This is a genomic window from Bacteroidota bacterium (assembly GCA_018266755.1).
Taxonomy (GTDB): domain Bacteria; phylum Bacteroidota; class Ignavibacteria; order Palsa-1295; family Palsa-1295; genus JAFDZW01.
The window spans coordinates 1,315,963-1,373,633 of record JAFDZW010000005.1; the positions used below are offsets into that span (position 1 = coordinate 1,315,963).

General features: G+C 55.7%; 45 protein-coding genes and 1 other RNA gene (1 of these 46 running past the window's edge). 24 read left to right on the plus strand and 22 right to left on the minus strand.

Annotated elements, in window-relative coordinates:
- Window positions 1-571 precede the first annotated feature (571 nt).
- Window positions 572-3,232: a YfhO family protein gene (locus JSS75_10290; protein ID MBS1904083.1), complete on the plus strand. Its 2,661-nt coding sequence runs from the start codon at window positions 572-574 to the stop codon at window positions 3,230-3,232.
- Between the two features lie 38 nt (window positions 3,233-3,270).
- The gene (locus JSS75_10295) at window positions 3,271-3,648 is read left to right on the plus strand and encodes a four helix bundle protein (protein MBS1904084.1); all 378 of its coding nucleotides are present in this window, start codon (window positions 3,271-3,273) and stop codon (window positions 3,646-3,648) included.
- Between the two features lie 48 nt (window positions 3,649-3,696).
- Here JSS75_10295 and JSS75_10300 read toward each other — a convergent pair whose 3' ends face one another.
- Window positions 3,697-4,470: an SDR family oxidoreductase gene (locus JSS75_10300; protein ID MBS1904085.1), complete on the minus strand. Its 774-nt coding sequence runs from the start codon at window positions 4,468-4,470 to the stop codon at window positions 3,697-3,699.
- A 168-nt stretch (window positions 4,471-4,638) separates the two neighbouring features.
- On the opposite strand from JSS75_10300, the gene JSS75_10305 reads away from it, so the two are divergent.
- The gene (locus JSS75_10305; protein MBS1904086.1) at window positions 4,639-5,433 is read left to right on the plus strand and encodes a hypothetical protein; all 795 of its coding nucleotides are present in this window, start codon (window positions 4,639-4,641) and stop codon (window positions 5,431-5,433) included.
- A 15-nt stretch (window positions 5,434-5,448) separates the two neighbouring features.
- Here the strand turns inward: JSS75_10305 and JSS75_10310 are convergent, their stop codons facing one another.
- The 6 genes from JSS75_10310 to JSS75_10335 all read right to left on the minus strand — a co-directional run bounded on the left by JSS75_10310 (window position 5,449) and on the right by JSS75_10335 (window position 18,246).
- Window positions 5,449-6,345 (minus strand): YitT family protein, encoded by an 897-nt coding sequence (locus JSS75_10310; protein MBS1904087.1) that lies wholly within the window; start codon window positions 6,343-6,345, stop codon window positions 5,449-5,451.
- Between the two features lie 45 nt (window positions 6,346-6,390).
- Complete coding sequence (locus tag JSS75_10315) at window positions 6,391-7,530, minus strand: homogentisate 1,2-dioxygenase (GenBank protein ID MBS1904088.1); 1,140 nt, start codon at window positions 7,528-7,530, stop codon at window positions 6,391-6,393.
- 391 nt (window positions 7,531-7,921) lie between these two features.
- The gene (locus tag JSS75_10320) at window positions 7,922-10,042 is read right to left on the minus strand and encodes an OmpA family protein (protein ID MBS1904089.1); all 2,121 of its coding nucleotides are present in this window, start codon (window positions 10,040-10,042) and stop codon (window positions 7,922-7,924) included.
- A complete protein-coding gene (locus JSS75_10325) occupies window positions 10,026-14,966 on the minus strand; it encodes a choice-of-anchor D domain-containing protein (GenBank protein ID MBS1904090.1) in 4,941 nt (1,646 codons plus the stop codon). Before JSS75_10325 ends, JSS75_10320 begins: the two co-directional genes overlap by 17 nt.
- Before the next feature lie 39 nt (window positions 14,967-15,005).
- A complete protein-coding gene (locus JSS75_10330) occupies window positions 15,006-16,628 on the minus strand; it encodes a DUF1501 domain-containing protein (protein ID MBS1904091.1) in 1,623 nt (540 codons plus the stop codon).
- A 28-nt stretch (window positions 16,629-16,656) separates the two neighbouring features.
- Complete coding sequence (locus JSS75_10335; protein ID MBS1904092.1) at window positions 16,657-18,246, minus strand: DUF1800 domain-containing protein; 1,590 nt, start codon at window positions 18,244-18,246, stop codon at window positions 16,657-16,659.
- 165 nt (window positions 18,247-18,411) lie between these two features.
- Here JSS75_10335 and JSS75_10340 point away from each other — a divergent pair, with 165 nt between their 5' ends.
- The 7 genes from JSS75_10340 to JSS75_10370 all read left to right on the plus strand — a co-directional run bounded on the left by JSS75_10340 (window position 18,412) and on the right by JSS75_10370 (window position 25,485).
- Window positions 18,412-18,921 carry a GAF domain-containing protein gene (locus tag JSS75_10340; GenBank protein ID MBS1904093.1) on the plus strand — a complete coding sequence of 170 codons (510 nt, stop codon included), beginning with the start codon at window positions 18,412-18,414 and terminating at the stop codon, window positions 18,919-18,921.
- Between the two features lie 103 nt (window positions 18,922-19,024).
- Window positions 19,025-20,719 (plus strand): methylmalonyl-CoA mutase family protein, encoded by a 1,695-nt coding sequence (locus tag JSS75_10345; GenBank protein MBS1904094.1) that lies wholly within the window; start codon window positions 19,025-19,027, stop codon window positions 20,717-20,719.
- An 18-nt stretch (window positions 20,720-20,737) separates the two neighbouring features.
- Complete coding sequence (locus tag JSS75_10350) at window positions 20,738-20,950, plus strand: hypothetical protein (GenBank protein MBS1904095.1); 213 nt, start codon at window positions 20,738-20,740, stop codon at window positions 20,948-20,950.
- Window positions 20,940-21,266, plus strand: coding sequence for a type II toxin-antitoxin system RelE/ParE family toxin (locus tag JSS75_10355; GenBank protein ID MBS1904096.1), 327 nt, complete (start codon window positions 20,940-20,942; stop codon window positions 21,264-21,266). The genes JSS75_10350 and JSS75_10355 overlap by 11 nt, the downstream gene beginning before the upstream one ends.
- A 60-nt stretch (window positions 21,267-21,326) precedes the next feature.
- A complete protein-coding gene (locus JSS75_10360) occupies window positions 21,327-22,211 on the plus strand; it encodes a decaprenyl-phosphate phosphoribosyltransferase (GenBank protein MBS1904097.1) in 885 nt (294 codons plus the stop codon).
- A 3-nt stretch (window positions 22,212-22,214) separates the two neighbouring features.
- Window positions 22,215-23,807 (plus strand): hypothetical protein, encoded by a 1,593-nt coding sequence (locus JSS75_10365; GenBank protein ID MBS1904098.1) that lies wholly within the window; start codon window positions 22,215-22,217, stop codon window positions 23,805-23,807.
- On the plus strand, window positions 23,794-25,485 hold the full coding sequence (locus JSS75_10370) for a glycosyltransferase family 39 protein (GenBank protein ID MBS1904099.1): 1,692 nt from the start codon (window positions 23,794-23,796) through the stop codon (window positions 25,483-25,485). The genes JSS75_10365 and JSS75_10370 overlap by 14 nt, the downstream gene beginning before the upstream one ends.
- Before the next feature lie 40 nt (window positions 25,486-25,525).
- Here JSS75_10370 and ffs read toward each other — a convergent pair.
- Window positions 25,526-25,625, minus strand: an RNA gene (gene ffs / locus JSS75_10375) — signal recognition particle sRNA small type.
- 283 nt (window positions 25,626-25,908) lie between these two features.
- Between ffs and JSS75_10380 the strand changes: the two genes are divergently transcribed.
- Window positions 25,909-27,102, plus strand: a complete 1,194-nt coding sequence (locus tag JSS75_10380) for an MFS transporter (GenBank protein ID MBS1904100.1) — start codon at window positions 25,909-25,911, stop codon at window positions 27,100-27,102.
- Between the two features lie 7 nt (window positions 27,103-27,109).
- Here the strand turns inward: JSS75_10380 and JSS75_10385 are convergent, their stop codons facing one another.
- The 6 genes from JSS75_10385 to JSS75_10410 form a co-directional block, all read right to left on the minus strand.
- On the minus strand, window positions 27,110-27,835 hold the full coding sequence (locus JSS75_10385; protein MBS1904101.1) for a hypothetical protein: 726 nt from the start codon (window positions 27,833-27,835) through the stop codon (window positions 27,110-27,112).
- An 8-nt stretch (window positions 27,836-27,843) separates the two neighbouring features.
- The gene (locus tag JSS75_10390; protein MBS1904102.1) at window positions 27,844-28,311 is read right to left on the minus strand and encodes a 2-C-methyl-D-erythritol 2,4-cyclodiphosphate synthase; all 468 of its coding nucleotides are present in this window, start codon (window positions 28,309-28,311) and stop codon (window positions 27,844-27,846) included.
- 140 nt (window positions 28,312-28,451) lie between these two features.
- Window positions 28,452-30,773 (minus strand): type I DNA topoisomerase, encoded by a 2,322-nt coding sequence (gene topA / locus JSS75_10395; GenBank protein ID MBS1904103.1) that lies wholly within the window; start codon window positions 30,771-30,773, stop codon window positions 28,452-28,454.
- A 121-nt stretch (window positions 30,774-30,894) separates the two neighbouring features.
- Entirely contained in the window at window positions 30,895-31,413 is a 519-nt protein-coding gene (locus JSS75_10400) for a DUF494 family protein (protein ID MBS1904104.1), read from the minus strand.
- Window positions 31,414-31,431: 18 nt separating this feature from the next.
- Entirely contained in the window at window positions 31,432-31,905 is a 474-nt protein-coding gene (gene ybeY, locus JSS75_10405; protein MBS1904105.1) for an rRNA maturation RNase YbeY, read from the minus strand.
- Window positions 31,906-31,959: 54 nt separating this feature from the next.
- Window positions 31,960-32,394, minus strand: coding sequence for a hypothetical protein (locus JSS75_10410; GenBank protein MBS1904106.1), 435 nt, complete (start codon window positions 32,392-32,394; stop codon window positions 31,960-31,962).
- 147 nt (window positions 32,395-32,541) lie between these two features.
- Here JSS75_10410 and JSS75_10415 point away from each other — a divergent pair, with 147 nt between their 5' ends.
- The 4 genes from JSS75_10415 (at window position 32,542) to JSS75_10430 (ending at window position 35,781) form a co-directional block, all read left to right on the plus strand.
- The gene (locus JSS75_10415) at window positions 32,542-33,306 is read left to right on the plus strand and encodes a hypothetical protein (protein MBS1904107.1); all 765 of its coding nucleotides are present in this window, start codon (window positions 32,542-32,544) and stop codon (window positions 33,304-33,306) included.
- A 90-nt stretch (window positions 33,307-33,396) separates the two neighbouring features.
- Complete coding sequence (locus JSS75_10420; GenBank protein ID MBS1904108.1) at window positions 33,397-34,149, plus strand: carboxypeptidase regulatory-like domain-containing protein; 753 nt, start codon at window positions 33,397-33,399, stop codon at window positions 34,147-34,149.
- A 40-nt stretch (window positions 34,150-34,189) separates the two neighbouring features.
- Complete coding sequence (locus tag JSS75_10425; GenBank protein MBS1904109.1) at window positions 34,190-34,918, plus strand: SDR family NAD(P)-dependent oxidoreductase; 729 nt, start codon at window positions 34,190-34,192, stop codon at window positions 34,916-34,918.
- A gap of 173 nt (window positions 34,919-35,091) precedes the next feature.
- Complete coding sequence (locus JSS75_10430) at window positions 35,092-35,781, plus strand: hypothetical protein (GenBank protein MBS1904110.1); 690 nt, start codon at window positions 35,092-35,094, stop codon at window positions 35,779-35,781.
- An 89-nt stretch (window positions 35,782-35,870) separates the two neighbouring features.
- Here JSS75_10430 and JSS75_10435 read toward each other — a convergent pair whose 3' ends face one another.
- Window positions 35,871-36,368, minus strand: coding sequence for a hypothetical protein (locus JSS75_10435; GenBank protein ID MBS1904111.1), 498 nt, complete (start codon window positions 36,366-36,368; stop codon window positions 35,871-35,873).
- Between the two features lie 18 nt (window positions 36,369-36,386).
- A complete protein-coding gene (lysS, locus tag JSS75_10440; protein ID MBS1904112.1) occupies window positions 36,387-37,931 on the minus strand; it encodes a lysine--tRNA ligase in 1,545 nt (514 codons plus the stop codon).
- Window positions 37,932-38,280: 349 nt separating this feature from the next.
- Between lysS and JSS75_10445 the strand changes: the two genes are divergently transcribed.
- Together JSS75_10445 and JSS75_10450 are read left to right on the plus strand one after the other, a co-directional pair.
- Complete coding sequence (locus tag JSS75_10445) at window positions 38,281-40,605, plus strand: hypothetical protein (protein MBS1904113.1); 2,325 nt, start codon at window positions 38,281-38,283, stop codon at window positions 40,603-40,605.
- A 138-nt stretch (window positions 40,606-40,743) separates the two neighbouring features.
- A complete protein-coding gene (locus JSS75_10450) occupies window positions 40,744-41,097 on the plus strand; it encodes a hypothetical protein (GenBank protein ID MBS1904114.1) in 354 nt (117 codons plus the stop codon).
- Between the two features lie 36 nt (window positions 41,098-41,133).
- Here JSS75_10450 and JSS75_10455 read toward each other — a convergent pair whose 3' ends face one another.
- From JSS75_10455 to ubiE, 6 genes are all read right to left on the minus strand, one after another.
- Window positions 41,134-41,643, minus strand: coding sequence for a GNAT family N-acetyltransferase (locus JSS75_10455; GenBank protein ID MBS1904115.1), 510 nt, complete (start codon window positions 41,641-41,643; stop codon window positions 41,134-41,136).
- Between the two features lie 115 nt (window positions 41,644-41,758).
- On the minus strand, window positions 41,759-42,286 hold the full coding sequence (locus JSS75_10460) for a phage tail protein (protein ID MBS1904116.1): 528 nt from the start codon (window positions 42,284-42,286) through the stop codon (window positions 41,759-41,761).
- Between the two features lie 18 nt (window positions 42,287-42,304).
- Window positions 42,305-42,832: a phage tail protein gene (locus tag JSS75_10465; GenBank protein ID MBS1904117.1), complete on the minus strand. Its 528-nt coding sequence runs from the start codon at window positions 42,830-42,832 to the stop codon at window positions 42,305-42,307.
- 146 nt (window positions 42,833-42,978) lie between these two features.
- Window positions 42,979-43,857 (minus strand): VWA domain-containing protein, encoded by an 879-nt coding sequence (locus JSS75_10470; protein MBS1904118.1) that lies wholly within the window; start codon window positions 43,855-43,857, stop codon window positions 42,979-42,981.
- A 46-nt stretch (window positions 43,858-43,903) separates the two neighbouring features.
- Window positions 43,904-45,280 (minus strand): peptidoglycan DD-metalloendopeptidase family protein, encoded by a 1,377-nt coding sequence (locus tag JSS75_10475; protein ID MBS1904119.1) that lies wholly within the window; start codon window positions 45,278-45,280, stop codon window positions 43,904-43,906.
- Between the two features lie 13 nt (window positions 45,281-45,293).
- Complete coding sequence (ubiE, locus tag JSS75_10480; protein MBS1904120.1) at window positions 45,294-46,031, minus strand: bifunctional demethylmenaquinone methyltransferase/2-methoxy-6-polyprenyl-1,4-benzoquinol methylase UbiE; 738 nt, start codon at window positions 46,029-46,031, stop codon at window positions 45,294-45,296.
- 430 nt (window positions 46,032-46,461) lie between these two features.
- Between ubiE and JSS75_10485 the strand changes: the two genes are divergently transcribed.
- From JSS75_10485 to JSS75_10515, 7 genes are all read left to right on the plus strand, one after another.
- Window positions 46,462-47,232 carry a TetR/AcrR family transcriptional regulator gene (locus JSS75_10485; GenBank protein ID MBS1904121.1) on the plus strand — a complete coding sequence of 257 codons (771 nt, stop codon included), beginning with the start codon at window positions 46,462-46,464 and terminating at the stop codon, window positions 47,230-47,232.
- Window positions 47,233-47,274: 42 nt separating this feature from the next.
- Entirely contained in the window at window positions 47,275-48,630 is a 1,356-nt protein-coding gene (locus JSS75_10490) for a TolC family protein (protein MBS1904122.1), read from the plus strand.
- Between the two features lie 40 nt (window positions 48,631-48,670).
- On the plus strand, window positions 48,671-49,756 hold the full coding sequence (locus JSS75_10495; GenBank protein MBS1904123.1) for an efflux RND transporter periplasmic adaptor subunit: 1,086 nt from the start codon (window positions 48,671-48,673) through the stop codon (window positions 49,754-49,756).
- 42 nt (window positions 49,757-49,798) lie between these two features.
- Window positions 49,799-52,954 (plus strand): efflux RND transporter permease subunit, encoded by a 3,156-nt coding sequence (locus JSS75_10500; protein MBS1904124.1) that lies wholly within the window; start codon window positions 49,799-49,801, stop codon window positions 52,952-52,954.
- Window positions 52,955-53,594: 640 nt separating this feature from the next.
- Window positions 53,595-54,128, plus strand: a complete 534-nt coding sequence (locus JSS75_10505; GenBank protein ID MBS1904125.1) for a T9SS type A sorting domain-containing protein — start codon at window positions 53,595-53,597, stop codon at window positions 54,126-54,128.
- An 810-nt stretch (window positions 54,129-54,938) separates the two neighbouring features.
- Window positions 54,939-57,056 (plus strand): Rne/Rng family ribonuclease, encoded by a 2,118-nt coding sequence (locus tag JSS75_10510; protein ID MBS1904126.1) that lies wholly within the window; start codon window positions 54,939-54,941, stop codon window positions 57,054-57,056.
- Between the two features lie 60 nt (window positions 57,057-57,116).
- Window positions 57,117-57,671: the 5' portion of a hypothetical protein gene (locus JSS75_10515; protein ID MBS1904127.1), read on the plus strand. It continues 12 nt past the right edge of the window; only the first 555 of its 567 coding nucleotides appear in the window; the start codon lies at window positions 57,117-57,119; the stop codon falls past the right edge of the window.

The window sequence follows — 57,671 nt, forward strand, 5'->3', positions numbered from 1 at the left end:
GTCCGTGCTCTTGCGGCAGCCACAAACATTCGGTTCGCCCCGAACCCCGCCCACGAATGAATTCGTAGGCTACGTTTGTGGCCGTCCTACCGGACTCAATGCGCCAAAGCCGCAACGTTCCGTTACCCCACCGTCATTCTGAGCGAAGCGAAGAATCCCTATGGCGGAGCCGCAGTATGTCCAAGGCCGGTGGCACGGACTCTTAGTCCGTGCTCTTGCGGCAGCCACGCACATTCGGTTCGCCCCGAACCCCCACCCGTCATTCTGAGCATTCTTCTGCGACCATAGGAGCAGAAGCGAAGAATCCCTTCGAGATTGCCTCAATGTTTCGTACAGACCGAAATGGGACGGACTGAGAGTCCGTCCTACTGGATTGAAGATACTGCGGCTTCGCGAAAGGGATTCTTCGCGGAGTTTACACTGAGCAGAGCGAATGTGCTCAGAATGACGCGAATGTAAACGTTTTGAACGGAGCCACTACCAAACGGTCCGTCTACGACAAATTCCTCTCGGAATGCTATAAACAGCCGTATTTTTGAGGTTCTTCGCTAACCGATTACGAATCACTCGCATGGCTCAGCAAAAAACGACTTCGTCGCCGAAAAAACAGCGTTCACTCGATGAGATCCGCACCTCCGACTCCTCCTCAGGCTCGGGAATGATCCCAGAGAAATTCCGGACTCCGCTTGCTATCGTCGCGCTCCTTGGCGCCATTCTAATCTTCTTCGGTGGCGTCCTCTCGAAAGATAAGACCTTTAGCGCCGGCGATAATATCGCCAGTGATGCGATCGTCCCGTATCTCAAGGCGGCGCAGGCTGCGGGGACGAGCGTCCCGCAGTGGATCCCGAATATTTTTTGCGGCATGCCGTCGTTCGCATCGCTGCTTTCGACCGGCGCCCGTACGTACGATATCGTGCACGAAGCCTTCAGCCTCGTGCAAAGCGCAGCAGTCGCGATCTTCGGCGGCAACGATGCGATGATCTACATCTGGTGCTACTTCATCTTCGGCGTCGGGATGTATCTGCTGATGCGGCTCACCAGGCGATCGTCGCATCTTGTTGGCGTCTTTGCCGGCATTGCCGCCATGTTCTCGACATGGATCATTACCTACATCATGATCGGGCATAACACCAAAGTGTTTGCCGTCATGTGTTTTCCATATATCCTCTTAGCGCTCGAAAAGCTCCGCGAAGAAAAGCTCACATGGCAGCGAATGGTGTTTTGGTATTCGGTCTTTGCGGTCGCCGTACACTTCTTGCTCGAGTCGTCGCACGTGCAGATGGCGTTCTATCAATTCCTCGCCATCCTGATCTATTTCATCGTATGGCTCGTGAGCGACCTGACCGGCAAGCGTAATATTCTGAACGTCGCACGCACGGGCGTGATCTCGCTGGTGATGGTGGGGCTTGCATTCGCGATGTCGGCCGATCGCTACCTTGCGACACTTGGCTACGATTCGTACTCCATCCGCGGCGCTGCGCCGCTCGTCGATCGTGCAACGCTTGAAGGCGGTGCCGCAGCGAAAGCAAATGCGAGCACCGGCACGACCTCCGGCGGCGGTCTCGATTGGAATTACGCAACCGAGTACTCGTTCTCGCCGGCGGAGATGATTACCTTCCTCGTTCCGGGTTGGTATGGCTTCGGCAAGTTGTCATACAGCGGCCCCGAGGTATCGGTCGAGACAAAAGTCCCGACCTACTGGGGCCAGGCGACGATGACCGACTGCGCAAACTACACCGGCACGATCGTGTTCTTTCTCGCGCTGCTTTCGATGCTTGCGCTCTGGAAGCGCGACCGACTCGTGGCCCCACTCGGGGTCATTAGTATCGTCGCACTACTGATTTCGTTCGGCTCGACGATGCCGTTGTTGTTCAGGCCGATGTTCAACTACTTCCCGACCTTCAATAAATTTCGTGCGCCGATGATGGCGCTCGTGCTGATGCAGTTGTGTTTCCCCATTCTCGCCGCGATCGCGCTGCAAAAGATCATCGACGTTGTAAAAGGAACCGACGATAAGGCACTGAAGGCATCGATCACCAAGTGGACGACATACCTGATGTATGCGGCCGCCGGCTTACTCGTAGTCTTCCTGGCAGGTCGCGGGATCATCGACGGTACGCTGCGCGCAGGGATCAAAGAAAGCGGAAAACAGATAGCGACCTGGCCGGCAGGCATTCAGGACCTTGCCGTGAACACCGCGCTCAACGATGCGGCAATCTGCATGCTGCTCGCGGCCGTCGCACTCGCGACGCTTTGGATGTATCTGCGTGGAAAGATCCGTAACGCCGCCGTTCCTGCTGCCGTCGTACTCGGTCTGACCGTCATCGATCTCTGGCGCGTCGATTACCGACCGATGGACATTACCAATCGAAGCGACTACGAAGGCGCGTTCCGCGAGCACGACTATATCAACTTCATCAAACAGGATAAGTCGCTCTTCCGTATTCTTGACGTGAACGACCCGATGTCGAACATGCCCGCTGCGTGGGGCGTACAGACCATCTCCGGTTATCATGCCGCCAAGGTCAGGGCATTCCAGGATGTCATCGATATCACGGGCAATTATCACGGACAGATGATCGTGAATCCGTTTATGTGGAGTCTGCTCAATACGAAGTATGTGATCTACAACGGTGCCGTAGATTCGGTCGCAGGCCGCATGACTCCGGCGTTTATCTCGCAAGAACCGGCACAGGGTCAGGGAGGACAGAAGCAGCAGACGATCGTCTGGCAGAATAACTCCGTGTTGCCGCGAGCGTTTTTCGTGCGTGGATATGAAGTTAAACCGCCGAAGGAATTCCTCGACCTCATGCGCTTAGGCTCGTTCAATCCGCGCGACGTAATGTTCTTCGACAAGAAGCCGGAAGGGATGCTGCAAACATCGGAAGATGCCATCGACTCGACCGAATCGGTACAGATCGCCAAATATGAGAACGAGACGATCGAGATGAAAACCTCGTCGGCCAAGAACCGCTTGCTCTTTATGTCCGAAGTCTGGTATCCGGCTTGGGAAGCGACCGTCGACGGCAAGCCGTTGCCGATCTACAAAGCCGACTGGGCCTTCCGCGCACTTGCCGTGCCGGCCGGTCAGCACACGATCACGCTTACTTATCACGACAGCCGCTTCGAGAACGGCAGAATGATCTCGCTCGCGACAAACATCATCGCGATCCTCGGCCTCGTCATCGGCGTGGGCACGACGATGAAACGGAAACGCCCGCAAGCGGAGTGAGAGAATGTAAAATGTAAGATGTAAAATGTAAAATTGGAATGCCTTATCCGAACGACAATGTCGATATACATGAGCGCGCATTCGAGTTTGCATCGAATATCGTGCTATTCTGTGACAAGTTGAATCAGACCCCGGGCGTCAACTGGGCGTTGGCCAATCAGTTGGTACGCGCCGGGACATCGATTGGCGCGAACATTGAGGAAGCCCAAGCAGGACAAAGCAAGGCCGACTTCATTGCGAAGTTAGCGATTGCGCTGAAGGAAAGTCGGGAAAGTAATTACTGGCTTCGTTTGATCGCACGAACCCGACCTGCGTTGACCGAAGCATCAGAGCCACTTATCCAAGAATCAAGTGCATTGATGCGAATTCTCGCCGCTATCCTAAAATCCGCGCGCGACGGTGAAAAGGGACGATGACCGCATCCCAATTTTACATTTTACATTCTACATTTTACATTCCCGCGGCTACGCCCGGTGTACGACCGACGAGCTTCCCTGCGAAGTCGGGAAAATTATAATCTCCGCGATCTGAACGTGTGCAGGACGGGAAGCTGTCCAGACGACGGCATCTGCGATGTCCTCGCCAGCTAATGGCTTGAAGCCTTTGTAGACAGTTGCGGCGCGTTCTTTGTCACCGTGAAAGCGTACCTCGGAGAACTCCGTCTCGACGAGGCCCGGATCGACCGTCGTCACGCGCAGCGGCGTATCGACGAGGTCGAGACGCAACCCCTTCGTGATCGCATCGACCGCATGCTTCGACGCACAGTACACATTGCCGCGTGGATAGACCTCGTGCCCGGCGATCGAGCCGATATTGATAATGTGCCCCTTCCCACGTTCGACCATCCACGGCACGACAGTACGCGTGACATAGAGCAAGCCCTTCACGTTCGTGTCGAGCATCTCTTCCCAGTCTTCGACGAGGCCCTCGTAGAGCTTGTCGAGTCCGCGCGAAAGGCCGGCGTTGTTGACGAGGATGTCAATATCCTTCCATTCGTCGGGCAGTGTGTTAAGCGATTCTTCGACGGCTTCGCGGTCGCGCACATCGAGCTCGAAGGCATGAATGTTCATGCCGTGATGTGCTGCCTCGAGCTCTTGCTTCAAACCGGCAAGCCGCTCTCCGCGACGCGCACAGATCAGAAGCGCTGCGCCTTCACGAGCGAATGCATGCGCACACGCTCGGCCAATGCCGCTCGACGCGCCGGTGATGAAGACGGTTTGGTTTGTCAAGTTATTCATTGAACGTGTTGTTCGATAATCGTTAATAACAATGAGTGGTATTAACGAGTGCATCGTGAATTGCCATTCATTATCGCTAATTAACCCAAACTGACGAACCAGTGACTATTGACTCGCAGTTGAACACATCAACAAACGATACTCCGTCATCACAATTCTCGTACGCATATGCGATCAATACACGTAGTCTTGGTTCTTTCGGTATGGTTTCCATTATTACTCGCGTCATGCGATAACGATCAGCCGTCTGTGACGAACTCGGCACTTTCCGGCAACATAACCGGCAGGGTATTGCTTACAGGGTTTGATCCTCATTATTCACCAACCGACTTAAGCGGGACGGTCGTCAAGATTGAAGGACGAACAGATAGTACCTCCACCGACAGCAGCGGGGTCTTTACCCTCAGGGATGTCCCCGCAGGAATCCACACGCTTGCATACTCTCATCAAGGTTATGGCATATGCAAGATCATCGGATTCCAATTCACCGGCGGAGGCACGGCATATGTACCCGCGAATCAATTGAATCCTCAGCCTCTTGGTACGTGCGTGTTGGATTCAATCATCACCGTAGACACAGTATCTAATAATTCACCAGTCACAGAATACATATTCACAGCCTTCGTCGATAAGAATGGGTTGAAGGATCCGATAACGGCAGGAAATGATATTGTACTATTTATGGGCACGAACCCCAATGTTTCCTCCGAGAAGGGACATTACAGTCTTGTACAACGGGTATGGACGTACAGTGTATCCACCCCTTTCGGCTATCGAAAGGATAGTACAGTTGTGTATAGTAGTGACTACCTACACAACTTTCACAAAGGGGATACAGTCTATACGATCGCGTATGTAACCAATACGCCGGATGGTGATTATCCGGACCCTGCGACCGACGGTGTGTTGTATTCTTCGGTTGGGCTGAAGCACTCTGTCGTCAGATCGTTCGTTTTGCGATGATGGAGAGCTATCCGCTCACTTCAGCGGCCGCTTCTTCACCATGCCGCCGATGGTATCGTTGATGCTGGCTTGCACCACGAATGCACTGTCGTCGATGGCAAGGATCAAATCCTTGAGCTTCATAATCTCGAGGCGGGTGACGACAGTGTAGATAATATCCACGTCCTGCGTGTGACCGCGTTTGCCGAAGCCTTTATGACCACGATATGCCGTCACGCCGCGCCCGAGCTGCTCGATGATCGCCTCGCGAATTTCGTCGCTATGCTTCGAGACAATCGTCACGCCGGTATATTCTTCAATACCTTGCACGACGAAGTCAACGGTGCGCGACGCAGCAAGGTACGTGAGGATCGAGTACAACGCCGTCTCGACGCTAAAGACCAACGCTGCAGTCGTGAAGATCAGGATATTGAACACCAGGATGACATCGCCGATCGAAAACGGCGTACGCTTGCTGATATAGAGTGCCAGCACTTCCGTGCCGTCGATCACACCGCCGCCGCGAACCGAAAGCCCGACGCCCAGTCCAAGGAAAAACCCACCAAAGACTGCGGTGAGCACTTTGTCGTTCGTGACGACAGGATAATTGATCAGCGCAAGTACGACTGCCAGAGTCGTGATGCCGACGAACGTCTTGAGCGCAAATTCCTTCGAGATCTGCTTGAGTCCCATCAGGATGAACGGGACGTTCAACGCGAAGACCAGGATCGGCAGCGGCAATTTTGTTACTGCTGCCGTCAGCAGCGAGATACCCATCACCCCGCCATCGATAAAATGATTCGGCAGTAAGAAGCCCTTAAGTCCGAATCCCGCCGAGAGCACGCCAAGCGCGAGCAACACCGACTCCCCCAGCACATGACGCACGGGAGTGTGGTGTTTGGGGGCTGATGGATCGTGTGCTACGCTCGTCATACGAAAAAAAAGAGCGCTATGATCGCAGCGCTCCTTCAAGATTCATTAGGCTTTCGCCGTCTCTTTCTTTTCCTTCCACGACGCCCAATACTCTTTCCATTCGACCGATTCCGCGGGCGGCGCAATATTGAGCGGGTGACGCGTATCGATCATCATCGCCGATTCGTTCGTGCGCGTGAGGCTATCGTTTGCACGGAGCGCTTTCGGATGCGGGCCGTGATGAATTCCCTGCGGATGCAACGTCAGCATGCCTGCTTTGATGTTATCACGACTGAAGAAGTCGCCGTCGTGATAAAACAACACCTCGTCATAATCGGTATTGCGGTGGAAAAACGGGACCTTCAGCGTATCCGCATCTTCTTCGAGCGGTCGCGGCAGGAACGAGCAGATCACGGCATTGGTCATCATGAACGTCGTATGCACCGGCGGTGGCAAGTGCACGCGCGGCGACATCACCGGGCGGATATCGCGCATGTTCAGTTTGAACGTCGTCAGGTCCCCTCTCCAGCCGACGATATCGATCGGATGGAACGGATAAAACACTGACGTCCATTCGCCGAGACGTTTAATACGAATCTCATATTCCTTGCCGTTGGAATCCGTCGGTTTGTATTCCGTAAAATCGGGAAGCGTAATCGCGCCCATATCGTAGAGCGCATGCATGCCGAGCAATCCCTTCGACTCGGGCGATGGCGGAAGAATCTCGGAATGCGCTTCGACCATCATGAAAAAGTTATCGGTCGTTTTCGGAATCATGCGATACGTTGTTGCGCGAGGAATGACGATGTAATCACCCGGCTCGAACGCGAGCGTTCCGAAATCGGTCTCGAAGATACCCTCGCCGCGATGCACGAAGTAGAGCAGGTCGCCATCGGCATTCCGAAAGTACGCCGTGTGGGGCGCGCTCCGACGCGAGACGAGCACGACGATGTCGTCGTTATAAAGGATCGGCATCGGCAAGCCGTTGGCGTCGGTCATATCGGTCGGCTTGAGCTCATTGAGGTCGTAGGCATGGGGGCGGAGTGAGCCCTCGATACGAGTCCAGCCCGTCGGAGCATTCGCATGATAAAGATGCGACACGCGGCCAAAAAATCCCTCGCGGCCGTGTTCTTCTTCGAAGGTACCTTCAGGAATAGCGACGTGCGGCTGTTTGGTGACTTTGCCGCGCATGATCGGAAAATTCATTAACGACTCCTACTGATTAAATGGTGTAACCTCAGACAGGTGGAGGTATCCAAACGAGACGGGTGGGAGTGAAGTTCGGACGTCGCCTACCGGCACCACCTCTGGTTGAAACGGTGTACACATCTGTCATTCTGAGCGAAGCGAAGAATCCCTTCGGCGGAGCCGCAGCATGCCCAAGACCAGTGGCACGGAATCTTAGTCCGTGCTCTTTCGGACACCACGAACATTCGGTTCGCCCTTTACCCCGCCTGTCATTCTGAGCGAAGCGAAGAATCCCTTCGACGGAGCCCCACAGGGTTTCAGCAAGGGATTCTTCGCTTCGCTCAGAATGACATACATAATACAATGACGATACACAGTGCTACTTAAGTCCACACTGAGCCGCTACTCCCTACTGTAGCGGCGTCTGCACTTGTACCGTCACGGTGCGGCAATAATATCGTCCTTCGGGTGTACCATTCATGTCTGTTCCCTCGGCGGGCCCGATGCCTTTGACATCCGTCAGCTTCGCCTCGGCATTTTCGGTGCGGACAAGCGCTGCGACCGCGTCGGCTCGTGCTTGCGAAAGCTCCTGGTTATGGTCGAGTTCGCCGAGGCGGTCGGTCGAGCCCGTAATCTTCACTTCCGATGACGGCTTGATCGAATGCGCAACGAACGTCGAGACCATTGCCTGGTTCTGCCGCGAGATCACGGACTTATCGAAGTCGAAGACCACAAGCGACAAGCGCGAAAGCTCGAACGGATAGCGCGACTTTTCGACCGGCACGTCGAATGTACCGGTCGTCTCGAGTCCGTCGCCATCTGTGACCGTCAACGAAGCGACGAGCTTTGCCGAGTGATCGTTCGCTGTTGCGATGGGTCCGAGATCTGCATCGCTGATATACCAATCGAATGCCGGCGGTGGCGCACCGGTGCCGCTCTGGGTCTTGAGCGTATGATCGCCGGCCTTCATCGTGAACGTCCACTCCTTGATATCCGATTGCTTTCCTTTTGCTTCGAGCACGAACGGGATTTGCTTCGGCGAGCCTTCGTAGCGCGAGAACTTCTCGTGCACGACAGGCTCGAGCATCTTCCCGCTGGGCGACGATATCTCGACGCGGCGATTTTCTTCGATGCCTTCGGCATACTTCTGGCTCGACGGATTCGACGGCGATGCCGCTGTCTTGACCGTGATGCGCGAAGGATCGATCGCCCACATGCTGACAAGGTAGTCTTTGATCGCTTGCGCTCGCGCTTTTGCAAGCGATGTTGCCGTCGTACCCGAACCGGCTTCGGTGCCATCGGTCGTTCCGGTCAGGACGATGCTTTGCGTGGGGTCGGTTGCCAGACGATCGCCGACGATGTTCAACACTTGATAATACGCTTCGAGCGAACTATGTGGTAATTCTCGATTGCGGAATTGCGTCTGTCCGTTCGCCTCGATCCGAGCGTAGCGAGTCGGGATCTCGGAGCGAGCACTATCGAAAAAGACATAGGGCAAGAGCGGGAATGTCTCGGTGACGATCGTCTCGACGACCTGCACCTTCTGATCCGACGCCATGTGCACCGACGCGATCGGCGGTTCGGGTTTCGGTTTTGGCGGAGGCGGCGGTGGCGGAGGGGGTGGCGGCGGAGGCGCAGGTGGCTCCGGTCTGTAAATTCCGTAGCGAATCGTCACGCCGCCTTCGAGCGACGCGACTTTCCACTCGTAATCGCTCTTGATCTGACCGAACGGATAATAGTAACTAACTTCCGGCGCAGCACTCATCCCGCTGCCAAGCGGCACCGGATATCCAAGCACACCACGCGCACCGAATACGCCTTTGATATTCGGAATGACGCCCGAGCCGATCGTCTTGAAATTCGTGTTCGTCTGCGGAAACACGACGCCTTCGGGCGAAAGAATTTCTTCGGTCTGATCGTAATTCGACGAACCGGAAAGCGGCAGTGAGTACGTTAGTCCGGCGCCGAGATAGACGGGTATTTTTTTATAGGGTGTGATGCGCGCACCGAGCGACATCACGATCTCCGGTATTTGCGCCGTGTACTTATGTTCGCGCACCAGTGCTTCGTAGCCTGTCCCGTTCGAGACACGCATCGAGCTATCGATGTAGAAACTGAAATCGCCGCCGCGTTCGGCGTAACCGACACTCACTCCGAGATCGATCATCGGCGTGATCGGCTTCTCGACGAGCAGACCGAAATCATATCCCTTGCCGGTTCCGTTGCCGAACACACCGCATCCTTCGTCGCAGCAATAGACGTGCGCATGCGATTGATGGTAATTCCGCGCAACTGCGCCGAAGAGACCGAACCGCATCACGAGACGATCGTCGCTCGGGCTGGTTACGGGCGCAAGAGCCGCCGACTTGCGTGCAGGTGCGGAGCGCGTCGTGTCGCGAAGTTGCGCTGCGCCGATATTCGCCACAAGGCATACGATGCCGAAGGCGACTACAACACGGGCGCTGCGGGTACGATGAATGTCGTGGTACACTGATGCAAGAATGAGTCTGGGGTCAGCGGCGAATGACAATCTTCTGCGATGTTCGGTACAAGCCCGCCTCGAACGCGACGACGTACGCCCCGTCGGCTAACGGCGAGAGATCGAGCGACAAGTGATACTTGCCTCCCTTCATGAGCTTCGATCCGTCGAGCACCGTCAGCACCCGCTCGCCAGTGGCGGAATATACCGTCAGCTTCGGAGCGAGATCGCCAAAGAATTCGAAGTCGGTCTCCAACGCACCCGTCGTCGGGTTCGGTCGAAGCGCCGCGAACGAATTCCCGCCGCCGACGAACTTCAGATAGCTGATGTCGCATCGCGGCTGCACTTCGACCGCGCTGGTATCGCCCGTCGGGATCGGCTTAATGAACATGATCGAATCGCTCGAGAGCTTGCCCGGAACGAGATAGAACGGCGAGACGACGGAGTCCGGCACATCGACGAGGAATCGCAGTCGCGCAATCTCGCCTTGTTTGATGCTGTCGCAACCGAGCATTTCGACATCCAACCGATTCGCACGAACGGTAACACTCGGCGTCGCGTACTTCGAGCTGATGCCCAGATACTCCAGTGCCCGCCGATTATACAGCAGCGAATAGCGCATATCGATTGGCGTCTGAGGCATATCACGATCCATGATGATCGGCACCTCGACAGTATCCGAGATCTGGCCGCGGACGGTATCGATGATACCGATATTCGGATCGAACGCCATCGTAAACGGATACGGCGGGGCCCATCCATACGAATGGATGCGTCCGGTATCGACGATCACGCACGGCGAGTCGGAGTATGCAAATATCGTCGTGTCGATGAGCGAATCGGCACGCGGACAGAACCGGATCGTAAAGACGATCGAATCGCCTGGCGCAAGCGTAAGCGGGTATGGTTTGTCCGAGCCGACGATCGAATGGAATGGCGGCAGTGCGCCGAGCGAATCGAAACGGATCGGCACGGCGCCAGGGTTGCGAACAACGACGGACAAATCCTTGCAATCGCGGATCTTCACCGTATCGAAATCCGTGAATTTCTGGATCGAGATTTCCGGATCGTCGATGATTACCCACCCATTATCGATTCCGGAGACGATCTTGAACGAGACGAGTGAATCGCTGTCGAAGTCGATATTGTCGAGCCGGATCGGGAATTGCGATGCAACGCCCTTCGGAATGAACCGCACGTAACAGATCGTCCCCGCCTTCACGTTGATCGCGTTCTTCATCAATACACGCGCGCCATCGCCGGTATCGACGACCGACGCAACCGGCGTGAACGGAGTTTGAATATCGAGCAGCGAGACCGCATTCGTATCGTACCCGATGCGGAAATACATATCGATGATACGCTGCGGAATATCGCGGGTGATCATCACCGGGATAACGAGTGTATCGCACGACGTGATATGGATCGTATCCTGCCCGATCTTCGATGTATCGAACGCGAACTGCATGCCATACGCCGGCGCAAAACCTTCGCCCGTCACATAGATCGTGGTGTCGACACCATGACATGGGAACGACGTTTCGAGATACAGTCTCGCCGCGTACTTCTTCGGCGCTCGGGGTTTGAAGTTGATCGACAGACACAGCGTGTCGTTTCGCAGCACGGTCCAGGGCAGCGGCTGCGCGGAACATTCGTTCACCGTGAAGACGCGTTCGTCGGGTACGAAATACGCATTCGTAAAGACGACACTGTCGCCGCTCGGATTGGTAAACGCACTCGGGACGATCACCCGCACTCGTGCCGGCGATGCAGTTGTATCGACGCGTGTCGCGGGAAACGCGGCGTTCTGCGTGTTCGGCGTGAAGTTCAGTTCGCGTCGGCCCGAGAGACTGACCGTATACGACTGTGTCCAGGCCGGCGTCGACGCACGAAGGCGAAGATTCGCATTCATGATCAGATTCTGCACGATTGCCGGCACATTCGGACAGAACCGAATGACGAGCGTGTCTTCGTGATTCGGTGCGATCACATGCGGCAGCGTCGAGTCGAGTCCGGGCTTAAAGTACCATTGGTACACACTCGAATTGCCGTTCGGCAACCCGGCGCTGCTGATCGCGAGCGAATCGATCGACAACGGAATGAAGTTCGAGTAGTTCGGCAACGAAATCTCTCGCTCGACACACTCGCACGGCATGCGCAGTCCGAAATTGATATATGACATCGGCACATCAAGCTTGATGATGCGTCCGCTGCCGTTGAGTTGGCCGGTGACCGATTTTCCGCATGGTGTATCGAGTGTGGCAGTCACCACACCGTTATACAATTGCTGCGCCGTGGGTTTGAATTGAATGTAGCCCGTGATCGAATCTCGCGGGTTGAGCCATACGGGTAATGGCTTCGATGTCCCGGTAAGCGTATAACCTGCGGGGACAGTGATGGAGGTGACTCGCACCGGCACCGCGGAGATATTTTCTACCGTCACGCTATCGTCCTTCTGCCAACCAACCTCGACTGGGCCGAACACCACGAGCGACGTCACCGCCAGCTTCGGGGTCATGCTCGTGCCCTGCACTAAGAGTTGATACTGACTTCCGCCCGCAAGATTGATATTGATATAGACACGGTCTGCACGATCGGTAATAAGATCGTTCGGACAATACTGGACGATGTAGGGAAAACTTTGTCCCGGCGAGAGCGTGGACGGCGCTTTGTTCAGCAGCGTGAAGCGACCGCTCGGATCGACGAGCTGCTCGCTCGTGATGTTGAATGTCGACGGTGTGACGTTCTTTACCAGCACGGTATCGATTCTGCATTCGCAGCCGATGACGCCATTGATATTTAAATAATCCGGGATGAACTGCAACTGGTCGAACACGCCCGTGCCCGAAACGGGGATCTTCAACGTACCATAGCACTGACGATCGAAGATCACAAGCGTATCGTAATAGGTGATCGCCTGACGCGGTCGAAACTGCAGCGTGATCGTGATCGTCTGACCCGGGTTAATATTGAAGGTCGTTCCCGACACGATCGAATACACGTCGCCCACAACAAGATATGCCGACATTTGACGGGGGTCGGTCCCAACCGAGGTGACGGTCGTCGTCTTTTGCAGCGTTTTTCCGATCGTCACATTGCCGAACGCAACATTCGCCGAATCGAACTTGACGTCGACACTGATGCCGGTACCGGTGAAGTCGATCGTACGGACGATACTACATCCTTTATAGTGACAGATGACTTGTAGCTGACCGGTAAACGGGCCCGGCGTCGGCGGTTTGAAGCGAATAAACTCCTGGGGGTACGCCGTTTTCGGCTTCAGCAAAATTGGGAAGGTGAACCGCCGCCCGAAAAAGGCAGGATTCGTCCAGATCATCGTGTCGATATAGATATTCTCGCCGATGAGATTTCGAAACTGATAATCCTGCACATTGCTGAGCTGTCCGGGGCACACGGCCTCGAACGCCATCTTCTTGATCTGCGATTTCCCGTTCGGGTAGAGCAGTACCAACACGTCTTGCGACCTGCCTTGTAATGGGATCATTCCGCTGCCGGGGCAGGCATCGTCACTAATGACACGAAGCGTATCGTATTCGGTTTTCGACGAGTCGTCGGCATCGAGTCGCAGCGAGATCTTCCAGCAATCGCCGGGTTGAAGCGTGGTCGGCAAATTCGGGTATCCGGTGAACGGCTTCCACGAAAACTTGGGGTTGTTGAGCAACGCGTTCGAGATCTTTAGCGGCCGGTTGCTTTTGTTACAAATGGTGATCGTATCTTCACTGTATGTTTTTTCGGTGCAGCCGACATAGAGTGTGTCGAAGAGGATCGAGGTTTTATTATACGATAACTCGGTCGAGCGATTGACAACGAGCGGAATCTGCAAGTACTCGCCGCACCGATTCGTATTCACGATATATAGATACGTCCAGAGTGAGCCGGTCTGGTTACCGTTGAAGCTGATTGTGAGCGTTTGGGGTATGTTCTGCTGCAGAGTGAACGTACTCTGGTTCACTTTGAAGAGTCCCATGTACCCATAATAGACGTACGCAACAACGGTATTGCCGCAATACGAGGTGTCGGTGAGCGTGAAGGTAAACGTCGAATCGTCTTGACAGATCAGGTCAGCATTGAGGCTGCTCGGATTGAGCGAGAAAGTCGCGATCACGCGCCGGTCGCTCATGGCCGAATGTGCGCCGCCACGCATACGGCCGATATGTCCGTGGCCGGTCGCGTCGCACAAGTCATAAATAAAACTCGAGTCGTTACAGCGGTAATAGCACTCCATGTTCGGCTCGTTGCCTTCGAGCGACTTATTGCGCTGACAGCGAATCTCCTGCTCACTGAGCGCACGGCCCCAGAGTCTGATCTCGTCAATCTGTCCTTTGAACGACCGGTTCGTGACACTGTCGTCGAAGAGTGCATTCGTGCTCCCGATCTGCATCGGCAGCTTATCGCTTTCCTGATGCTTGAGCTTTACGATCGGATAGAGCGAGTTCGTCCCGCTGCCGACGAGTGCACCGTCAACATAGATCCGTGCAGTCTGCGACACAGCGTCCCATGTAAACGCCAGATGCACCCAGCCGCGGGTATAGAGATTCGGGACGGTCGCGCTGGCGATGGTATTATCCGTCTCGCCGAGGAACGAGCCGTCAGGACTGAGTTCGAAATAGATCTTCGTATCGACGAGGTATGCAACCCAGACGTCGTTATGGTCTTTATTCGGCCCCCAGATTCCCCCGAGGAAGACACGTTTCCCCGGCTGCTGGATCGGCTTATACCATGCTTCGTAGGTAATCGCCGTGTCGAGATTGCGAATGAGATACGATGTATCGATATCGACATACTGTGCGCCTTTGCCGGAGGTCACATCGATGGTGATGGCTTTATACGCACAGAACTTGAGGCTGTCGCAGGACTTCGGCTGGCTTCGCCCGACCGAAACCAGCGCAGCGAGCAATACGAGCACGGCAACCGAGAGCCGGCCCATGCGACGAAAGAGCGATAAATACTTCACAGGGGAATGATTACAACGTCAGCCGCTTACACACAATCATCATCGTACACATTCGATCATTCTGCTCGCGAGGCCGAACGGGCTGCGAGCCGTCACAAGGTAAAATCCACTCGGCAGATCGAGCGACGCCGAGATCGTATGCGTCCCGGCCGCGAACGTTTGCGACGACACCTCCGCCACACGCTGGCCCGCCATGTTTGTAATCTCGATCGAGACATACGCATCGCGAGGAACATCCATCACGAGTGTCGTTTGCGACGAGAATGGGTTCGGGTAGTTCGACGTGATCGCGAACTGCAATTCGCTCATCCTCGGCTGCTTCGCCGCGTTGCTTTGCGACTGGATCACCTTCACCGGCGGCAACAGATCCACGTCGGGCAGATTCCTTCCGCCTTTGAGCAGCGTCCGGGCATCGTCGAGCGTCATGCCGTACCAATCGGTGAGTACATCGAGGTACACCGAACGAAAGTCGTTTTGGTAGGTCATATTCCCGTCTTCGTCGAGGTTCGACAGATCGAACGCCGTGCCGAAAATACCGCTATTGACCTGTGTGCCAAACACAAATTGTACGCTGGCCGCACCGTGGTCTGTACCGAAGCTGCCGTTTTCCGACGGGCGACGACCGAACTCCGAAACCGTCAGGCCGACGACACGATCGGCCAGGTTTAACCGGACCATATCGTTCATAAACTGTGCGACCGCGTCGGCAAGCGTGCCGAGCAGCGACGCATGTAATCCTGCTTCGGTCGTTCCGGGAATTGCCTGCGAGACGTGTGTATCGAACCCGCCCATCGACACGACATACACTTTTGTCTGCAAGCCGCCGGCGATCAGCGCCGCGCAGTTTGCCATTTGCTGGCTAAATCCGTCCGTCGCATAACTACCCTTGAGCATTGCTTTGCCTGCAGTGTAGCTATCCTTTACTCGTTGCGCATACTTATCCGAACGAGCGGCAATATCGGCGACGAACGCATACTCATTGGCATACGCCGTACCGGTCGCATCGGGATCGAGCGTATCGAGTGCGGAGCTGACTCCTTGCTGCTTCGTCGGGTCGCTGCCGACTTCGATGCCCATGCGTCCGACTTGCGCCTGAAGTGTCAGCGAGAACCCGCCGAACTGGATCGCAAGCGGATCGGCTGGAAGATCTGCCGGGAAATTCGGATACTTCGACGAAAGATAACGGCCCACCCAGCCGGTATCGAGCCTGTCGTTCGGGTTCGAGTCGTTCATGCCCGAGAGCCAAATGTCGGTCGAGCGAAAATGACTCAGGTTCGGGTACGGATATCCCACGTTCAGCACCACCGCCAGATTACCGGCGGACATCATGTTCGTGAATCCGCCTTTGTTGCCCGAGCCAAGCGCCGGATGAAACCAGGCGTCGCCGAATTTCACCGACTTCGACTTGACTACCGTCGGGTCGAGCGCGATGTTCGGCCGCAGGGCTGTATATGCGGGGTCGTCGATCGGCGGGATCGTATTGATCCCGTCGTTGCCGCCGAAGAGTTGAACGATGATCAGGATGCGATCGTCGGACTGTGTCGTCGGCAGTTGTGCAAGAAACTTCAACGGGCTCGATGCATGAACCGGCATCCCGCCGAGCATGATCGGTGCGGCTGCCGAAGTCGCAAGAGCTGACTTGAGAAAGGTACGGCGCTTCATGACAATATCGTTACTATCCGGTGAATGATCAGCACAACTGGAAATCGGGCAGCAAGGAGATCTCGGTGAGCACGTCGCGCATGTTCCGCGCGGCGGTCGCCGAACTCGTTGCAAGAATGGTCGGCCACTCGTAATCTTTGCTGGCGCCGTCGCCACCGACTAAGCGGCTGACAAGATCGTCGTGACGCTCCTGCGAGAGCGGACGCGGGATGAGCATCGCCGCCACATTCTCTATGAGCTTATTCGCGTCGTTGTTGTTCGGGAATTGCGAGATGAAGTCGAGGGTCTGCTGATCGGTCATTGCCGCGATCGCTGCCGATGCATCGGCCGAGCGTACGGGGAACGTGTTCGTCGTGATCCAGTCGTGCCAGCCGGTCCAGCCGCTCACGTTCGGTGGTTGGAAGATCGTTTGCAGCATGCCGTTCATGTTCGCCGACATATTCGTTGCGAACCCAAGCTGGCGCGCGAGGCCGATCACGAACTCCGCCGGGGTTTTGATCTGGGCCCCGATGTTCGCATTATCGAAAAAGTGTGCGCTCTTGAGCAGCGCGGAGATGACCGGCTTGATCTGCCAGTTGTTATCTTTTAAGATTTGCGCCATCGCTGCGATGACGGTCTCGTCCGTCCCGCCAGGATTACTATAGACAAAGAACCGGTAGATCTTACGGCAAATAAACGGCGCCACCGCATCCGCACGCTCGGTGAAGATCGTATCGATCAGCTTCGTGATCTCCCCTTTCTTCACAAGGTCTTCCGTATTCTCGGCATCGGAGATCGCATCGAACGTCACGCCGAGATACTGCTTGGCGCCGGTGTCATGATCGGTCGGCCGAAAGTACGGGACGAAGATCCCGTTCGGGTTAAACGCATCGTTGTAACGGCTCGCATGCCAGCCGGTGAGGATGCGCGATGCTTCTTTGACGTCGCCTTCGGAGTAATTGCCGAGGCCCATCGTAAAGAGCTCCATCAACTCGCGGCCGTAGTTCTCGTTCGGATGGCTTTTGTTATTGAGGTCGCCACCTAAAAATACGAGCATCGCGCCGTCGAGCGTAACATCGAACGCCATGTCCCGAACACTCGCGAGCGCCAACGCGCGGAAAAGACTATTCTGCCGGTATAAGAGCGGCGCCTGCACCCAATCGGTATTGTCAAGATTGAACTGCGTCGTGAAGTGTCCGCTCCAGAAGAGCACCATTTTCTCGACGATCGACAGCGGCGAGGCGATCAAGACATTGATCCACCATGTTCGCAGCGACTCGGTATCCGACGCCCACGTCGCCTTTAACGCTTCGAAGAGCGCGGAATCCAGTCCGGAAGGGCTTTCCGTGTCGTGATTGGCAACCGCAGGTTGGGCGGGACTGCTGGTGGTATTGAGTAATAGATCGACGGAATCCGACGGGGTCATGGCCATGAGCTGACTCATCTCGGCCCACTTCGGCATCATCATCGTCCGACGCAACAGATGCCCGACACGAATTGCATCCCATGGCGCAGACGCCGATGGCACATACGGTTCGAGTCCGGTCGAAAGTGTGCGGTTATTGTTCGGGGTGTACGAAGCCGAGGTTCTCGATCTCGTCGAAGCAAACGTGCCTGTGAGAAAGGCTCTGCGATCCATAAGTGATACCTCCGTCTAAATCCAACTCAAGCGTATTCCTAAAACCCAAATCCCACAGAGAAGTTACAGCGCACCTGTCGGCGCGTATCTTCGTTGTGAACATAGGAGTTTCGGGTAGGAAAGCTGCATAAATATACATAAATAGTTTTCGATTGATTCACCAGAATGTGGGCACACATAGATATTGACGGGCTCGATCCGCAAGCACGGTGGCACTCTCTGCGCGAGAGTCTTACGGGGCTGCTCTCGCCCGCCGATCATCCGATCACCGTACTTGCGAATGCCGCGGCATTCATTTATGAAACAACAGACCGCCTGAACTGGGCAGGCTTCTATCTGTTCGACGGGTCGCAGCTCGTCCTCGGACCGTTCTGCGGCAAACCGGCATGCACGTCAATCCGCCTCGGTAACGGAGTGTGCGGAACGGCCGCCGAGCGACGCGAGACCGTCGTCGTCGCCGACGTCGATGCCTTCCCCGGCCATATCGCCTGCGACGGAGCGTCGCGCTCGGAGATCGTCCTGCCGATGATCGCGGCGGACGGCAAGCTCATCGGCGTGCTTGACATCGATAGCCCGGAGCTCGACCGATTCGATGAGAACGACCGCCGTGGGCTGGAGCAATTACGCGATGTCGTCGTCGAGCGCCTGGCTGGTCGGGTGGTGCTGGCAACGTAATGGTATGCAATGACACCCAGAATCCCATCTCTCCTGCCCGCAACCTTCCCCAACCCCTTCTCGTTTTATGGCCTACGCCAATTTTCCACTCTGACAGAGACCTATGAAGAACGGGACTGCGACGAACGGACAGACGGGATTTGAACACTCTCCGGAATACCTGGAGGCCAAGAGCCGCTGGGAAGCGCGCAATGCAAAAGGCCAAACGACCGGCTGGAAGCACACGACGCTTTCCGGCAAGGCGCTCGATACGATGTACTTGCCGACCGACGGCTCGCCGAGCCAGTACATGGAGAAGCTCGGTTTCCCGGGCGAGTACCCGTACACTCGTGGCATCCATCCGAACGGCTACCGCGGAAAGGTCTGGACGATGCGCCAGTTCGCGGGCTTCGGATCGCCCGAGGACACCAATGCCCGCTTCAAGTATCTGCTCGCGCACGGGCAGACCGGTCTGTCCACCGCATTCGATCTGCCGACGCTGATGGGCCGCGACGCCGACAGCCCCTGGAGCGAAGGCGAGGTCGGTATCTGTGGCGTAGCGATCAGCTCGCTCAAGGACATGGAGCGACTCTTTGACGGTATCCCGCTCGGTGAGGTCTCGACGTCGATGACGATCAACTCGCCGGCTGCGATGATCTTCGCGTACTATCTCTGCGTCGCTGAAAAGCAAGGTGTTCCATTCGCCAACTTGCGCGGCACGTTGCAAAATGACATTTTGAAAGAGTACATCGCGCAGAAGGAGTTCATCTATCCGCCGCATCCGTCGATGCGCATTATTACGGATATGATCGAGTACTGCACGAAGGAAGTGCCACAATGGAATCCGGTCTCGGTGTCGGGGTATCACATTCGCGAAGCAGGTTCGACGGCTGCACAAGAACTTGCATTCACGCTTGCCGACGGATTTGCGTACGTCGAGGCGTGTATCGAGCGCGGAATGGATGTCGACTCGTTCGCTCCGCGCATCTCGCACTTCTTTAATTCGCACATCGACTTCTTCGAAGAGATCGCAAAGCTCCGAGCCGCACGCCGCATCTACGCCAAGCGTATGCGCGAAAAGTATGGCGCGAAGAACCCGAAATCCTGGACGCTGCGCTTCCATACGCAGACCGCCGGTTGCTCGCTCACGGCACAGCAGCCCGAGAACAACATCGTCCGTACCGCATTCGAAGCGCTCGCCGGTGTGCTTGGCGGCACACAGTCGTTGCACACGAACTCGATGGACGAAACGCTCGCCCTGCCGAGCGAAAAGGCCGTGAAGATCGCGCTGCGCACGCAGCAGATCCTCGCCTACGAGACGGGCGTGATCAATACCGTCGATCCACTAGGCGGTTCGTATTTCGTCGAAGCCGAAACCGACCGCCTCGAGGCCGAAGCAAATGCGTACTTCGATAAGATCGATGCTCTCGGCGGCGTGATTAATGCCATCGAAGCAGGCTTCTTCCAGCGTGAGATCGCCGATGCCTCATACCGCTATCAGCTCGAACTCGACAAGAAGGAGAAGTACATTGTCGGCGTGAACGAATTCGTCGAAGAGCACGAGACGATCGACATCCCGATCCTGCAGATCTCGCCCGAAGTCGAGCGCAAGCAGGTCCGCGAACTCAAGGAGCTTCGCGCAAACCGCTCGCAGGCCGATGCCGATGCATCGATCGCCGAGATCACCGAAGCAGGGTTCGGCCACACGAACCTCATGCCCGTCCTGATGAAGGCGGCACGCAACTACGTCACGCTCGGCGAGATGATCGACGCACTGAAAGTGCCGTTCGGCGAGTATGTCGAGTCGGTCGTATTCTAACTACGGAGACAAAGAGAAATGCACATCCAATTTGTCACAGACGCAGCCGGGAAGCAGCAAGCCGTACAGATTCCCATCCGGGAATGGAAGCAGTACGAAAAAGAACTGACGCAGCTTAAGCGAAAGGTTCAGCTCCTGACAGACCTGAAAGCCGCAGCGCGAGAGGTACGTCAGATCGAGGCTGGGAAATCAAGGGGCAAACTCCTGAAGAATCTTCTTGATGAGCTATAAGGTCGTTGCAACGGCCCGTTTCGAGAAGATGGCAAAGCGCCTTGCCAAGAAATTTCCATCGCTCATAAGCGACCTCACTTCACTGCTCCGGGTTCTTTCTGCGACTCCGGCTCACGGAACTCCGCTCGGTAAGAATGTTGATAAGATCAGGCTTGCGATTGCGAGCAAGGGAAAAGGCAAAAGTGGAGGAACACGAGTAATCTCGTATGTACACATCTCTGCTGAAACCGTATATCTTCTTGCGATCTACGACAAATCAGAAGTTGCCGCAATTTCGGACCGGGAGATCCTTCGTATGCTCGGGGACTTACCATGACAGAGGGTAAAATTCCGCCCCTCATACACCATGACCATGCTTCGCGGTATCTTTGAATAGATGACAATTACATCCTACATCAAGCTCCTGCGGCCGAAGCAGTGGATCAAGAACCTCTTCGTCTTTGCGGCGCTTGTCTTTAGCCACCATTTGTTCGATTGGGACTTCGTCCAGCTATCGCTGTGGGCGTTCGTCCTCTTCAGTGCGACAGCAAGCACGATCTACATCGTCAACGACATCGTCGACCGCGACCGTGACCGCGCACATCCCAAAAAACGGCATCGGCCGATTGCCAGCGGGGTGATCTCTGTTCCCAGTGCGATCTCGACGGCAATCATCGTCCTCGGTGTCGTCATCCCAAGTGCGCTCAATCTCCCGTTCAAGTTCGGCATGTGCCTTGCGATCTATTTCGTGATGAACCTCTCGTACAGCCTTTTCCTCAAAGAGGTCGTACTGATCGACGTGTTTGTCATTGCGATCGGATTTATGCTGCGCGTGGTCGGCGGCGCGTTCGTGATCGGCGTACCGATCAGCTCGTGGCTCATCCTGACGACGATGTTCCTCTCGCTGTTCCTCGGCGTGGCAAAGCGACGCGGCGAACTCGTGATGCTCGAAGCGAAAGGCGAAACAGCGAGCACCAGGAAGGTGCTCGAACACTACAGCATCGAGTTCACCGAACAGTTGCTGACGATCTGCGCGTCCGGGTTCGTCATCAGCTATGCGCTCTATACGGTCAGCGACCGCACCGTCAAGATATTCGGGACCGAGAATCTGATCTTTACGACGCCATTTGTCCTCTTCGGTGTCTTTCGGTATCTCTATCTGCTGCACAAGAAGAACCTCGGCGAAAACCCGACCGAGATCGTGCTGACGGATATTCCGATGATCCTGAACTTTGTCGCGTACGCGGCTTCGATGTTCGTCATCATTTACATGCACTCGTAACTCGTGTTTACCCGTCTGAAGACGGAGTTCATATTCGTTTTGGCGGGCATTGTTCTGCTCGCGGTTCTCTTCATTGCACAGCACCAAGCGCTCGAACGCAGCGGCGGCACGAACTATGCAGGCGCGATCGGCGTCCCGCTCGACGACGTCTATATCCATTGCCGCTACGCCGAGAATTTGCTTGCAGGGCACGGCTATTCGTTCAACTCTCCCCAGCAGGTCACGGCCGATACTTCTCCGCTTTGGGTCGTGCTCATCGCCGCCGGCGGCTTGCTAACGCATCATCTGGACGTTGTCGCCGTCATCCTGTCGTCTCTTGCCTGGCTGATGCTTGCGCCGGGGGTATTCCGCGTCGCAAGGGATGTATTCTCTCTCGGGAAATACCCATCCCTGATGGCAGGAATATTCATGTTGCTCAACGGTCGTGCACTGGGTCTGGCAGCGAGTGGGATGGAGACGTCGCTGGCGATCTTGCTGGCACTGGTGAGCGCCGAGGCACACATCCGATCGCGCGACCGTATGCAGCCGCGAGTGCGAGAAGCGATCATGCTCGGCCTCGGCATCCTCACGCGACCGGAGTTGATGCTACTGGCCCTCGTGTGCTTCATCGATTGGTTCGTGCTCTTGGCGAAGCGGAGGATACAATTTGCAGCGCTCTACTCCTATATCACTGCCTTTGCTCCGTTCGCAGTCACCTATATCGTGCTCCCCCTCGCGATCGAAGGATCGCTGAGCTACCACTCAAGTATCGTTCAAGGCTTTGGATTGCGCTTTCCGCCGGACTTCTACTATATTGTGCGCTCATTCTCGATCATTTTCGAGCAATACTTCTACATAGTGCTGTTCGCCATCCCGTTGATAGGTCTTGCCACCCGCGATTCGCAAGACACGATTTCGGATCGGCGAAGGACGCTCTTCCATCGCCTCGGCCTTCCGAGACTAACCCCGAGAACAGCCGTGCTGGCTGCCTTCTTCATTAGTCTGCCAGTGCTACAGTCGGTTGTGGCTCCCCAGTATCGCCACTTCGGCCGGTATGTCTTCGTCTTGATCCCCTTCGCCTGTCTCTGGGTTGCTGCGTTTGCGAGAAATCACAGACGGCAACAGGCGACAACTGTTTCTACTGCACGAGACAAGCTCGTTGGAGGGCTGGTGTTGCTCGTGCTCCTCGCGATAGCAAGCCCCGCATCGTTCAAGTGGATCGGCAACTACGCGGACTCCGTTTCGAATATCAACGACCAGCATCTTGCGGTCGCCGCGTGGGTAGATGCGAACTGCACCGCGAAGGATGTGATCGCCGCTGACGATGTCGGTGCACTCGGCTTTGTCGCGAAGCGAAACGTCATCGATCTGACGGGACTCGTCAGCCCGGCGATGTATCCGTTGCAACGTGACCAGCGCGACGTGTGGAAGGCCGCCCGAGCGCAGGGAGCGAACATCTTCATCATCTACACACGGCTCAACCCGAGTTTCTACGAATACGCGAAGGACTCGCTGGAGCTTGTTCGTTCGTTCACCGTTCGACCGCCGCTCGTTTCCAGCGCCGATACAACGATGAGAATCTTCCGTCTGAAAGGAGGTTCGTATGCCACTCGCTGAACGCAGACGCCGCCAACTAACCGGCGCGGGGCTCGTGATCGCGACGCTCGCGACACGATTGCCGTTCGCGACGACGATGCTCGCCGAATTCGACTCGGTCAACTTTGCGGTAGGCACTGTGCGATATAGTCTGGAGCAAGTAACTCCGCACTTCCCTGGCTACATCCTGCACATTCTCTTTGCGAAGCTGCTGCTGTTGTTCACCTCCGATACGAATCAGGCGTTCGTTTGGATCAGTATTCTTCTTTCGATCGGTTCAGTACTCTATCTCTGGCGTGCGGCTGCGGTGCTGCGGGGTGAGCGTGTCGGTCTGATTGCGGCGAGCATCTGGCTCGTGCTTCCGATATTCTGGTACTACGGCCTCGTGGCGACGGCATACGAGTACGAAGCGTTCTTCGCTAGTGCATTGCTCTATCATGGCCTGCGATTGATGCGCTCGCATACGAACCGTGTTCATTTTTTCGCACTCGTCATCTTGCTCTCGCTTGCCGGGGCGGCTCGGCAATCGAGCTTGTTGCTCTTCTTCCCGGCCGTGATGTATGCGGCGCTCGTCACCCGTCAGTCGGCAGGCCGCATCCTGCAAGCCATCGGTGTGTTCGTGCTCGTCACCGGTGTATGGGTCAGCGCGCTGTTCGCATACTGCGGCGGCGTGCTGGTGTACCTACATGCAATGAGTGCCGAGTCGATCTACCGCTCGCAGTCCTTCCTGTTCGGCAATTCGTTTACCGAGCACCTGGCAATCATGGCGAAATGCCTCGTATATCTCGGAGCCTCGTGTTTCCCATTGATCCTCGTTACGCTGTATGCGGCGATCAAATACCCGAAGCGTTTGCGAGCGTTCATGATCGAAGCACGCGAGCACGAGAGTTTCCGCATGGTGACCATCGTCGCCGTCCCCGCGCTTGCATTCTATCTCTTCATCTATTTTATGAAGGGCGGCTATCTGCTCACGCTCATGCCGAGTATCGTTCTGGCCGGGGCCGTGCTCATCGACCAACTGTCGATCTGGCATGCGTACGACATCAAGACCGCCCCCGGGAATGCGCTGCTGCTGACACGGCCGATCATCACACGACGAGTCCTCATTCTCACATTCCTCGTTGCCGCAGTGAGTATCGCGTGGTTCGTCACACCGTTCCCCGGCAACGATCAGGCGTCGTTCGATCGCGCGTTCGCACACGATGCATTCGGCGCACGACGCTCCTCGCTCCCGAAACAGCCGGGAGCATTGCGGTACGCGCTCGATCGTGTATTGGCTTTCACATCGCTGCAGTCTGCACGCGAAGGTGATGTCTTACATTCGACCATGCTTCGTACACTCCGGGACGAAGCCCGCAAAGGAGAAATCACCATCTTGGATACGTGGTGGCATCGGTGGGAGTACTACTATCTTCCCGGTTCGTTCTCGTACGACATTCGTGACTACGGCGGACGCGATACCATCGCCGTTGGGCGTTCGATCGGCTATCTGCGCACGATGGACTTGCCGCAGGTGATGATACTGCCGAGTACGTCTTCTGTCTTGCTCGTCATCCCTCGCGAGCATCCTGCCTTCGCTGATCTCGCAGCCCAAGTCCACCTCGAACGCCTTCCGATATCGGACGGACTGGACATCTGGCGCATTACCGATTCCAGCTTCCACTTGAATTGGAAAAATCGGGTATTCGTCAAGCGATAAAAAAAGCCCGCAACGCGGAGCGTTACGGGCTGTGGACAATTGAGGTCAAGCGGTCCGCGTCACACTGAAACAATCGCTGAGAGCTGCTACCTTCCGGTCCTGACTCGGTTAGGCGCGTCTTAGTTGCGCGGGACTTGACCCCAAACTCTTCAATTCAGGGGCGGTGATAACGCCGGAAGCCGTGCGTTCGTTTCCGACTCCACGTAATCGATAGTAACTCAGTGCCCGTTCAAAAAGAAGTCATCCTGAGCATCGCGAAGGATCCCTGTGGCGGAGCCTCACTGCGTTTGATCGAGGGATTCTTCGCGTTGTTCAGAATGACATGGTAGATAACGTCTAACACTGTGCCACTCTCCCATCACTTCCCTCGAATCAATTTCCCTCATTCGCTGTATTTACACCTTCGCAACGCGAACGATACGTATGTTTAAGAACAAGGCTCTCATCCCGATCTTCATTGTCGTGCTGGTCGATCTGCTCGGCTTTTCGATCATCCTGCCGCTCTTGCCGTTTTATGCACTGCAATTTCATGTCAGTTCGGAAGCGATCGGCATGATCGCCGCCGTGTACTCCATCTGCCAGTTCGTTGCCTCGCCGATTCTCGGCTCGATGTCCGATCGTTTCGGTCGCCGGCCCGTGCTCATCTATTCACAGCTCGGCTCGTTCATCGGGTTTATCCTGCTCGCGCTCGCAGGCAATGTCTGGGTCATTGTGCTTTCGCGGATCATCGACGGTCTTAGCGGTGGCAATATTACGATCGCGTCGGCGTATGTGGCCGACGTGACCGATCCGAAAGACCGAGCCCATTCGATGGCGCTCATCGGGATCGCGTTCGGCATGGGCTTTCTGTTCGGTCCGCTCCTCGGCGGCGAACTGGCACATGCCTACGGCACTGCAGCACCGGCGTATGCGGCTGCGGCGATGGCGCTCACGAGCACGCTGCTCTCGATCTTCTATCTCAAGGAGCCTGCCGTTCATCGAAGCGGAGATCATAAGAAAGGCTTCGCGCAGTACACGCAGGCAATCAGCTACTTCAAGATCAAGAATCTGCGCACGATGCTCCTGATCTTCTTTTTCTTCGCGCTGCCGTTCTCGATCTATGTGTCGATGTTCTCGCTCTACGCACATATCGAACTCAATTTCACGGAGCGCGAGGTCGGACGATTTCTCGCATACGTCGGGTTTCTCGGGATCATTTATCAAGGAGGCGTCATTCGTCCCCTGGTCAAGAAGATCGGCGAGCTCTCGCTGCTACGCTGGGGGTTGTTGGCAATGGCCGTCGGCTTACTGGGCATTGTGCTGGCCGAGACTTGGCAGCAGCTCGCCCTCGTCGCACTGGTATTCTCCTTCGGTACGGGCGTCACTCGCGTCGTGCTCTCGAGTTTAGTGAGTCAGTTAGCGCCGCCGGATAAGAAGGGCGGCGTGATCGGTGTTTCGGCAAGTATCGAAAGCTTCACCCGTATCCTCGGCCCGCTCGTCGGCGGCTGGATTCTCGGGACCATGCACCCGAACTACATTGGATATATCGGCGGCGCCATGGCGCTCGTCGGGTTCTATCTTGCCTTTACCGTCCACCGCGACTCGAAGAAGCTCGAAGCGGAAATGATCGTGGACTGATTCAGACCTATCGCTTCTTTGCAGGAGGACGGATCATGAACGACGCCTTTTGCGGCAGCTTGCACAGCGCCTCCAAGGTGTCTATCTCCGTGAACCGGACCGGCCACTCCGCCCCATCCGGAATAATAAGACATGGCGGTTTGATCGACGACTGCACTATGTTCGGCGACAGCAGACGGAAATGGAATTGGTGACCGATAAAATCCTTGTCCGGCGCCGTTGGTTTCTTCGGATGCCGGTCGCGTTGCCCACGGTCCGGATTGATCGCAAACGTCACGGTCGTTCCTTTTCGATTCTTCACGATCTCCACACCGGTCGGGCCGACCGAATCGATCCGCGCCTGGTTGTGCGACAATGCACCCCACCAATATCGTTTCACCGAGTCGACGGTCGATGTCGTCACTGCATTGGTGACCCATGCCTGCGTGTCGATGATCGTATCACTCGTGATAATATGCCGGCTGCGGGCGAGATACTTCCAGTTCTGAGGGATGAGGGAATCGTCGTGTCGAAGTGAATCGAGCATCTTCCGTCGATCGATCCGTGCCGTATCGTGCGTATGCTCGCCATCCTCGCGGGCCGCAAGTTCGTCGAGCATCGTTACCGGGAATACCCATGATTGACGGATCGTGTAGCTTCCGTCGTCGTGTGGAATCAGATCGAGGTATATATCAATGCATCCACTGAGCGTAGTGGTCAGCACGAACGCAAGGACAACACAAATGGCTCTCATGCAGATACTTAGGCAAGCTGACAGACCGCATACGCTGCCACACCTTCTTCGCGGCCGACAAACCCAATCTTCTCACTCGTTGTCGCTTTGACCGACACTTGTTCCGGCGTAATTGCGAGCGCCGCAGCAATTTTTGCGCGCATCTCGTCGATATGATCGCGAAGTTTCGGCCGTTCGAGGACGACCGTCGAATCGATGTTCACGATCCACGCGCCCTTCGTTGCGATCATTTCACCGACCTCGCGCAGAAGCATAAGCGAATCAGCGCCGCGATACTTCGGATCGGTATCCGGAAAGTGTTTGCCAATATCACCCAAGGCCAGCGCACCGAGCAATGCATCCATAATGGCATGCAGCAACACATCGCCGTCGGAATGTGCAACTGTACCGAGCGGAGCGTTCTCGAAGGTGACGCCGCCGATCACCAGGCTTTCACCCGGCGCAAGACGATGAATATCGTAACCGAATCCGATCAAGGCGTGGAAATGTAAAATGTAAAATGTAAAATGTAAAATGAGAAGAAAGTCCTCTGAAGATCAATGTGCATTGGAAGATCGGTACATAACCGTGGGTCCCAATTTTACATTGTACATCTTACATTTTACATTCAAAGCTCTCAAGCTTCTTCCAGCTCGAGCAACTCCTCAGTGAAGTTCTTTTTGCAGTTCGGGCACTTGAGGTGCTTGCCGAGCGTCTTGGTGGACTTCTTCGTCAGCCAGTGGTTCTGGCACGACGGACACGTCTGGTTCACCGGCTCATCGTTGCTTAGGAAGTCGCACGTCGGGTAGTTCGAGCAGCCGTAGAAGGTGCTGTTGCGTTTGCCGCCCTTGCGTTTGACAATATCGCCCGTTGTACACTTCGGGCACTTGATCCCGCTCGGCACCGAGCGCGTGTACTTACACTTCGGATAGCGCGAACAACCGATGAACTTGCCGTAGCGGCTGGCGCGAACAAGCAACTCGCCTTCATGACACTCTGGGCACGTCTCGCCTGTCTTTTCCGGCTCCGGTTTGTTGAGCGATTTTACCGACGTCTTCTTTCCGCAGTTCTGACATTCGATATACATGCCGAACCAGCCTTGTTTCAGGTCGGTGTTCGTTGACTGGCATGCCGGGCATGTCTGCTTCGGCAGTTCTTCGACTAAGCGCTCTTCAACCTGATCGAGCACTGACTTGAACGGGACGTAGAAGTCGCCCATCACGCCGCTGTACGTGCGTTCGCGCGTTGCGATGGTATCGAGCTCGCCTTCCATGCGTGCCGTGAAATCCACGTTGAAGATTTCCGGGAAGCTCTTGATCAGAATGTGATTGACTTTCTTTCCGAGTTCCGTCGGGTATAACCGTCGGTCCTGCTGCTCGACGTAATGCCGCTCCTGGATCGTATCGACGATGCTGGCGTACGTGGACGGACGTCCAATGCCGAGCGATTCGAGTTCTTTGACGAGTGTGGACTCCGAGAATCTCGCAGGCGGTTTGGTCTGCGCGACATTGAGCGTCGGCAGATCGATGTTCGCCGTCTGGTTCTCGTCGATACCGTTCGGGAGCCGACGGTTCTCGTCGTCTTCTTTCTTGTCGACGTTATCCTCAGCATCGTCGAGAAGCTGCAAGAAACCTCTGAACTTCAGCACCGAGCCTGTCGCACGGAAACGGAACGTGCTTCCGGGTCCGGGCTCGGACTTGATCTCGACCGTCGTCTGATCGAACACTGCGGCTGCCATCTGGCTGCCGACGAAGCGCTCCCAAATAAGATCATAGAGCGAAGCAAGGTCCTTATCCTGCGCTTCGAGATATCGGCGGACCTGCTTCGGTGTCAGGTTGACGTCGGTCGGACGAATAGCTTCGTGGGCTTCTTGCGCATTCTTGCTTTTGGCCTGCTTGCGCTCGGCACCGATATATTCCTGTCCGTAGTTCGCACCGATGAACTTCACAGCGGCATTGCGGGCTTCGTCCGAAATGCGCGTCGAGTCGGTACGCATATACGTGATCAATCCGGTCAATCCTTCTTCGCCAAGCTCGATACCTTCGTAGAGCTTTTGGGCGAGGCGCATCGTCTTGCGCGGATTGAATCTCAGCCGTGCGCTTGCCGTCGTTTGCAACGAACTGGTGATGAACGGCGGCGGCGCATTACGCTTGACCTCGCGGCGATTGACCGAGTCGATGCGATACTCACGCTTGAGCACTTCACCTGCGTAGCCGCGAGCGGTCGTCTCGTCGCCGATGTATCGCTTGCGCATTTCCTCCGGCAGATCCTGGGCGCTGCCTTCGGGATTCTTGAGTTCGGTGTCGTCGATGCCGACGAGTCGGGCATGGATCGGGAATTCCGTGGTGGGTGTGGTGAAGTCAGCCCAGAGATTCCAGTATGCGATCGGTTGGAAGCGGTCGATCGCAGCTTCGCGCTCGCAGATCAATCGCAGCGCCACCGTCTGTACACGTCCGGCGGAGAGCGATTCGACGCGCTCGCCAACGAATGCCTTCCAGAGGATCGGCGACACTTGATAGCCGATGATGCGGTCCATCACGCGGCGAGCCTGCTGTGCTTCGAAGAGCGCAGTATCGACATCGCGCGGCTCCTTCATGGCCTCCTGAATGCCGGACTTTGTGATTTCGGTGAACAGCACCCGCTTGACGTTCTTGTTTTCGTTGCCGATCAACCCAAGAATATGGAATGCAATAGCCTCCCCTTCGCGGTCAGGGTCAGTCGCAAGAAACACTTCTTTTGCCTTGCCCGCAAGATTTTTCAGACGCGTCAGGAGCTCTTTCTTTCCCTTGACGGTGACGTATTGCGGCACGAAGTCGTGCTCGATATCGACACCAAGCTTCGACTTCGGAAGGTCTTTGACATGCCCGATCGAGGCTTCAACCTGATAGCCGGAGCCAAGATACTTGTTGATCGTTTTGGCTTTCGCCGGCGATTCAACGATTACTAACGATTTTGCCATACACTCTAATAAACGCTAACAGGGTTCCGCGCTCGTGCCACACACCCTGTATAAAAATGCGAAGCGCGAGCGTTACCTTCGTAAGTGCTCGCGCAAGCGACAATCGTAAATATACGAACGACTACTGCACGCGGTCGGTAAGCGATAACATCATGCGGCTGCCGAGGCGCGACGAGTCGTTGAAATCGAAGATCAGATTCGCTGCGAGATCGCGTGCGTCCTCAAGCGAGACGTTCTGCGCGCCGACGAGCCAGAGGCGATCGACAAGCAATTCCAATTCCGCATCTTTCAACAAGCCTAACTCACGCAGTTGCAATAAATAACCGCGAGCCTCGGGGGCCAGGATCGCAAGCTCCAACTCATGATAGACCCGAAACGGCGAACGACCGCCCGTTTCGAATGCTTTTTGCGCGGCGACCGGCGTGAGTTCGGCTTGGTTGCCGGCGACCATGATCTTATCCACAAGCCATGTGAACGCGGTCGAAACCTCGCTCTCGGAGTATCCACGGTCGGAAAGCTTCTTCAGATCGATATCGGCAAGCTGTTTATTGCGGCGCATTTCGCCGACAAGATACAGTACGATCTCCATCACCCGGCCCACGCCCTGCGAGCCTTTGAAATTCGAATCCTCAGTTTTCATCTACAGAGGTAGTAAAGATTATTCGATAGGATGAAGCTTGGATAAACGCTCAAGAAAAAAACGCTCCTTGCGTTGCATTCGTTTCTTGGGGGCTGCCTGCTTATCGCTGTATCCCGCCAAGTGCAACACTCCATGAATGACAAGCCGGGCCAGTTCGTTCCGCTGCGAGCCCCCAAAGCGCAGGGCATTTTCGCGTGCACGCTCCAAACTGATATATAACTCGGCACTTAGCGTGTGCTCGTCACGGTCGATCTCGAAGGTGATGATATCCGTATAATAGTCATGGTCGAGCGCCGCGATGTTGAGTTCGCGAAGCTCTTCGTCCGATTGCAGGATAACGTTCAGCTCGAACTTGTGGATGTCCGGCAGTTCGTCGCGATACACCTCTTTCGCTGCCGTCTTGAGCAAGACCTCGAGTTTCTTCCACTTCGGTTCAAGCTGTTTCGCCGCCGCAGTGGCGAAGAGTGCGAAGGATAGGGAATGCTGTTTCATCAATGGAGATGGAGCAGAGCCACTGAGCGGACTCCCGACAATGATGCTACAAACCTACTCGTACTTCTTCCCGCCCTCGGTAAAGACCTTGAGTGCAATCGCCGCGCGAAGTTCGTCGCTCGAGATCTTCGCAAAATCCTTCGAAGCGATCGAACGCGAAATATTGGAATAGACCTGGAGAATGCCGCTGGATGAGACCGTGACCATGGTGATCTTTCCTGCTCCGCTCGCCTTGGCAATGAAGGCCGCTTCGCGGGTGGCCGGGGATACGTGGACCTGCTCGATGGCCGAAAGCTCGACGATACCGAGCGCCGAAGCGATCTGCACTGCCGGCACTTTGCCACGACCATCGGCGAACGTCAGTTCGACCAACGGCAGATCGCCTGTCTTGCGCTTGCCACCATAGACAAGCACGGACGAGCCGGATGCGATGTGCACACCCTCGAGCACTTCTGCGACCGCCGATATGACGTTCTTCCGAAAGAGCATTTGCTATTGAAGTTTACACTACGAAAATACTCACGGATTTGTTCGCCACAGGCAAAAAACGGTAGGATGGGTCATTACGGCGTCACTGATGTAACTTTCCATTGTTCTCTCAGTTATTACATCGCATCGAACTAACCGGCAATCATCATGAAATACTACCTATTCCTTATCGTCCTTGCACCGCTCTTCTTCGGCACGGGCTGCAAAGATGACGACACGACGAACTCTGCCTCTTTACCGACAGGCACCCTCAAGGGCCGCATCCTCCTATTCGATTCACTTGGCAGCGTCAGTTCGGATGCATCCGGCGTCGTTGTTTCAATGGAAGGCACCTCGTTATCGGCAACCACAGACGTGAACGGCGTGTGGATCATGAGCAATGTGCCGACACGAACCTATACCATTCTGTATTCGAGGCCTGGTTTGGTGCAGACCCGCGAGCCGGGATTCGTATTTGTCGGTGGAGATACGCTGTATCACACGAACACCACGCTCTGGATGCCCATCAAACAGCGAGTTCACCTCAGTCAGGTTACCACCCCGAATCGTGTCACGTTCGCGGGCACACTTCCAGCGCTTTCGAGCACGTATCCTTCGTTCGCGTTAGTGGGCGGGGTCTCGGCCGACTCCGCAGCAATCGCAAACTCGCAAACGCTTGGCACAGTATGGGCGATCGATTTTGAAAACGGCTCTGCGACGGGGAGCACACCGTTCAGTGTCGGCCTGCTGCAACGGTTTGCGCTCTATAGTGCAGGGTTCCAAAGCGGTCAGCGGCTCTATGCCGCAATGCATATTGTGGCATTGGGCGATGGCTACCAAAACTATACGTATTATCAAGACAACCGTACCGGCCAGTACATCTTCCCCTCTGCCGGACCGGCATCGGAAGTGATCGGGTTCACGATGCCGTAGACATCACTCTCGTTCATCCTGCTATCGGAACAATTAATCTGCTTCTGAGGTAATTACACCAGACGTCTGACCACCATTCGAGTCCGCATTATGAAATTACAGCTCACGGCGCTTTTCGCTATCCTCTTCGTTGTTATCTTCGTCGGCTGCGATCGGGACGACGACGATGTTATGTTTAATAAAGTCGGCGCGGCTACCTTACAAGGGACCGTCACCCTCATCGACTCGGTTGGCAACCGACTCAACGACGCCTCTGGGGTAACGGTCAGACTCGATGACAGTACATTCTCGGCAGTCACAGATGTAAACGGTGTATGGAAGATACACGGACTCCCGAACAGGACGTACGAGATCACATACAGCAAACCGGGATTCGGTACAATCCATGAAGCATCCTACCAGTTTCTCGGAGGAGATACCGTTTTCCATGCAGACCAGGTACTATGGATGCCGATACACCGTCGATTTGAGCTCTCTGACGTAGGTGCTGTTGGAGGATACGTTGGGGTCGGAGGGCAGGCCAGTGTCCCGAGCAACGGGATCCTGTATTCGTATCTGCTCTGCGTCGCAAGTGATTCGACATCGCTGGTGAATGGACCGAATACGTCACTACCCTATGGGCTGACCTCAGAGGGTTCTCAGTTCTCCGGTGCAGTCCTGCCGATTGCTCGGCTGCAAGAACGGGGATTCCACACTGGGGATCACCTGTATGCTGCAGTATATATCGTCGGACTTGGAAATCATTATCAAGATATTGCACACTATAACGACCCGCACATTACCCGAATGGTATTCCCCTCTGCCGGACCGGCATCGGAAGTGATGGGATTTACGTTGCCTTAACCGAACTGCGCATGAGTGGTGATTCAGCATTCTTTCAAAGATGAACTTAACTGACAACGTAATCCTAATTACCGGTGGCGCATCCGGCATTGGCTATGCGCTCGCCGAGCGATTCACTCAACTTGGAAATCGGGTTATTATCTGCGGGCGCAGAGCAGATGCACTTGCGGATGCTGAAGCGAAACTTCCCGGGCTCGTGACCAAGCAGGTCGATCTGTCATCGTCTGCCGAGCGGGAATCGCTCGCTCGGTGGATCGAGAGTGAGCATCCGGGTTTGAACGTGCTCGTCAACAACGCCGGCATCCAGCAGTGGATGTCCGTCACCGATACCGATTTCGCAGACCGCGCTACTACCGAGATCACAACGAACATCGAAGCGCCGGTTCACCTAACATCGCTGTTTCTTGCACTACCCAATTTGAAGGTAGTAATGAACGTCACATCGGGTCTCGCGTTCTCGCCGCTTGCGACAGTACCGGTGTACTCCGCGACGAAAGCATTCTTTCGTTCATTTACACTGTCGCTTCGGCATCAACTTCGTAGTAGAGGCATCGAAGTGATCGAGCTCATCCCGCCGGCACTCAACACCGATCTCGGCGGCAAAGGAATTCACGATTTTGCTCCGCCGGTATCCGGCTTTATCGACTCCGCATTCGAACAACTCGCCGCGGGGAAACATGAGATCGCCTACGGGTTCAGCGAACAGATGCTCGCAGCCGGACCGAGTGAGCTCAGACAGGCGTTCGAACGGATGAATCCGGCAGGATAAGCGACCAGGAGAAGCTCCCGAGAGCGGTTCGTCATTCGGGCGGCGGCCTGCACGCAGGCCGAAGAGATCGCCGAAAAGTCACTCCCGCACCATGATCTTCGGCAAGCCCTCAGAAGGAACGATTGAGATTCACCGATTGTCCGTGTTCAGAAGGTCAGACTATCCTTGCGCGTATGACGAGAAAACATTTGTGGATCCTGCTCCTGTCCCTCGGCACCGTTGCCTGTGATCAGTCAGCAACAAGCCCGTCGAATACCACGGCCCTTCAGGCGCCAAGATACTTCAGACGCGCAGATGTGTCGATCGATCCGGTCACCGCATTGTTCCATCTTACATCGACTGGAGGATTCGTCACCTCCGGTAACGAAGTAAGCAGCCCTGTGGATACGATGATCGAGCAACCATTTTGGTTTACCGCATCGATGCCGTTCTCCACGATCGACTCCCAAAAGACAGGCGAGCTCGCTTCCGGGTCCACCAAGTATTCCGGTGAGTCGCCAACAAGCTTTGACTTCCAGCTGAAGTGGAGTAATCTCCCCGGCATTATCGATTCCCTCGTCATCTCTCATTCCAAGGAGATATACAATTCATGGGGACCGTGTCTGGGCTGTCCGTACGGTTCCGATTATGTAAGTACCCGTATCCGTCTCAGTAACATCGCGATCACCGACTCAACGAGTACCAGTATCACCGTCCGCATCCCCATCGCTGTGCTGACATCGAACCCGGGTTGGATTCAATGGGGAGATTACCTCGAACATGTTGAACCTGCACGAGGGGTATCCCTTAAACGAGATACGGTGCTCAATAAGATAACCCAATTCAACGACACTTCGAAACTGGTGATCCGGCTCACGCGCTAATGCTGCGCTAACCGAGAGGACACATCACTTGTGCGGCCGTACCGCAGGGAAGCACAGTACGCTGCGGAGGAGTTCGCCGGCACCGACCGTCAGAACGTCCGACGGACGATGTGACTTCCGCCGTGTTCGATGATCTTGGCAGTGACGAAGTCGAGCATCTCTTTGGGTACGGTATCCGGCGAGATGAATACGTAGGCCTTCGTGCAACGAGGTGTCTTCCCGATCATGATTACTCCTTTATAGTGCACAATGGCACCGATATCGGTCCAGTCGATCGAGTGCGAAGTTCGCTCGGTCGCGAACACACAGCCGGATTCGTTCGCGATTACGTCCAACGTGCTGAATGCAGGTCGCATCACGGCCCTGGACATCTTGAAGACGATATAGAGGGTGATCGCCATGAAGATGAACAGAGAGTAGCCGACGCCCATCAATGCAGCACTGTGTTCCACCTCGCCAAGCGACAACAACATCCAACCCACAATGCCGTAGCTGAGTAGTCCCGGAAGGAACGTGGGGAGGTAGATCCTTCGGACCACAAGCTTTCCGAATGCCGGATCAAGTGCACGGGTGTATCTGAATTCCACTGCCAACCAGCTAATACATTATTTCTCCGGCCGCATCGCCGGAAAGAGCACGACATCACGGATCGATTCTTCGCCCGTCATGATCATCGTCAGGCGGTCCACGCCGAAGCCGAGGCCGGCGGTCGGAGGCATACCAGTTTCGAGCGCACGCAGGAAGTCTTCATCAAGCTGCATCGCTTCGTCGTCGCCACGGGCGCGGAGCTTGGCCTGCTCTTCGAAGCGTGCACGCTGATCGATCGGGTCGTTGAGTTCGCTGAATGCGTTGGCAAGTTCTTGTCCGGCAACCATGAGTTCGAATCGCTCGACAAGTCCCGGCTTCGAGCGATGGTTCTTCGCCAGCGGCGACATCGACAGCGGGTAGTCGGTGATGAACGTCGGCTGAGTGAGATTGTGCTCTACCTTCTCCGAGAAGATCTCGTCGATAATCTTGCCAGCGCCCCATTTCGGATCGAGGCTCAGGCCCATCGTCTTACACGCGTCGCGCAAGCCCGATTCGTCCATATCGCTCACATCGATGCCGGTGTACTCGTTGATCGATTCATACATCGTCATGCGGCGGTACGGCGGCGTGAAGTCGATGACCGTGCCGCTCTTTTGCGTGACCTGCATCCCACCGCCGGTCACGACGCGCGCAACTTCGGCGAACATCTTCTCGACGAAGTCCATCATCCAGTTATAATCCTTGTACGCGACGTAGATTTCGGCCATCGTGAACTCAGGGCTATGGTTCTTGTCCATGCCCTCGTTGCGGAAATCTTTTGAAATTTCATACACTCCTTCGGCAAGGCCGCCGACGATGAGCCGCTTCAGGTAGAGCTCGTCTGCAATGCGCATATACAGATCGAAATCGAGCGCATTGTGATGCGTGACGAACGGCCGGGCGTATGCACCGCCATAGAGCGGCTGCAACACGGGCGTCTCAACTTCGAGGTAGCCGTACGAATCGAAGAAACGGCGGATGGTCGAGATGATCTGCGAACGCTTGCGGAAGGTGTCGCGTATCTGCGAGTTGACGACCAGATCGATATATCGGCGACGGTAGCGAAGCTCCTTGTCAACGACGGCGTCGTGCACAATTTTCTCGCCCGTCTTCTCGTCGATCTCTTCTTTCACGACCGGCAGTGGACGAACAGCTTTCGCCAGTAACTCGAACGACGCGACGTGCAACGACGTCTCGCCGGTACGCGTGCGAAATACGAACCCGTTCGCACCAACGATATCGCCGATGTCGAGCAGTTTGAATATCTCATACCGATCCCCAAGCTCGTCGGCTTTGAAGTACAACTGGACCTTTGCCGACTCGTCGAGAATATGCACGAAGCTCGCCTTGCCCATGCGGCGAATGGCGACGATGCGACCGGCGATCGATGCAGTCGGCTTCCCCTCCGGATTCGCTTCGTCGAACAGCGCTTTCACTGCCTCGGCCGTGTGTGTTCGATCGAACGAGTATGGGTACGGGTCAACACCACGGGTGCGGATCTCGTCGAGTGCGCGCAAGCGCTCGCGCTCTTGATCCGAAAGTGCATTGATATCGAGGGTCGTCAGATTGTATGCGTCTGCCATGCGGTGCAGGTCTTTAAGAGCGTTGAAATAATGGGAGGGTAACACATGACGGGGGTGCATGGCTCCCCGCGAGTATTGGAACCGGCACTCTGTATTCGTTCACTCGTTGGTGAGTGAATTCAGTATCGAACGAGTGTCCCGGAGTCACTGCATGTTGTTTATTCCGTTTCGAGGGGTGACAAATAACAGTGCTAAGTCTAAATACGCCATACGGAAATTACAGAATTGCGTCTTTTACGTTTAGATAATTTGGAATTTGGTATATTTCGTGGTATATTCGTGGTTTCGTATTAGCCGCAAACTGAGAGAACGGCCTATTATCACTTAAACTATTAGTTGGAGACTGTTTATGAGTAAACTGCTGATTTTGTTCAGTATCTTAGTTATTAGCTCATCTGCGCTCGCACAAACTGGACATCCGGTGCAAATCGACGATGGAGCTGGCCACATTTCCCTTATTCACGCCCCAGGATCAGGACCGCTCGATTTTACGCTGCCAAGCGGTGGCGGTATGCTTCTAACCACCGCAAGCGCAAGCAATGCCTTTTGGGCTCTCGGTGGTAACTCGAGCCCGTCGTCCAATCTGCTCGGTACTACCACTGCAGATCCGATAAACTTCATCACGGGCACCGGCGGTCCGAATACCCGCATGACGATCGGCGCGACCGGCAATGTCTCGATCGTCTCGGCAAACTTCTCGATCGGCGGTATTGCGTATGTATGGCCGAATGCACAGGCCGCATCGTCAAACTACGTTCTAACGAACGATGGGACGGGAAATCTGAGCTGGACGCTCGGTGGCGCAAACGGCCCAGCTGGTGGCGACCTTACGGGGACCTATCCGAACCCGACGATTGCAAACAGTGCGGTCACGAGCGCGAAGATCGCCGATGGCACGATCGTCGATGCCGATGTTTCGCCGACGGCTGCGATTGCATATTCCAAGCTCGCACTGACGAACTCGATCCAAAATGCAGATATCGTCGCCAACGCCATCACGACCTCGAAGGTCGCCAACGGTACGGTGACGACGAGCAAAATGGCCGACAGCGCGATCACCGGGTTGAAACTGCTCACCAAGGCAGTCACTCCGAACCACATGAACATGACCGGTTCGAGCTCGGGCGATGTCTTGACGAACGTTGGCGGCAACGCTGCATGGACTGCACCGGCGAGCGTCCCACCGAGCGGCCCCGCAGGCGGTTCGCTTGCTGGCACCTATCCGAACCCGACCATCGCGGCCGGTGCGATTACCAACACGGAAGTTGCTGCCGGCGCTGCAATTGCCTACAGCAAGCTCAGTCTCACCAACTCGATCCAAAACTCCGACATCGTCGCCAACGCCATCACGACCTCGAAGGTCGCTAACGGTACCGTGACGACGAGCAAAATGGCCGACAGCGCGATCACCGGGTTGAAGCTGCTGACCAAAGCAGTCACTCCGAACCACATGAACATGACCGGTTCGAGCTCGGGAGATGTTTTGACGAACGTCGGCGGTAATGCTGCTTGGACTGCACCGGCGAGCGTCCCACCGAGTGGCGCTGCAGGCGGTTCGCTTGCTGGCACCTATCCGAACCCGACGATCGCAGCAGGTGCGATTACCAACACGGAAGTTGCTGCTGCAGCAGGAATTGTCTATAGCAAGCTCAATCTCACCAACTCGATCCAGAACGCCGACATCGTCGCCAATGCGATTACGACGTCGAAGGTCGCCAACGGTACGGTGACGACCAGCAAAATGGCCGACAGTGCGATCAGCGGGCTGAAGCTGCTCACCAAGGCAGTCACTCCGAACCATATGAACATGACCGGTTCGAGCTCGGGCGATGTTTTGACGAACGTCGGCGGTAATGCTGCGTGGACCGCACCGGCCGGGCCGAGCGGAGCTGCCGGCGGTGATCTGAGCGGTACCTATCCGAATCCCACTGTTTCGAAGATCAATGGCAACACAGTCCCAGCGAACGCTGCAGGCGTGCTGACAAATAACGGTACGGGCACACTGACCTGGGCACCCGGTGGCGGCGGCTCTCCGGCAGGAGCGAATACCGAGGTGCAATTCAACAACTCCGGGGCCTTTGGCTCTTCTTCGAATTTTACGTTCGTCTCAGGTACGGCGCTGACGTCGACCAACACAAATCTCGTGCTCGCGAACAACAATAATACCGCGACGCAACTGAAGTTCGCAGAACCAAGCGGTTCGGGCGCGAATGTGACCGCGTTTAAGGCACAGGCACAGTCGGCGGACATTACCTACACGCTGCCGAGTGCTGCACCGACGGCCGCCAATCAAGTGCTGCAGGCGCAGTCGGTGTCTGGCAATAACGCGACACTCGCGTGGGGAAGCATTAGCGGCGGTTCGATCCAGTTCAGCCGGACGGGCGTGATAGCCAACGCCGGTAATACCAGTTATAACGTCCAGAATGGCGACGACATCGTCGGTGTCGATATGTCTGCCGGAACGAATTTTACGGTGAACCTGCAAGCCGCGAATACTTCTGGAAAGATCATTATCATCAAGATCGAGAAGTATAACAACGCACTACTTCCCGTACTGACGATTCAGCCGAATGGAACGGATAAGATCGACGGCAATAATAACCTCGCCTTCGGAAACGCCGGTGGTAACCGTCGTCTTTATTCCGACGGCGCCGGCAACTGGTACGCCTGGTAAGCTACCGTTCGGGTTGACATTCATCGGTCTATATTCACTTCGGGGGCATCAGTAGTACTGAATGCCCCCGAGTTGTTCTCGGGGTAGCAGCGTACACTCATATTGGCCGTATAGATCGTTGACCATAGTATTATCACAATGAGCGAAGCAACCGAAGCCATGACAATTCCAACGAGCCCCTTTACTGTTGATAGCTTTATCGCCTACGTGGGTCAGCCGTTTACAGTGTGTCGCGACGCGATCGCCCCAACGATCATCGAGCTCATCGAAGCGGAACCGGTGACGTTGAACCCGCGTGATAGTCGCGCTCGTGGGAAATCAGGCAATGTTCGTACCGACCCGTTTGCCCTGCTGTTTCGCGGAGCGCCGGATGTCGTCCTGCCTCAGGGGCTGTATCAATTCGAGCATCAACACATGGGATCGTTCATCATGAGCATCGTCCCGGTCGGACCCGGTGAAGGCGGGATGCTCTACGAATCGATATTCAATTAGTACGATACAATTGGCGGAGGTATTCTCCGCACTCGGTCAACGACCGCTGTACTCCATCAGCCAGTGGGATGAAAGGTCCTCGACGATAGCAAACCCTTCCCGTTCATACAATGCAACGGCTCGATTCACCTTTTCCACATGCAGACGTATCTTCTTCCCTTGTGCAATACCGCGCGCTACATGCATTCGCATGATGTAGGTGCAGATGCCATTGTTTTGGTATTCCGGAAGAATCATGAGATCGCCTAAACGGATCTCATTCTCAAAGTCGATAATAATCAGCCGTCCGACCGGTTCCCCCTCCCGAAGCACGATGGAGATGTCGGCCCACGGATAGTTACTATTGTAATGAATCATCATCAGTCGGTACTGATGCTCGGTCAATGCATCGATCTGCTCCTGCGTCAACCCCACTGCATCGAGTGACATCTGGTGTCGAAGCGTTATCCCATAGAGGCGAATCGCAAACGGTTCATCTTCCGGCACCATTGTTCGGAACGAACACGGCGGCTGATCGGTGAGAATTGACGTGTCTGGGACGAACATAGTCAGCTACAGAAATCTCGGGTTAGGGTTGATTCTTCTTCTACAGGCGGAATACACAATGGCCGACGAACCAATTCGGTACGCCGGCCAATTGCTGTTGTCGTTCCTCTACTGGTTAGTTGCGCGACGGGAATATTCCCTCAAGCGCAATCGAGAAACTAATCACCAGGTACGGCTCCATGTCGTCGTGCGGCTGATTGCCGCCCGCGAGCCCAATCGTCTGAACGTTCAACGTTGATCCGTCCGACGTTGGCCGAAAATATACGACCGAGCCTGAATCGCTACTGGCAGCGATGAAATTGCCATTGGGTGTTCCGAGAGCGCCGGCAACATTGGTCGTTGAGACCAAGTGATTGTGCATCGGCATCTCGGAATTGATCAGCGTCACGTCTTCGGAACCGGACATCTCGCCCATGTCCCGAGGTGTGAGGCCCGGTCCTTGCCCCTGATGAATCGGAGCACGGCCACGAAGATCAGGAAGACCGAAGGTCACCCGGCCATCGCCACCGAACTGGGTGCCGAGCAATGAGAACAGTGCGGTGTTTTGTGCGATCGACATTAACTGACCGTCGCACGTCGCATATCCATACGGTGCAAAATTGAATCCGGTTTGGATGATCTGCCCGATAAATGGTTCTGCCATGGTACTACTCCTTTGCGATTAGTTACGTGACGGGAATATACCGACCAGTGCAATGCAGAAATTGATCACGAGGTACGGCTGCATATTGTTGTGCGGCTGATTACCTCCGGCCAGACCAATGCTCTGCGGATTCAACGTCGACCCATCGGACGTCGGTCGGTACATCGACACGGCCGTTGAGTCACTGCTGGCGGCAAGGAAGTTGCCGTTCGGTGTCGGCAGCGCACCCGCAACGTTCGTTGTCGACATCAAATGATTATGCATCGGCATTTGCGTGCTGATCAGCGTCACGGTTTCGGAACCGGATGACTCGCCCATCACTCTCGCTGTGAGTCCCGGGCCTTGTCCCTGATGGATCGGGACGCGACCACGAAGGTCAGGAAGACCGAACGTCACACGGCCGTCACCACCGAACGTGGTGCCGAGCAATGAAAATAATGCGGTGTTCTGCGCGATCGACAGTATCTGACCGTCGCATGTCGCGTATCCTTTCGGTGCAAAATTGAATCCTGCCTGGATGATCTGCCCGATAAATGGTTCTGCCATGGTTTTCTCCTTAATTGTTGTTGATTGATGAAGGTCGATAGTTGACAATTCCGCTGTTGCTTGGCAACGAATACAGAATGAGTAGATGTCAGCTAATAAGAACTGTGAAGATACGAAGAAAACGATCTGAATTCCAAATTAAATTATTAATATCGTCTAAACCCACCTGCCCCGGAGAATGGAAGGCCGAAGACGACCCGATACCCGGACACGAGCGATCTCCTGATGCCGGCGAGCACCGAACGCAAACCACCAAGTGTCTCGGCCGTGAAGGTGCGACCACCTGCATGATTGACGAGCCAGATCATTCGCCACTGCGGGTCGCTGCGGAAGTTGACCACATAGATGCTCACATGCATGGCGGCTGCAAGCTCGGCCAGATGATTGCCGGAGATTGTGCTACAGTTGTCCTCGCCGTCGGTGACCACGACGAGTACGTCGCTGCGCAACGAGTCTCCGCTGCGGCGTCGTTCGGCAATGTGTTCGAAACTCTTCCACATTGCATCGAAGAGCGGCGTGTACCCGCTGCGAATGGAATCGTAGAAATGCCAGAAGTCGCTGATGCGCGCACGCTCGGTCGTAAACGGACGCGACGCCAGAAACAACTGCTGGCGTCCGGTTGCGTCGTAGGTAGGGTCGCGGTCGGTGTTATCGAATGTCATCGCCGAAAGTATGGCGCCGGCGCCGAGCGAATCGAGAAATCGGTCGAGGTAGTTCGTCAGCGAATCGTATGCATGGAACATCGAGCCCGAGTTATCGAGCACGAAGCTGATGGCAAGATCTTCTGCACTGAGCGTCCGGACCGGCTCGAAGCGAATGATATCCGCCGTATCGTTTCCGATGGTAATGAGCAGATCGCTCGAATCGAGCGTGGTGATCGGCTCACCGCGTGTATCCCATGCGCGAAGATAGAGCGTATCGTTATCGAATCGTGCGATGAGCTTCGGCTTCGTTCCGGTCCGCAACGACACCTTCGGACCGACCGACGGCTGCGCAAGCGCACTTGCGATCAGAACCAGATTCAATACTATTGCGCCAATCCACCGCACGTCACATATCTGCCTTTCGACTTCACTTGAGCCACCGCACCGGATTCTGTTTTGCCTTGCCCTTCCAGACCTCGAAGTGCAAGATGTCGCCGAGTTCGCTGTTGCTGCCGGAACGACCGATCGTCTGACCTTTGGTGACCGTCGATCCGGTCGATACGGATGTCCCCGAGAGGTCGGCATAGACGGTCAGCACGCCGCCGCCATGGCGGATGATCACCAGCGTCCCATAACTCGGTAACGAACTCACGAGTGCTACCTTCCCATCGGCGGCAGCATGTACTGCCGAACCGGCTGCAGTGCCGATATCGATCCCCAGGTTCATCGTAACGGTGCCGAGCTCTTTGTTGCGCTGTTCGCCGAAGCCCTGGACAATACGGTGCGATGCGGTCGGCCAGCCGAGCGAATGAGGTCCGGCAAGGCTTTTCTGTTCTTGCGCATCGAGTTCTTCCTGATGACGTTCGCTCTGGGTAAGCTTCTTGCCGGCGCGTCGTTTGTTTCTGCGTTCGGCTTCGCGCTTTCGGATGGCTTCTTTGCGCCGTTTGATCTCGGCCTCTTCCTTTGCCGCAAGATTTGCGATCATGGCCTCGAGTCGTTTTGCAGCAGCTTTGCGACGGTCAAGTTCCTTTTGTAACGCTTGTTTTCGCTCCTGGATGCTGCGAAGTTCGTGGGCCGTCCGCTGCGTTTGTTGTTCCGCGCTTTGTTGTTGCTGTTTCGTCTCGGAGATCGCGCCGCGCTGTTCGTCAAGCAACGACGCAACCTCTTCGCGATTCTCGGTCAATTCCGACTTCGTCGAATCGAGCGTTTCTTTGTTGTGGTGTAATGCAGTCGAGGCAAGATGCGCATAATACGCATTCCGTAGCCGTACCGATTCCTCCTGCGGATCGTCGAAGCCGCTTCCTTTTGTCACATGCTCACGGTACGCACCGCTCGTGTAGCGACGCACGACATCGGCGGCATACGATCGTTTCAATGTGTCGATCGTCGACGCAGTCTGTTGGATCGAGGTGTCGAGTTGATGCTCTTGGGCTTCGAGTGCAGCAGCTTCGGATTTGAGCGAGGCGAGTTTTTTCTTGAGCGCTGCCGTTCGCGCGTTATGTGCCGCGAGTTGCTTTCGTGTAAGATTCTCTTTGCGGGTATGTTCGCCGAGTTCGCGCTCGGTTTCGGCAATCTCTCGCTTGAGCTGCGCAAGTTCTGCCTCGCGCGACAGGCGTTCTTTATGGGTTGCGGATGTGTGACGGCGTTGCGGCGCAGCTCGTTTCTTCGCTCGACGTGCATCGGCAGACCCGGTCGCAACGACGAGCGTTAGAACAACAAGGCAACACACCGAGCTTGCGCGCATTGTGAATGCTAACCGACGACGGACGGCAAATGTCACCGCTGTTGCACGCGGAAAAGGCATCGTGCGGATGGGGTTATCGCTTCTCTGCGATATGCATCGTCACGATCCCGGCCGAGAGGTCCTTCCACCGAGCATTCACGAAGCCGATCCGAGTAAGCATTGCGACGATCTCTTCGCGTTCCGGAAAGCGGCGGATCGAATCCGGCAGATAGCTATACGCCTCCGTATTCCTCGAGACGCCTTTGCCGACGATCGGCAAAATGAATCGGCTATAGAACGCATAGAGCTGCTTCATCGGAAAGCGTCGCGGCTTCGAAAGCTCGAGATTGACAAATACCCCGCCGGGTTTGAGCACCCGGAATATCTCGCGGCATGCTACATCGAGTTTGCTGAAGTTGCGCGTCGCGAAGCCGATCGTGACTGCATCGAACGTATTGTCCGCAAACTCCAGCGCTTCGACATCTCCTTCGCCGATCACGATGGTCGCATGACGCTTGTCGATCTTCTGCTGGAAAATATCGAGCATCGGTCGAGCGAGGTCGAGCCCCGTAATCTTCGCGCCCGGCATCTGACGAAGGACTTCGAACGAAAGGTCGCCCGTCCCGCAGGCAATATCGAGAACCGCAGGCTGCGCGTTCGTGCCAAGATGCTTCCTCACCACGCGAACGGCCTTCTTGCGCCAGCGAAAATCCTGCCCGAAGGATAGAAAGTGATTGAGGAAGTCATAGCGTCCGGCGATGTCGGAGAACATCTGCCGGACGTACACTTTCTTCTCGTCGGTGGTGTCGAACGTGAATTCGGATTTGCTCATGTGCGGTACAAAAATACCGCGAGAAGTACACGCGCCTGTAGAGACGCGCCATGGCGCGTCTCGGGCACTTCACCGCTTGACGAACTTCCCTGTCACCAGTCCGGACTGTATTCATAGTGTCGTCGAGAACAAACAACCGTCATTCTGACCAAAGCGAAGAATCCCTCGATGAGACGTAGTCAGTCTCAACCACAAAGATTCTTCGCAGACTGCAGACAGAGTATGTCCTCAGAATAACTTCCGGGTAAACCGTTGAAACAGAGTCCATACGTTTCCCTTACCCTGGAACGCAATCCGACACAGCTTGTTATCATGTCGTATAAAAAATGACTGACGGTCAGTCATTATATATGAAACAATCGAATTTTACACCCGTAGGATTTGGCATCCAAGGGATCATGAATACGGTAAGTTATTGATTTTACAGGATATGGGTATTATTGAACGAAAAGAGAGAGAACGTGAAGCCCGACGCGGACAGATACTCGATGCTGCCCAAAAGGTCTTCCAATCACGTGGTTTGAGCCAAGCATCGATGGACGATATTGCCAAAGAAGCCGAGCTCGCCAAAGGGACGATCTATCTCTATTATAAGAATAAAGACGAACTGCTGCTTGGGCTGATCCTTCGGGGCTTCGAGATCCTCGACGATATCATGGTCGAGTTTACCTCTGCCAAGCCGACCGGACTCGAGCGTATTGTCGCCGTCGGTGAGTCGTACCGCACATTCTCACAGAAGGAGACTTTTTTGTTCTCGCTCATGAATGTCAGCGAGCCGCCTCCGAAATCGAATATTTCCAGCGAGTTGATCGACGAACTTGCCCGCCTGACCCAGAAGATCTGGAGCGCGTTTTACTCCTTTACCGAACAGGCAAAGGCCGAGGGCGACCTCAAAGCGGAGGTCAACGGCATCACGCTCGTCCTCACGCTCTGGCTTTCGAGCACGGGCGTGCTCCGGATGTACAATAAGGCTGTCTGCAGCCCGGAAAATAATGCATTCGCTGCGCGAAAAGGCGGGATGCATTTAGAATATCTCGACTGGCCATACGTCTATGACACGACGATGCGGATGTTGCTCGAAACAGCCGTTACCGACCAGGGCCGTGCGCGCCTGGCTCCGCTCGAGTGGAAGACGAACGAACAGATGGGGCTGACGTTCGAAACGCTCCCCCACACCGAGGCCGAACTACAAGTTGCTTAATTCCCAGATATTATCGCTAGCTCATTCGTATTGCAATATCGTATGAAAAGTAAATCCATCTTCATTCTTGCGACGGGATTGCTGTTCCTCGGTCAGTCGGCTTCGGCCCAGACCGGAGCGGTTCCGTCGGCACTCTCCAGCTATATTCAAACAGCACTCGAACAGAATCCGGAAGTCATGGCCAGCCGCGCCAGGTGGAAGAACGTCGATGCAAAAGTAGAAGAAGCGCGTTCGGGGTTGATCCCGCATTTGAGCTTCGTCTCGAAGTTCACCGATTACAGCGGTGGCCGCATCCTCTATTTCCCCGGTGTCGGCAACTTCAATGCAACCGGACTCGGGATCGTCCCGTGGGATAACCATTTCGAATTCTCCTGGCCGATCCTCAATTATGGCATTTGGCAAGGCATGAGCATCTCTACCGCCGTGCGCGACGCATCGACGGCAGAGGTCAGCGCCAAAGAACTCGACGTGACCGAACGTGTCGCCGAAGCATACTATAACTATGCAAAGGCGAGCGAACTGGTCGAGATCCGCAAGAACGCCCAGGCGCTTGCGACCGAGAACTTGCGCACGGCTAATGCCCTCTTCTCGAACGACAAAGTACCGAAGAACGACGTACTGCGTGCGGAGGTCGGTGTGGCAATGGCCGAAGGCGATGTGCTCACCGCACAAAATATGTCGTCGCTTGCACGGACAAACTTCAACAACCTTCTCAAGCGCGACTTCGACGCCGAGATCAATCTGCCCAAGCCGGAAGAGATTACCGCACTTGTCCATGCCGGCAGCGACCTCGCCGCCAATGACGGACAGAAGTATGCGATGAATCTTCCGCCGATCCGCGAGGACATCGACCGTGCGTATGCAACACGCCCCGAGCTTGTGCAACTCGCGCGTAACGAAGATGCGCTCAACGGAGCAAAGAAGGCCGCATGGTCCGACTTCCTGCCGTCGATCGCGATTTTTGGTTCGTACGGGTGGCAGGAACAGACGCCGAAGTTTTCGAGCGACGCCGACCTGCTTCTCGGCGGCGTCCAGCTTCAGTGGAATTTCTTCTCCGGCTTCGGTACCACCGCAAGGGTGAACGAGCAGGAAGCACAGCTCGAAGAACTCCGCTACCAGACCGAGGCGGCGATGAACGGCATTCGTCTCGAGATCGAGAATGCCCGCCTCGAGAAAGTCAATGCGATCGATCGACTCACGATCGCCCAGAAGCAGCGCACCAGCGCCGAAGAAAATTATCGCATCGTCAAAGCACAGTATGACAATGGCATGGCGCCGCTGATCACCTTGCTTGACGCACAAACGACCCTCGCCAATGCGAAGGCCAACCTGACCACGACGACATACGACGTCCTGATCGCCGACGCAAAGTACAGAAAAGCACTCGGCACACGATAATCAACCGACCATTCATTCACCGCCCAACTATAGAAGTAATATGAACGCAATTGTAAAAGTATCGCTCTTCGCCGGCCTTGTACTCGTCTCGGGCGCGGCACTGACCGCCTGCAACAAGACCGATGGCGCCGAGCGCCCGGCCGAAACGCTCATTGCAGTCAAGACCGCTCCGGTCTCGACCGCTCCGATGGCCGCAACATTCCGCGCGACGGGCTCGCTCGAAGGCGTGCACGAAGCAACCGTCAACAGCGAGACGCAAGGTCGGATCGTCAGCGTCAGCGTCAGCAACGGTTCGCGCGTCGGCGCCGGCGCTGCGCTCGTCACGGTCGACAACGAACTCAAAGCCATCGCCGTCAAGCAGGCCGAGGCCGCACGCCTGGCTGCCGAGGCTTCGCTTGCAAAAGCAAAGCTCGATCTTTCGCGCACCGACGAACTCTCGAAGACCGGCGCTGCAACCAAGAGCCAGTACGAACTGGCCGAGTTGCAGGTCAAGAGCGCCGAAGCGCAGCTCAAGGCCGCCGAATCGGGCGAAAGCCTCGCAAAGCGTCAGCTCTCGGATGCAACCGTGAAAGCTCCGTTCAGCGGTGTCGTTGCGATGCGATATGTCAACCTCGGCGAACTGCTCAACCCGGGCGGAAAAGTCGCGACGCTTGTGGACGATTCGAAGATGAAGCTCAAGATCAATATCGGTGAGCTCGATCTCGGTCTGCTCTCGATCGGCGATGCCGTATCGATCTCGGTCGATGCGCTTCCCGGCAAGACATTCACAGGAAAGATCGCGACGATCGCCGACAAGGCCGACGCAGGTCGCTCGTACACCGTGGAGGTCGAGCTTGACAATCCGGGCAAAGAACTCAAGAGCGGCATGTTCGCTCGCGCCGAGATCAAACGCGAAGCCGAGCGCACATGCACCGTCGTTCCTGCCTCTGCGATCATCTATAATGGTCAGCGTACCCAGGTGTACGTCGTCGACGCCAAGAACATCGCCCACTTGCGTGGCGTGAAGATAGGCGTCACAACCACCGATCTTGCCGAAGTTGTCGAAGGGCTGCAACAGAACGACGTCGTCGTTTCTTTCGGTCAGGCACAGCTCAAAGACGGACAACCCGTAAAAATCCAACAGTAACCGTCCTTCCCACCCTACTATGATCGAAAGGAACTCTGTCGTATGACTATTACTGAATTATCAATCAAGCGGCCGGCGCTGATTACGATCTTCTTCATCGCACTCGCGGTGATGGGGTTGTTCGGTCTGTCGCGGCTCGGAACAGACCTGCTGCCGAAAATGGACTGGCCGTTCGTCACGGTCTGGACCGTGTATCCCGGCGCAGGTCCTGAAGAGATCGAAGATCTCGTCACGAAGCCAATCGAAGAAGCGGTTGCAGCGACAAGCAATCTCGACAACGTCCGTTCGTTCTCGAACGAAGGATATTCTGTCGTGCTCGGACAGTACCTCTTGACGGCGAACTCCGATCAGGCGGCTGCGGATGTGCAGCGTCGAGTCGATCAGATTCGCTCGAAGCTGCCGAAGGACGCCGAAGCGCCGAAAGTCCAAAAGAACGATATCAGCGCCATGCCGATCATTCGCGCATCGCTGACATCGACCGTCCTCACGTCGACCGAGCTCTACCAGCTCGCGAAGGATAAACTCAAAGCCCGACTCGAATCCACCGAAGGCGTCGCTCAGGTGGACATCACGGGCGGACATGAACGAGAGATCAAAGTGCAAGTCGATAACGACAAGCTGCAATCCTACAATCTCTCGATCCTTCAATTACAGCAGGCACTCTCGCGTGAGAATCTCGACTTCCCGACCGGCACCGTCAAACAGCCGACGGATCAGTACATCGTCCGCGTCAAAGGCAAGTTCGAGAATATCAATGAGATCAAGACGCTCCCGATCGTCACACTACCGACCGGCACGACCGTGTACGTCGGCGATGTCGCTACCGTCATCGACAGCTACAAAGAAGACGGCAAACCGACCCGCCTCAGCGGGCATGATGCCGTCGGCGTGAACATCGTCAAGACCTCGGATGCAAACTCGACCGAGACCGCCGATCACGTCTACGCGACGATCGCAAAACTTACGGACGAGTATAAGCAGGATGGGATCAAGTTCGAGATCGCGCAAGATGCAACGCAGTTCACCCGCGCGTCGATCAGAGAAGTATTCCGCGACCTCATCCTTGCGATCGTGCTCGTCTCCTGTGTGCTGTTCCTGTTCCTGCGATCGGGCCGTAACGCATTTATCGTGCTTGTTTCGATCCCGACGTCGCTCGTATCGACATTCATTTTCATGTGGCTCTTCGGGTTCACGATCAACATGATGTCGATGATGGCGCTGTCGCTGGTGATCGGTATCCTCGTCGACGACTCGATCGTGGTGCTCGAAAACATCCACCGAAAACTCGAAGACGGACAAGATCCGGTCAATGCTGCGATCAACGGTCGTAACGAAATTGGATTTGCTGCCATCGCGATTACGCTCGTCGACGTCGTGGTGTTCTTGCCGATCTCACTCGTTAGTGGTATCGCCGGCAAGATCTTCCGCGAGTTCGGTCTGACGGTCGTTGCCTCGACGCTCATGTCGCTGCTTGTCAGCTTCACCCTTACTCCGATGCTTGCCGCCAAATTCGGACGCGCACACGAAACGATCAAGTTCAAGCCGTTCAAGTGGCTCAGCGATCAGTTCGAACGCTTCCAGGACTGGGGCGAGCTTAAGTACAAGGGCATCCTTGCCTGGTCGCTGAAGCACCGGTGGGTCATCGTCACCAGCTCGTTACTGCTCTTCCTCGGCTCGTGCAGCCTTGTGATCACCGGGAAGATCGGATCGGAGTTTATCACGAATCCGGACCGCGGAGAATTCGCTGCGAACTTCGACTTCCCCGACGGGACGAATCTCGAAACCGCCGACTCGCTCGTCCAGCGATACGAGAAACTGCTCGCAGCCGACTCGAACATCGAGCGCTTCCAGACCGTCGTCGGCCGCCAGGAAAATCCCTGGGGCGCCGTCGAGCGCGGAAGCGTCGGGCAGATCTCGGTCAAGATTAAAGAAGGTAAACACCAGATCCGGGGGACCGAACAAGAGATGAAATATGTGACGGCGCTCGCGTCGTCGATCCCTGGCATGACGATCCGTACGCAATCGATCGGTATCTTCGGAACAGCGAATGCATCGCCGATCCAGTTGGAAATCGGTGGCGACGACCTCGGGAAGCTTTCAACATACGCCGATACGCTCATTGAGCATATTCAGAACATCCCCGGTCTGAAGGATCTCAAGAGCTCGTACGAAGAAGGACAACCGGAAGTGAAGATCAAATTCGATCGCGAACGACTCTCGGCCAACGGCATGTCGCTTGCAGAAGCTGCAGGGGCGATCCGTACTGCGCTTGCCGGTAATACCGATGCGAAATACAAAGAAGGCGAAACGGAGTACGATATCAATCTCATTCTCGAAAAGATCGATCGGTCGAATGCGAAAGATGTCGGACAAGTGACGCTCATGAATCATTACGGCCAGCAGATCAAAGTGTCCGACATTGCGACGCTTTCGTATGGCAAAGGCCCGTCGGTGATCGGCCGTAAGAATCGCGAACGCGTCGTGATCATCTACGGCAACCTGACGAAGACACTGCCGCTCGGCGATGCCGTGATCAAGATTCAAAAGGAGATCGACAAACTGCCGCGTGCCGCAGGAATCGGCGTCCCGTATTTCGCGGGCGATGCCGAGAATCAGCGTCGAAGCGGCGGCGACATGGGAATCGCGTTCTTGCTTGCCATCCTCTTCGTGTATATGATTATGGTGGCACTCTTCGAAAGCTACGTCCATCCGTTCACGATCATGTTCTCGTTGCCCGTTGCGCTGATCGGTGCACTGGTGATGCTGGCGATCACGGGCAAGACACTTTCGATCTTCACGATGGTGGGCATGATCATGCTCATGGGACTTGTCACAAAGAACGCTATCCTGATCGTTGATCGTACGAATGCGAAGCGTGCAGAGGGCGAAGGCGTCACCGACGCATTGCTCGATGCCGGCCCGACGCGTTTGCGCCCGATCATGATGACCACCTTCACGATGATCCTCGGCATGATCCCGCTTGCAATGGGACTCGGCGAAGGCTCCGAATTCCGTCAGGGGATGGCTCTTGCTATCATCGGCGGACTGACGAGTTCGATGATCCTGACGCTGGTGCTCGTGCCGGTCATGTACACATACGTCGAAGGCTGGCGCACACGCTTCCCGGCGTTCTTCCGCAGGATCAACATCTTCTCGAAGATGCGCAAACCGCGGCCGGGATACGTCAATACGCTCTGATACATCCATTCGATGCGATACTGACGTATATAAGTATAGTAACTGTCGTCCGGAGATGTCGAGAGTGATGATGGATGACGATGGATAAGGTGAAAACCGACCTCTTCGGACACAACCAAACCGGCTCGCCCACGCGAGCCGGTTTTTTTTATAGTCCGGTATCAGTCGACCCCGGCTGCGAGTACTTCGTGCCTTCGGCACTCTGTTTTGACCAAGTATTGAATGCGCCAACTACAGGGGCGTTACGTATCTTTGTCTCTATGCAGGAGTTCAATGACAGCCCGATTTCTTGTGTGCGAAGAGTCCTAGTCCTCAGCCTATTGCTGATGATGTCCTGCACGGTAGCTCCTGCCATTGCGATCGCAAATACGGATTCCTGCTTTCAACTTCGCAAATGGCTTGGGTCGACCCGTCAACTCACGACCTGATCGTCCAACAGAACGACTCGCTAAGGGCATATGTGGAGTCCTGCGCAAGCAGCGACAATGGGTCCTATCGGGCATTTCCGCTCTTGGATGTTGATGTGCAGGAGATCGATCCAAACGATACTACAAGGTATGATCACTACCGTGATTGGCTCTTGTCCGTTCTCTATTTGAATACCACAAACCCGGACTACTTCTGCACGTGCGTACAATCTATGGCACGCACTTTCCCATACGGCCGATATCACATTCCAAATGCATCCTTATCCGTGATTCGATACTTGATCGATAATGCTCCATGCCACGATAGTTCACTCATTCCATTCTATGACCGGAGTGTTGCGCTTCGTCACCAGATGTGGCTGAGGGGTGACACTACTATTCCAGAGGACACAGCGCTTCCCTCCTTGGATTCCATCGGGCTCGATGCGGTTTTGCATCCGCCATCAGCCGTTCCGCTGCCCGGTACCGATGCACAGGTGCATCTTGCTTCCTTCACCGGATCTCCAAACCCGTTCACCAAGGAGACGGAGCTAACGTTCGTCCTGAACCGCATGACCTATGTAACACTGGCGATCTACGATGAACTGGGCCGGATGGTTTGGGGTGACGGGAAGGGCCGCTCGCTCGATGCGGGGACGCATACGATTCACATTGATGGCACCGGCTTGCCAAGCGGCACACTCTACGCCCGCATCTCGACCGGCTTCGGTGAGGTGAAAACGGTGAAGCTCGTGCATCAGGAGTAGTAACGAGTCTAAAGTAACGAGTGGGGTGGCTTCGGGAGGAGTCGCCCCGTTTTGTTTGGTGGTGGGCGAAAGAGCACGGACTAAGAGTCCGTGCCACCGCTCTTGGGAATACTGCGGCTGCGCGAAAGTGATTCTTGGGCTGGTGCCTCAGAATGACGGATGTGCGAACGGAGCCGGTACTCTTCGTTTTTACCGGACTTTTTCGGTGGTCTTCGTGTTACATCATCGTTATACCGAAAGAAGAGTTTCGTTGTAACACATTGATTTTATTAAAATAAGCCTGCTGCTTTCCGACCCGTGGGCTGTTCGTGCGTAGAGTTCAGCACACAGCATCCACAGGGGGCGAAAGAGAAGTTAGGGTTTTGAGGACTGCGGTACCACGATTCGATTTCGACCGTACCGCGCCGGAGATTTCCGTCCTGAATTCGTTATTGTGTACGTGTTGTTGCCCATCGTGATCGCTGCAGTAGTTCTCGGAGCCCTCCGAGCGGTCGCTGCCATCACTGTTACCACGCCTCTGCCTGCACCCGTTGCACCGAACGCCCCTGCGTCCGGATACCGGAGCGCGTCCGCACGTACCGACGAACGCGAGTTCATACTCCATTCCAGGACTACACCGCGAACATTGAGTTCCGCTTTCCGTTACCGACGGCGAAGCAGATGCGGCGACGCTCCTCCTCGAACCTGAATCCCCCCGGTACTTCTTCCACAGCAGGAATCGTGCTCACATACGCTATGGCGTTGTGATGCTCGCTCGTCTCGACGTTCGTGACGCGCAGCACACCATGCCGTACGTGAACCGTTACTGTTATGGTACATTTTCGTAAAGAGATCATTATCAATGCGCGCAACGAGAACGAGGTCCGCATTGCCATCACCGAACAGGGCCGACTCGTCGAGCTGTTCGTCGAGAATCCCGAGACTGTCCGCCACGTCGGCGAGATCTGGATGGGAAAGGTGGCAAAGGTTATCCCCGGCATGAACGCCGCATTCATCGATCTCGGACTCACACAAGACGCATTCCTCCACTTCTCCGATGTCGGCAATTCGTATGACGGCTCGATGTCGCTGCTCTCGAGCGAAGGCGCCGATATGCGCGACGACGATGACGAGTCGGAGGACGACGAATACGATGACGACGAAGAAGGGCCGCTGACCCCGCACGTCCGTGAGGCTCGCCCCGCACCGAAGGTCAGCCGCGCTCCGCGCAAGCCCTTCACGACGCTCGAAGTCCAGAACGTGGACATGACGCCGGGCCAGAATATCATGGTGCAGGTCACGCGCGAGGCATTTGCAAACAAGGGCGTCCGCGTCACAAGCCGTATTTCGCTTCCCGGTCGTTTCCTCGTGCTCGTTCCGTTCGAGCCGGGGATCGGTATCAGCAAGAAGGTCGCGTCGGTACGCGAACGCCGCCGCCTGCGCCGGATCATCCGTGCGCTCAAGCCGCGCGAGATGGGCGTGATCATCCGCACGGTTGCAGAGAACAAGGAAGAATCTGCACTGCGCGAGGACATCGAGAAGCTGCTTTCCCAATGGCGCGAGATCGAGAAGAAGATCAAGGAAAAGACGCCGCCGATGATTTTGTATCAGGAATCGAACATCACGACCACCGTGCTGCGCGATCTCTTCTCGAACGATATTACCCGTATCGTCGTCGACGACAAGAAGATGTATCAGGAGGTGCTCGACTATATTCAATGGTCTGCGCCGAACCTGGCCGGTGTGGTCGAACCATACAAAGGAAACGCTCCGCTCTTCGAACAAAAAGGCATCGAGCAGGAAATCGAAGGCCTCATGAGCAAGAAGGTCCCGCTGCCGAGCGGCGGATATCTGTTCATCGAAAAGACGGAAGCGATGGTCGTCATCGACGTCAACTCGGGCCGATACGCCGCACGACGAGAGCAAGAACTGAACTCGCTGAAGACCAATCTTGAAGCTGCTCGCGAAGCCGCGCGGCAATTACGACTGCGCGATATCGGCGGCATCATCGTTATCGACTTCATCGACATGCTCGATGATCGTAACAACAAGAAAGTGTATGACGAGATGAAGAAGGAGCTTCGCCGCGACCGGGCGAAGTCGAGCGTGTTGCCGCTGACCGATTTCGGTCTGATGCAGATCACGCGTCAGCGCGTGCGTCAGGCCATCGGCGATACACTGAGCGATCAGTGTCCCGCCTGCGGCGGCACCGGACTTGTCGTCGGCGCTTCGACAGTCATGCACCAGATCGAACGCTGGCTCGACCGCTACTCGACCGAGAGCGACCGCGCCCCGCTCGTATTGCGTGTGCATCCGACGGTACACGAAGAGTTGAATACCGGCTTCATCTCGAAGCTTCGTAAACTGGCCTGGAAATTCAAAGTCCGGCTGAAGTCGCGTCTCGACGACGAGATGCGCGCCGACGAATACAAATTCTCTCGCGCATCCGATAACAAGGATATCACCAACCAGTATATCGGACCTCGCCCGGATTCTCCGGCCGACACCGAAGAGTCGACACCGACCTCACCGGCAACACCGAAACGTCGTGACCGCCGTGAGGGCGATCGCCGCGGAAACGGACGCGGCGGCGATCGTCGCCGTGACAGCGGCGGACGCCGTCCCGAGGGACGAAGCGATCGCGGCGAAGGACGCCCAGAGCGTCAGGAGCCGCGCGGCGAACGTCCGGAGCGCGGTTCCCAAGAGCCTCGCGGTGACCGAGGTGAACCCCGTGGTGAGGGTCATGGAGACGGTGCGCGTCGCAGAAACCCACGTCGACGCGGAAGCGGTGGCGGCGGCAATCGTGGCGAAGGCGGACAAGGCCAGCCGCAACAAGGCGGCGAGAATCGCAACCGCCCGCCACAGCAACGCCGCGAAGATCGAGGCCCGCGCCTCGAACCAGGCGGCCCGCGACCGATGGACGGCGGTGATCAGCACATGATGGAGTAAATGATCGGTGCAGAGGGCCCTTGCGGCCCTCTGTTGTTATTGAACTGACCTTTCTACAACGTGAACTCACGTCTCAAAAACGCGCTCTACGTCATTGTCCCGCTGCTGGTGCTCGTCTGGGTGGTGGGGCACGAATTCTTTTGGCGATACGAATCGCTCGACCTGACCGAGCGTATTCAGCTTGCCGACCATGCAGGCCGACCGTGCACGCTCGTCGTCCGACAAACAAGCAGTACGAAAGTCGATACCGCACGTCGCACGTTCGTCGATATGAAACAGGGACTCACGCAATGCAGCATCTGGCTCGAAGGATCGCGTGACACATTCCACACGACGGCGGAAGGACGCTACTTTTCGGAGTTTCGTACGCTGAAGATCGCAACCGATTCGTCGCTGCAAGCGATGCTCATCCCAAACTCCGAACACGGGCTTGCTCCGGGTTGGGGAAGTTTGGTGTACCTGACGCCAACGGATTCGCTTCGCGTGTTGCAGATCATCAACGCGAACATCGGTGATGTTGACAAAGACGGTGCGTTCGAGTTACTCGATACGGCCGTACGCTCCTGGACCAAACTCGAACCCGCATCCGGCAAGTGGGTACCGATCACGGTGAAG

Bases quoted from the DNA above. Each gene is read 5' to 3' on its own strand.
- JSS75_10290 (MBS1904083.1), top strand. From the start codon at position 572: ATGGCTCAGCAAAAAACGACTTCGTCGCCGAAAAAACAGCGTTCACTC.
- JSS75_10295 (MBS1904084.1), top strand. From the start codon at position 3,271: ATGCCTTATCCGAACGACAATGTCGATATACATGAGCGCGCATTCGAG.
- JSS75_10300 (MBS1904085.1), bottom strand. From the start codon at position 4,470: ATGAATAACTTGACAAACCAAACCGTCTTCATCACCGGCGCGTCGAGC.
- JSS75_10305 (MBS1904086.1), top strand. From the start codon at position 4,639: ATGCGATCAATACACGTAGTCTTGGTTCTTTCGGTATGGTTTCCATTA.
- JSS75_10310 (MBS1904087.1), bottom strand. From the start codon at position 6,345: ATGACGAGCGTAGCACACGATCCATCAGCCCCCAAACACCACACTCCC.
- JSS75_10315 (MBS1904088.1), bottom strand. From the start codon at position 7,530: ATGAATTTTCCGATCATGCGCGGCAAAGTCACCAAACAGCCGCACGTC.
- JSS75_10330 (MBS1904091.1), bottom strand. From the start codon at position 16,628: ATGAAGCGCCGTACCTTTCTCAAGTCAGCTCTTGCGACTTCGGCAGCC.
- JSS75_10335 (MBS1904092.1), bottom strand. From the start codon at position 18,246: ATGGATCGCAGAGCCTTTCTCACAGGCACGTTTGCTTCGACGAGATCG.
- JSS75_10340 (MBS1904093.1), top strand. From the start codon at position 18,412: ATGTGGGCACACATAGATATTGACGGGCTCGATCCGCAAGCACGGTGG.
- JSS75_10345 (MBS1904094.1), top strand. From the start codon at position 19,025: ATGAAGAACGGGACTGCGACGAACGGACAGACGGGATTTGAACACTCT.
- JSS75_10350 (MBS1904095.1), top strand. From the start codon at position 20,738: ATGCACATCCAATTTGTCACAGACGCAGCCGGGAAGCAGCAAGCCGTA.
- JSS75_10355 (MBS1904096.1), top strand. From the start codon at position 20,940: ATGAGCTATAAGGTCGTTGCAACGGCCCGTTTCGAGAAGATGGCAAAG.
- JSS75_10360 (MBS1904097.1), top strand. From the start codon at position 21,327: ATGACAATTACATCCTACATCAAGCTCCTGCGGCCGAAGCAGTGGATC.
- JSS75_10370 (MBS1904099.1), top strand. From the start codon at position 23,794: ATGCCACTCGCTGAACGCAGACGCCGCCAACTAACCGGCGCGGGGCTC.
- JSS75_10380 (MBS1904100.1), top strand. From the start codon at position 25,909: ATGTTTAAGAACAAGGCTCTCATCCCGATCTTCATTGTCGTGCTGGTC.
- JSS75_10385 (MBS1904101.1), bottom strand. From the start codon at position 27,835: ATGAGAGCCATTTGTGTTGTCCTTGCGTTCGTGCTGACCACTACGCTC.
- topA (MBS1904103.1), bottom strand. From the start codon at position 30,773: ATGGCAAAATCGTTAGTAATCGTTGAATCGCCGGCGAAAGCCAAAACG.
- JSS75_10400 (MBS1904104.1), bottom strand. From the start codon at position 31,413: ATGAAAACTGAGGATTCGAATTTCAAAGGCTCGCAGGGCGTGGGCCGG.
- ybeY (MBS1904105.1), bottom strand. From the start codon at position 31,905: ATGAAACAGCATTCCCTATCCTTCGCACTCTTCGCCACTGCGGCGGCG.
- JSS75_10410 (MBS1904106.1), bottom strand. From the start codon at position 32,394: ATGCTCTTTCGGAAGAACGTCATATCGGCGGTCGCAGAAGTGCTCGAG.
- JSS75_10415 (MBS1904107.1), top strand. From the start codon at position 32,542: ATGAAATACTACCTATTCCTTATCGTCCTTGCACCGCTCTTCTTCGGC.
- JSS75_10420 (MBS1904108.1), top strand. From the start codon at position 33,397: ATGAAATTACAGCTCACGGCGCTTTTCGCTATCCTCTTCGTTGTTATC.
- JSS75_10425 (MBS1904109.1), top strand. From the start codon at position 34,190: ATGAACTTAACTGACAACGTAATCCTAATTACCGGTGGCGCATCCGGC.
- JSS75_10430 (MBS1904110.1), top strand. From the start codon at position 35,092: ATGACGAGAAAACATTTGTGGATCCTGCTCCTGTCCCTCGGCACCGTT.
- lysS (MBS1904112.1), bottom strand. From the start codon at position 37,931: ATGGCAGACGCATACAATCTGACGACCCTCGATATCAATGCACTTTCG.
- JSS75_10445 (MBS1904113.1), top strand. From the start codon at position 38,281: ATGAGTAAACTGCTGATTTTGTTCAGTATCTTAGTTATTAGCTCATCT.
- JSS75_10450 (MBS1904114.1), top strand. From the start codon at position 40,744: ATGAGCGAAGCAACCGAAGCCATGACAATTCCAACGAGCCCCTTTACT.
- JSS75_10455 (MBS1904115.1), bottom strand. From the start codon at position 41,643: ATGTTCGTCCCAGACACGTCAATTCTCACCGATCAGCCGCCGTGTTCG.
- JSS75_10460 (MBS1904116.1), bottom strand. From the start codon at position 42,286: ATGGCAGAACCATTTATCGGGCAGATCATCCAAACCGGATTCAATTTT.
- JSS75_10465 (MBS1904117.1), bottom strand. From the start codon at position 42,832: ATGGCAGAACCATTTATCGGGCAGATCATCCAGGCAGGATTCAATTTT.
- JSS75_10475 (MBS1904119.1), bottom strand. From the start codon at position 45,280: ATGCCTTTTCCGCGTGCAACAGCGGTGACATTTGCCGTCCGTCGTCGG.
- ubiE (MBS1904120.1), bottom strand. From the start codon at position 46,031: ATGAGCAAATCCGAATTCACGTTCGACACCACCGACGAGAAGAAAGTG.
- JSS75_10485 (MBS1904121.1), top strand. From the start codon at position 46,462: ATGGGTATTATTGAACGAAAAGAGAGAGAACGTGAAGCCCGACGCGGA.
- JSS75_10490 (MBS1904122.1), top strand. From the start codon at position 47,275: ATGAAAAGTAAATCCATCTTCATTCTTGCGACGGGATTGCTGTTCCTC.
- JSS75_10495 (MBS1904123.1), top strand. From the start codon at position 48,671: ATGAACGCAATTGTAAAAGTATCGCTCTTCGCCGGCCTTGTACTCGTC.
- JSS75_10500 (MBS1904124.1), top strand. From the start codon at position 49,799: ATGACTATTACTGAATTATCAATCAAGCGGCCGGCGCTGATTACGATC.
- JSS75_10505 (MBS1904125.1), top strand. From the start codon at position 53,595: ATGGCACGCACTTTCCCATACGGCCGATATCACATTCCAAATGCATCC.
- JSS75_10510 (MBS1904126.1), top strand. From the start codon at position 54,939: ATGGTACATTTTCGTAAAGAGATCATTATCAATGCGCGCAACGAGAAC.